At 73.6% G+C, this 55,445-nt stretch carries 56 protein-coding genes and 2 pseudogenes (1 of these 58 running past the window's edge); 26 read left to right on the top strand and 32 right to left on the bottom strand.

Features of this window, described 5'->3' with window-relative positions; genetic code table 11:
* The 3 genes from dgoD to UW392_RS47370 form a co-directional block, all read right to left on the bottom strand.
* Positions 1-939, bottom strand: the 5' portion of a protein-coding gene (gene dgoD / locus UW392_RS47380; protein WP_320781561.1) for a galactonate dehydratase. The gene continues 207 nt to the left of window position 1, outside the view; the window shows 939 of its 1,146 coding nt (coding positions 1-939); the start codon lies at positions 937-939; the stop codon falls past the left edge of the window.
* Between the two features lie 111 nt (positions 940-1,050).
* On the bottom strand, positions 1,051-1,824 hold the full coding sequence (locus UW392_RS47375; RefSeq protein WP_320781560.1) for an SDR family NAD(P)-dependent oxidoreductase: 774 nt from the start codon (positions 1,822-1,824) through the stop codon (positions 1,051-1,053).
* A 124-nt stretch (positions 1,825-1,948) separates the two neighbouring features.
* Positions 1,949-2,254 carry a hypothetical protein gene (locus UW392_RS47370; protein ID WP_320781559.1) on the bottom strand — a complete coding sequence of 102 codons (306 nt, stop codon included), beginning with the start codon at positions 2,252-2,254 and terminating at the stop codon, positions 1,949-1,951.
* 350 nt (positions 2,255-2,604) lie between these two features.
* Between UW392_RS47370 and UW392_RS47365 the strand changes: the two genes are divergently transcribed.
* Entirely contained in the window at positions 2,605-4,245 is a 1,641-nt protein-coding gene (locus tag UW392_RS47365; protein WP_320781558.1) for an MFS transporter, read from the top strand.
* Between the two features lie 67 nt (positions 4,246-4,312).
* Here UW392_RS47365 and UW392_RS47360 read toward each other — a convergent pair.
* A pseudogene (locus UW392_RS47360) lies at positions 4,313-4,711 on the bottom strand (LuxR C-terminal-related transcriptional regulator); the annotation flags it as partial.
* A gap of 518 nt (positions 4,712-5,229) precedes the next feature.
* On the opposite strand from UW392_RS47360, the gene UW392_RS47355 reads away from it, so the two are divergent.
* The gene (locus UW392_RS47355) at positions 5,230-5,601 is read left to right on the top strand and encodes a hypothetical protein (protein ID WP_320781557.1); all 372 of its coding nucleotides are present in this window, start codon (positions 5,230-5,232) and stop codon (positions 5,599-5,601) included.
* 84 nt (positions 5,602-5,685) lie between these two features.
* Here UW392_RS47355 and gap read toward each other — a convergent pair whose 3' ends face one another.
* The 3 genes from gap to UW392_RS47340 all read right to left on the bottom strand — a co-directional run bounded on the left by gap (position 5,686) and on the right by UW392_RS47340 (position 8,570).
* Complete coding sequence (gap, locus tag UW392_RS47350; protein WP_320781556.1) at positions 5,686-6,684, bottom strand: type I glyceraldehyde-3-phosphate dehydrogenase; 999 nt, start codon at positions 6,682-6,684, stop codon at positions 5,686-5,688.
* A 161-nt stretch (positions 6,685-6,845) separates the two neighbouring features.
* Positions 6,846-7,802 carry a GlxA family transcriptional regulator gene (locus tag UW392_RS47345; RefSeq protein WP_320781555.1) on the bottom strand — a complete coding sequence of 319 codons (957 nt, stop codon included), beginning with the start codon at positions 7,800-7,802 and terminating at the stop codon, positions 6,846-6,848.
* 60 nt (positions 7,803-7,862) lie between these two features.
* Positions 7,863-8,570 carry an AAA family ATPase gene (locus UW392_RS47340; protein WP_320781554.1) on the bottom strand — a complete coding sequence of 236 codons (708 nt, stop codon included), beginning with the start codon at positions 8,568-8,570 and terminating at the stop codon, positions 7,863-7,865.
* Positions 8,571-8,815: 245 nt separating this feature from the next.
* Between UW392_RS47340 and UW392_RS47335 the strand changes: the two genes are divergently transcribed.
* Complete coding sequence (locus tag UW392_RS47335) at positions 8,816-10,549, top strand: ABC-F family ATP-binding cassette domain-containing protein (protein ID WP_320781553.1); 1,734 nt, start codon at positions 8,816-8,818, stop codon at positions 10,547-10,549.
* Here UW392_RS47335 and UW392_RS47330 read toward each other — a convergent pair.
* Positions 10,540-10,710 (bottom strand): hypothetical protein, encoded by a 171-nt coding sequence (locus tag UW392_RS47330; RefSeq protein ID WP_320781585.1) that lies wholly within the window; start codon positions 10,708-10,710, stop codon positions 10,540-10,542. The genes UW392_RS47335 and UW392_RS47330 overlap by 10 nt on opposite strands.
* Between UW392_RS47330 and UW392_RS67155 the strand changes: the two genes are divergently transcribed.
* Positions 10,685-10,894: a hypothetical protein gene (locus UW392_RS67155; protein ID WP_414497485.1), complete on the top strand. Its 210-nt coding sequence runs from the start codon at positions 10,685-10,687 to the stop codon at positions 10,892-10,894. The two genes, UW392_RS47330 and UW392_RS67155, sit on opposite strands and share 26 nt — an antisense overlap.
* Here the strand turns inward: UW392_RS67155 and UW392_RS47320 are convergent.
* A complete protein-coding gene (locus UW392_RS47320) occupies positions 10,821-11,267 on the bottom strand; it encodes a helix-turn-helix domain-containing protein (protein ID WP_320781552.1) in 447 nt (148 codons plus the stop codon). The two genes, UW392_RS67155 and UW392_RS47320, sit on opposite strands and share 74 nt — an antisense overlap.
* 231 nt (positions 11,268-11,498) lie before the next feature.
* Between UW392_RS47320 and UW392_RS47315 the strand changes: the two genes are divergently transcribed.
* From UW392_RS47315 to UW392_RS47295, 5 genes are all read left to right on the top strand, one after another.
* The gene (locus UW392_RS47315) at positions 11,499-11,819 is read left to right on the top strand and encodes a carboxymuconolactone decarboxylase family protein (protein WP_320781582.1); all 321 of its coding nucleotides are present in this window, start codon (positions 11,499-11,501) and stop codon (positions 11,817-11,819) included.
* 78 nt (positions 11,820-11,897) lie between these two features.
* The gene (locus UW392_RS47310) at positions 11,898-12,302 is read left to right on the top strand and encodes a cupin domain-containing protein (protein WP_320781551.1); all 405 of its coding nucleotides are present in this window, start codon (positions 11,898-11,900) and stop codon (positions 12,300-12,302) included.
* Between the two features lie 75 nt (positions 12,303-12,377).
* Positions 12,378-13,400, top strand: coding sequence for a zinc-dependent alcohol dehydrogenase family protein (locus UW392_RS47305; RefSeq protein ID WP_320781550.1), 1,023 nt, complete (start codon positions 12,378-12,380; stop codon positions 13,398-13,400).
* Positions 13,401-13,481: 81 nt separating this feature from the next.
* The gene (locus tag UW392_RS47300; protein WP_320781549.1) at positions 13,482-14,195 is read left to right on the top strand and encodes an SDR family NAD(P)-dependent oxidoreductase; all 714 of its coding nucleotides are present in this window, start codon (positions 13,482-13,484) and stop codon (positions 14,193-14,195) included.
* A gap of 77 nt (positions 14,196-14,272) precedes the next feature.
* A complete protein-coding gene (locus UW392_RS47295; RefSeq protein ID WP_320781548.1) occupies positions 14,273-14,488 on the top strand; it encodes a hypothetical protein in 216 nt (71 codons plus the stop codon).
* Between the two features lie 31 nt (positions 14,489-14,519).
* Here the strand turns inward: UW392_RS47295 and UW392_RS47290 are convergent, their stop codons facing one another.
* The 5 genes from UW392_RS47290 to UW392_RS47270 are packed head-to-tail and all read right to left on the bottom strand — an operon-like array spanning position 14,520 to position 18,745.
* Entirely contained in the window at positions 14,520-15,095 is a 576-nt protein-coding gene (locus tag UW392_RS47290) for a hypothetical protein (RefSeq protein ID WP_320781547.1), read from the bottom strand.
* A complete protein-coding gene (locus UW392_RS47285) occupies positions 15,092-16,489 on the bottom strand; it encodes a hypothetical protein (RefSeq protein ID WP_320781546.1) in 1,398 nt (465 codons plus the stop codon). The genes UW392_RS47290 and UW392_RS47285 overlap by 4 nt, the downstream gene beginning before the upstream one ends.
* Positions 16,486-17,295 carry an ABC transporter ATP-binding protein gene (locus tag UW392_RS47280; protein WP_320781545.1) on the bottom strand — a complete coding sequence of 270 codons (810 nt, stop codon included), beginning with the start codon at positions 17,293-17,295 and terminating at the stop codon, positions 16,486-16,488. Before UW392_RS47280 ends, UW392_RS47285 begins: the two co-directional genes overlap by 4 nt.
* Positions 17,296-17,333: 38 nt before the next feature.
* Complete coding sequence (locus UW392_RS47275) at positions 17,334-18,188, bottom strand: zf-HC2 domain-containing protein (protein WP_320781544.1); 855 nt, start codon at positions 18,186-18,188, stop codon at positions 17,334-17,336.
* Complete coding sequence (locus UW392_RS47270) at positions 18,185-18,745, bottom strand: RNA polymerase sigma factor (RefSeq protein ID WP_320781543.1); 561 nt, start codon at positions 18,743-18,745, stop codon at positions 18,185-18,187. Before UW392_RS47270 ends, UW392_RS47275 begins: the two co-directional genes overlap by 4 nt.
* A 267-nt stretch (positions 18,746-19,012) precedes the next feature.
* Between UW392_RS47270 and UW392_RS47265 the strand changes: the two genes are divergently transcribed.
* On the top strand, positions 19,013-19,210 hold the full coding sequence (locus tag UW392_RS47265; RefSeq protein ID WP_320781542.1) for a hypothetical protein: 198 nt from the start codon (positions 19,013-19,015) through the stop codon (positions 19,208-19,210).
* Positions 19,211-19,253: 43 nt separating this feature from the next.
* On the opposite strand, the gene UW392_RS47260 is transcribed toward UW392_RS47265, so the two are convergent.
* Positions 19,254-19,988, bottom strand: a complete 735-nt coding sequence (locus UW392_RS47260; protein ID WP_320781541.1) for an SDR family oxidoreductase — start codon at positions 19,986-19,988, stop codon at positions 19,254-19,256.
* A 209-nt stretch (positions 19,989-20,197) separates the two neighbouring features.
* On the opposite strand from UW392_RS47260, the gene UW392_RS47255 reads away from it, so the two are divergent.
* Entirely contained in the window at positions 20,198-21,031 is an 834-nt protein-coding gene (locus UW392_RS47255) for a helix-turn-helix transcriptional regulator (RefSeq protein ID WP_320781540.1), read from the top strand.
* A gap of 71 nt (positions 21,032-21,102) precedes the next feature.
* Here the strand turns inward: UW392_RS47255 and UW392_RS47250 are convergent, their stop codons facing one another.
* Both UW392_RS47250 and UW392_RS47245 read right to left on the bottom strand, forming a co-directional pair.
* Positions 21,103-22,800: an MFS transporter gene (locus UW392_RS47250; protein WP_320781539.1), complete on the bottom strand. Its 1,698-nt coding sequence runs from the start codon at positions 22,798-22,800 to the stop codon at positions 21,103-21,105.
* A gap of 96 nt (positions 22,801-22,896) precedes the next feature.
* Positions 22,897-23,514 (bottom strand): helix-turn-helix domain-containing protein, encoded by a 618-nt coding sequence (locus tag UW392_RS47245; protein ID WP_320781538.1) that lies wholly within the window; start codon positions 23,512-23,514, stop codon positions 22,897-22,899.
* A gap of 255 nt (positions 23,515-23,769) precedes the next feature.
* On the opposite strand from UW392_RS47245, the gene UW392_RS47240 reads away from it, so the two are divergent.
* A complete protein-coding gene (locus UW392_RS47240; RefSeq protein ID WP_320781537.1) occupies positions 23,770-25,179 on the top strand; it encodes a ParB/Srx family N-terminal domain-containing protein in 1,410 nt (469 codons plus the stop codon).
* 71 nt (positions 25,180-25,250) lie between these two features.
* Here UW392_RS47240 and UW392_RS47235 read toward each other — a convergent pair whose 3' ends face one another.
* Together UW392_RS47235 and UW392_RS47230 are read right to left on the bottom strand one after the other, a co-directional pair.
* Complete coding sequence (locus UW392_RS47235; protein ID WP_320781536.1) at positions 25,251-25,457, bottom strand: antitoxin; 207 nt, start codon at positions 25,455-25,457, stop codon at positions 25,251-25,253.
* A gap of 101 nt (positions 25,458-25,558) precedes the next feature.
* Positions 25,559-26,323 (bottom strand): MerR family transcriptional regulator, encoded by a 765-nt coding sequence (locus tag UW392_RS47230; protein WP_320781535.1) that lies wholly within the window; start codon positions 26,321-26,323, stop codon positions 25,559-25,561.
* A gap of 59 nt (positions 26,324-26,382) precedes the next feature.
* Here UW392_RS47230 and UW392_RS47225 point away from each other — a divergent pair, with 59 nt between their 5' ends.
* Positions 26,383-26,847, top strand: coding sequence for a DUF6194 family protein (locus UW392_RS47225; protein WP_320781534.1), 465 nt, complete (start codon positions 26,383-26,385; stop codon positions 26,845-26,847).
* 33 nt (positions 26,848-26,880) lie between these two features.
* Here UW392_RS47225 and UW392_RS47220 read toward each other — a convergent pair whose 3' ends face one another.
* From UW392_RS47220 to UW392_RS47205, 4 genes are all read right to left on the bottom strand, one after another.
* A complete protein-coding gene (locus UW392_RS47220) occupies positions 26,881-29,112 on the bottom strand; it encodes a 2-dehydropantoate 2-reductase (protein WP_320781533.1) in 2,232 nt (743 codons plus the stop codon).
* A complete protein-coding gene (locus tag UW392_RS47215; RefSeq protein WP_414497478.1) occupies positions 29,109-30,098 on the bottom strand; it encodes an SDR family NAD(P)-dependent oxidoreductase in 990 nt (329 codons plus the stop codon). The genes UW392_RS47220 and UW392_RS47215 overlap by 4 nt, the downstream gene beginning before the upstream one ends.
* Positions 30,098-31,402 (bottom strand): MFS transporter, encoded by a 1,305-nt coding sequence (locus UW392_RS47210; RefSeq protein WP_320781532.1) that lies wholly within the window; start codon positions 31,400-31,402, stop codon positions 30,098-30,100. Before UW392_RS47210 ends, UW392_RS47215 begins: the two co-directional genes overlap by 1 nt.
* 306 nt (positions 31,403-31,708) lie before the next feature.
* Positions 31,709-32,611 carry a polysaccharide deacetylase gene (locus UW392_RS47205; RefSeq protein WP_320781531.1) on the bottom strand — a complete coding sequence of 301 codons (903 nt, stop codon included), beginning with the start codon at positions 32,609-32,611 and terminating at the stop codon, positions 31,709-31,711.
* Positions 32,612-32,753: 142 nt separating this feature from the next.
* Here UW392_RS47205 and UW392_RS47200 point away from each other — a divergent pair, with 142 nt between their 5' ends.
* From UW392_RS47200 to UW392_RS47185, 4 genes are all read left to right on the top strand, one after another.
* On the top strand, positions 32,754-33,830 hold the full coding sequence (locus UW392_RS47200; protein WP_320781530.1) for an Lrp/AsnC family transcriptional regulator: 1,077 nt from the start codon (positions 32,754-32,756) through the stop codon (positions 33,828-33,830).
* 198 nt (positions 33,831-34,028) lie between these two features.
* Entirely contained in the window at positions 34,029-34,421 is a 393-nt protein-coding gene (locus UW392_RS47195) for a nuclear transport factor 2 family protein (protein ID WP_320781529.1), read from the top strand.
* A gap of 71 nt (positions 34,422-34,492) precedes the next feature.
* The gene (locus tag UW392_RS47190) at positions 34,493-35,407 is read left to right on the top strand and encodes an NAD-dependent protein deacetylase (RefSeq protein WP_320781528.1); all 915 of its coding nucleotides are present in this window, start codon (positions 34,493-34,495) and stop codon (positions 35,405-35,407) included.
* A gap of 377 nt (positions 35,408-35,784) precedes the next feature.
* Positions 35,785-36,267 (top strand): hypothetical protein, encoded by a 483-nt coding sequence (locus UW392_RS47185; RefSeq protein WP_320781527.1) that lies wholly within the window; start codon positions 35,785-35,787, stop codon positions 36,265-36,267.
* 108 nt (positions 36,268-36,375) lie between these two features.
* Here the strand turns inward: UW392_RS47185 and UW392_RS47180 are convergent, their stop codons facing one another.
* Both UW392_RS47180 and UW392_RS47175 read right to left on the bottom strand, forming a co-directional pair.
* Positions 36,376-36,579, bottom strand: a complete 204-nt coding sequence (locus UW392_RS47180; protein WP_320781584.1) for a hypothetical protein — start codon at positions 36,577-36,579, stop codon at positions 36,376-36,378.
* A 149-nt stretch (positions 36,580-36,728) separates the two neighbouring features.
* Positions 36,729-37,235 carry a trehalase-like domain-containing protein gene (locus tag UW392_RS47175; RefSeq protein ID WP_414497475.1) on the bottom strand — a complete coding sequence of 169 codons (507 nt, stop codon included), beginning with the start codon at positions 37,233-37,235 and terminating at the stop codon, positions 36,729-36,731.
* 349 nt (positions 37,236-37,584) lie between these two features.
* Here UW392_RS47175 and UW392_RS47170 point away from each other — a divergent pair, with 349 nt between their 5' ends.
* The gene (locus tag UW392_RS47170; RefSeq protein ID WP_320781526.1) at positions 37,585-39,408 is read left to right on the top strand and encodes a CASTOR/POLLUX-related putative ion channel; all 1,824 of its coding nucleotides are present in this window, start codon (positions 37,585-37,587) and stop codon (positions 39,406-39,408) included.
* A 33-nt stretch (positions 39,409-39,441) separates the two neighbouring features.
* Here UW392_RS47170 and UW392_RS47165 read toward each other — a convergent pair whose 3' ends face one another.
* Complete coding sequence (locus UW392_RS47165) at positions 39,442-40,554, bottom strand: acyltransferase family protein (RefSeq protein WP_320781525.1); 1,113 nt, start codon at positions 40,552-40,554, stop codon at positions 39,442-39,444.
* A gap of 274 nt (positions 40,555-40,828) precedes the next feature.
* Here UW392_RS47165 and UW392_RS47160 point away from each other — a divergent pair, with 274 nt between their 5' ends.
* Complete coding sequence (locus UW392_RS47160) at positions 40,829-42,454, top strand: phosphodiester glycosidase family protein (protein ID WP_320781524.1); 1,626 nt, start codon at positions 40,829-40,831, stop codon at positions 42,452-42,454.
* A gap of 65 nt (positions 42,455-42,519) precedes the next feature.
* On the opposite strand, the gene UW392_RS47155 is transcribed toward UW392_RS47160, so the two are convergent.
* Positions 42,520-43,125: a GPP34 family phosphoprotein gene (locus UW392_RS47155; protein WP_320781523.1), complete on the bottom strand. Its 606-nt coding sequence runs from the start codon at positions 43,123-43,125 to the stop codon at positions 42,520-42,522.
* A gap of 133 nt (positions 43,126-43,258) precedes the next feature.
* A complete protein-coding gene (locus UW392_RS47150; protein ID WP_320781522.1) occupies positions 43,259-44,194 on the bottom strand; it encodes an NADP-dependent oxidoreductase in 936 nt (311 codons plus the stop codon).
* 219 nt (positions 44,195-44,413) lie between these two features.
* Between UW392_RS47150 and UW392_RS47145 the strand changes: the two genes are divergently transcribed.
* A complete protein-coding gene (locus tag UW392_RS47145) occupies positions 44,414-45,304 on the top strand; it encodes an SDR family oxidoreductase (RefSeq protein ID WP_320781521.1) in 891 nt (296 codons plus the stop codon).
* Between the two features lie 15 nt (positions 45,305-45,319).
* The gene (locus tag UW392_RS47140) at positions 45,320-46,834 is read left to right on the top strand and encodes an SDR family oxidoreductase (protein WP_320781520.1); all 1,515 of its coding nucleotides are present in this window, start codon (positions 45,320-45,322) and stop codon (positions 46,832-46,834) included.
* A gap of 45 nt (positions 46,835-46,879) precedes the next feature.
* On the opposite strand, the gene UW392_RS47135 is transcribed toward UW392_RS47140, so the two are convergent.
* A complete protein-coding gene (locus tag UW392_RS47135) occupies positions 46,880-47,488 on the bottom strand; it encodes a TetR/AcrR family transcriptional regulator (protein ID WP_320781519.1) in 609 nt (202 codons plus the stop codon).
* Between the two features lie 46 nt (positions 47,489-47,534).
* Here UW392_RS47135 and UW392_RS47130 point away from each other — a divergent pair, with 46 nt between their 5' ends.
* Together UW392_RS47130 and UW392_RS47125 are read left to right on the top strand one after the other, a co-directional pair.
* The gene (locus UW392_RS47130; protein ID WP_320781518.1) at positions 47,535-47,999 is read left to right on the top strand and encodes an SRPBCC family protein; all 465 of its coding nucleotides are present in this window, start codon (positions 47,535-47,537) and stop codon (positions 47,997-47,999) included.
* Between the two features lie 203 nt (positions 48,000-48,202).
* Complete coding sequence (locus UW392_RS47125; protein ID WP_320781517.1) at positions 48,203-49,855, top strand: hypothetical protein; 1,653 nt, start codon at positions 48,203-48,205, stop codon at positions 49,853-49,855.
* Positions 49,856-50,015: 160 nt separating this feature from the next.
* On the opposite strand, the gene UW392_RS47120 is transcribed toward UW392_RS47125, so the two are convergent.
* Positions 50,016-51,563, bottom strand: a complete 1,548-nt coding sequence (locus UW392_RS47120; RefSeq protein WP_320781516.1) for a CYTH and CHAD domain-containing protein — start codon at positions 51,561-51,563, stop codon at positions 50,016-50,018.
* Between the two features lie 229 nt (positions 51,564-51,792).
* Between UW392_RS47120 and UW392_RS47115 the strand changes: the two genes are divergently transcribed.
* From UW392_RS47115 to UW392_RS67150, 3 genes and pseudogenes are all read left to right on the top strand, one after another.
* Positions 51,793-52,368: a snapalysin family zinc-dependent metalloprotease gene (locus tag UW392_RS47115; RefSeq protein WP_320781515.1), complete on the top strand. Its 576-nt coding sequence runs from the start codon at positions 51,793-51,795 to the stop codon at positions 52,366-52,368.
* Between the two features lie 188 nt (positions 52,369-52,556).
* On the top strand, positions 52,557-52,961 hold the full coding sequence (locus UW392_RS47110) for a hypothetical protein (RefSeq protein ID WP_320781514.1): 405 nt from the start codon (positions 52,557-52,559) through the stop codon (positions 52,959-52,961).
* A gap of 215 nt (positions 52,962-53,176) precedes the next feature.
* A pseudogene (locus UW392_RS67150) lies at positions 53,177-53,392 on the top strand (hypothetical protein); the annotation flags it as partial.
* A gap of 253 nt (positions 53,393-53,645) precedes the next feature.
* Here the strand turns inward: UW392_RS67150 and UW392_RS47105 are convergent.
* Together UW392_RS47105 and UW392_RS47100 are read right to left on the bottom strand one after the other, a co-directional pair.
* Positions 53,646-54,305, bottom strand: a complete 660-nt coding sequence (locus tag UW392_RS47105; protein ID WP_320781513.1) for a response regulator transcription factor — start codon at positions 54,303-54,305, stop codon at positions 53,646-53,648.
* A 55-nt stretch (positions 54,306-54,360) separates the two neighbouring features.
* Positions 54,361-55,445, bottom strand: a 1,085-nt coding sequence (locus tag UW392_RS47100; RefSeq protein WP_320781512.1) for a sensor histidine kinase, incomplete at its 5' end; no start/stop codon positions are given.

The raw sequence follows: 55,445 nt of genomic DNA, 5'->3' as shown, positions 1-55,445 counted from the left end.
GCCGATGCTCTGTTCCTGGATGAGGAAGTTGGGGGTGCTGAAGGCGATCTGCAGGCTGGCGGCGAGGGAGACGGGGCCGAGCGGGCAGTGCGGTGCCACGGGTACGTCGAAGACCTCGGCGAGCGCCGCGATGCGCCGGACCTCGGAGATGCCTCCGGCGTGGGACAGGTCGGGCTGGAGGACGGCCACACCGGCCTGCAGGGCCGGCAGGACGTCGGTACGCGAGTACAGCCGCTCACCGGTGGCGAGCGGCACCGGTGAGCCGGCCACCAGGTCCTTCAGCAGGTGGGTGTACTCCGGCAGCACGGCCTCCTCGGCGAACAGGGGGCTGAAGGGAACCAGGTGGGGCAGCACGCGGCGGGCGTTGGCCACCGTGAACCGCCCGTGGAGGTCGACGGCGAAGTCCCGGTCCGGGCCGAGTACTTCGCGGGCCGCCGCGGCCCGGCCGACGACGTCGTCGATGTCGCGCATCGTGGCCAGGCGGTTCATCCGGCCGCAGGCGTTCATCTTGACCGCCGTGAAACCGGCCTCCACCTGGGCCGCGATCGCGTCGGCCACCTCGGCGGGCTCGTCGCCGCCCACCCAGCTGTAGGCACGCACACGGTCACGGACCGGACCGCCCAGCAGCACGTGGACGGGTGCGCCGAACACCTTGCCCGCGATGTCCCACAGGGCCTGGTCGAGTCCCGCGACCGCGCTGGACAGCACGGGACCGCCCCGGTAGAAGGATCCCTTGGTCATCACCTGCCAGTGGTCCTCGATGCGCAGCGGGTCCTGTCCGACGAGGAGTTCGGCCAGTTCGCGCACGGCGGTGCGGACGGTGGCGGCCCGGCCTTCCACGACCGGCTCGCCCCAGCCGACGACGCCCTCGTCGGTCTCCACGCGGCACAGCAGCCATCGGGGCGGGACGGCGAAGGTCTCGATGCGGGTGATCTTCACGGGGGACGCTCCTGCGACGGGGGCGGTGGGGCGGCGGGAGGGGCACGTCTCGCGCACGGCGGCACGGCGGCACAGCAGCGCGACGGCGCGACGGCGCGACGGCGCGACGGCCTAGGAGGAGGTCTTCCGTACGCTCCATCCTCCGTCGACCACGAGGGAGATCCCGGTGACGAAGGACGCGTCCTCGCCCAGGAGGAAGGCGATGGCACCGGCGACCTCCTCCGGGCGCCCCAGCCGGCCCATCGCCGTCTGCTCGGCACTGGCCTGCCGGTCCGCCTCGCCGATGTCGTCCCAGGCGCGCGTGAGGACCGGTCCCGGAAGCACCGCGTTGACCCGCACGTCGGCCCCGTACTCCACCGCCAACTGCCGCATCAGTCCCGTCAGTGCCGCCTTGGCCGCCGCGTAGGCGGGACGGCCCGGCATGCCGACCAGCGCATGCACGGAGGAGACGAAGACGGCGCTGCCCCCGGTCGCCCGGAGATCCTCCAGACATGCTCGGAACCCCAGGAAAGTGCCCGTGAGGCTGACGGAGAGCTGACGGTCCCACTCCGCCCGGCCGATCGTGTGGGCGGCCCCCATGCGGACCGTGTACGCGTTGCTGACGAGCCCCGCGACAGGCCCGAAGTGGTCGTGGGCCGCCGTGACGGCATCGCCCCAGCCGTCCTCGGTGGAGACGTCACCGTGCTGGTAGACGGCGCTGCCGCCGGCGTCCCGGATGGCCCGGGCCGTCTCCTCACCCGCTCGGTCGGCGACGTCGACCAGCACCACACCGGCACCGTCGGCGGCCAGCCGGTGCGCGGTGGCGGCGCCTATGCCCGAGGCCCCTCCCGTGACGACGACACAGCGGCCGGAGGAACGGGCGTTGACAAGGCTGTACGGGTTCACATGCGGCTCCCGAGCGGCATCGACCGGCAAGAGGGCGGAGAGGAGGGCCTCACCGAAGGCAGCCCAATTAAATATTAATTAATCAGGGGCGCCAAGAGGGAGCGGGAGCCCGACAGACCTCTGCTCAGGACTTGCCGGGCTCGGGCCCGGTGGACTCGGTGGACTCGTGAGACTCGGAGAACTTGTCCGCCAGGCCTCGTTCCAGGTAGTCGTCCGGCAGGTCCTGGATGACCAGTTCGGCCTCGGCGCGCTCGGTGTGCAGCCGCCAGTAGGCATCGGCGATCGTCTCGGGCCGGGAGCCGTGGCCACCCCGGCCGATGTAGGCGGCGACCGCCATGTGCGCGGCGTGGACGCCGGTACCGGAGAGCGCGGCGTGCAGGTTGAGGATCCAGTTGCGCATCCCGGCGGTGGCGATCCGAACGTTCGCCACCTGCGGGACGATCAACGGCCCCGAGCCCGCGCCGCTGCTGACCAGGACCGTTCCGGGACCGCCGCCTCGACGAGGCGCGGCGCGCGCTCATCGCGCCGCACCGGCGCACGACCATCACCGAGAGAGCCGCCCGCTGGCAGTTCGCCGACAGCGGCCGCTTGTCCCGGTGGGGACGCACGGGACGTGCGGGACGCCGGCGCCTGAACGCGGACACACACGGGCGCAGATACGGACCCCTGCTCTTCCCCCGTGTGTGTCCGCGCGGTGGGCGTCACCGGCCCCGGCCGGTCTCCGTCCGTTCCCGGCGTCACGGGCTGGCCGTGCGGGCGTGGTGCCGGGATGCTTCCGGTATGAGCGACGGCGGTGAAGGGGTACGCCCGCCCGCGAACCCGTCCGAGCTGTCGAAGCCGTCTGCACCGGCACCGGCACCGGCATCCGCACCTCGGCCCGGGGCGCGCGAGGACGCGGGAGCCGGTGCGGTCGGCGGCATACGGACGGGTACGGCGGCGGGACGCCGGGTGGTGCTGGCGACCGTGCTCGGTTCGTCCATGGCCCTGCTCGACTCCACCGTGGTCAACGTGGCGCTGCCGCGTATCGGACGGGACCTCGACGCCGACCTGGCGGCGCTCCAGTGGACCGTCAACGGCTACATGCTCACCCTGGCCGGGCTGATCCTGCTCGGTGGAGCGCTGGGCGACCGGTACGGGCGCCGGAAGGTCTTCGTCGTCGGCGTGGTGTGGTTCTCGCTCGCCTCACTGCTGTGCGGGCTCGCTCCCACCACCGAGGTGCTGATCGGCGCCCGCGTGCTCCAGGGCGTCGGCGGCGCCTTGCTCACCCCGGGCTCACTGGCGCTGATCCAGGCGTCCTTCCACCCGGACGACCGGGCGAAGGCCGTCGGGATCTGGTCCGGTCTCGGCGGGGTGGGCGCCGCGATCGGGCCCTTCGTGGGCGGCTGGCTGGTGGACGGGGCCGGCTGGCGGTGGGTGTTCCTGCTCAACGTGCCGCTGGCCGCGCTCTGCGCGCCGGTGGCCCTGCGGCACGTACCGGAGTCGCGCGATCCGCACCCGCACGGACGCTTCGACGTGCTGGGCGCGACCCTCGGCGCGGCGGCGCTCGCGCTCGTCACCTACGCCCTGATCGACGGTCTGCTCCTCGTCGGAGCGGCCGGCATCGTGGTCGGCGTCGTCTTCGTCCTCGTCGAACGGCGGCGGCCGGACCCGCTGCTGCCACCGTCGATCTTCGCGTCCCGGCTGTTCACCACCGTCAACGTGGTCACCCTGTGCGTGTACGCGGCGTTCGGCGGCTTCTTCTTCCTCGCCGCGCTGCAACTCCAGGTCGTCGTCGGCTGGTCCGCGCTCGGCGCCGGCACCGCGCTCCTGCCGACCACCGTCCTGATGCTGCTGCTCTCCGGCCGCTCGGGCGCACTGGCCACGCGTATCGGGCCCCGCGTTCCGCTGACGGTCGGGCCCCTGCTGTGTGCCGTCGGCATGCTGCTGATGCTGCGGGTGACGGAGGGCTCCGCCTACGTCCCGGACGTGCTGCCCGCCCTCGTCGTCCTGGGCCTCGGCATGGTCGTCCTGGTCGCGCCGCTGACCTCCGCCGTGCTCGCCTCGGTGGAGACCGGCCGGGCCGGACTGGCCAGCGGCATCAACAACGCGGCCGCCCGCGCGGCGGGCCTCGTCGCCGTGGCGGCACTGCCACTGCTGACCGGCATGGGGCCCGACTCCTACCGCCTGCCCCAGGAGTTCGCCGGTGCCTTCCGCACGGCCATGCTGATCTGCGCGGGGCTGTTGACGGCGGGAGCCGTGATCGCCTGGACGACGGTACGGGCCCCGGCCGCCGACGTGGGGCCGGAGCCCGTCGGGGCCCGCCCCGAGTGCAAGGTGTACTGCGGGGTGACGTCACCGCCCCTGGAGGCGGCCTACGACGGGCGGGACGCTGCCTCACGGGGACGCGGCACCGCGGGACACGGCTCGCCGGGTACGTCCTGAGCTGCTGTCCCACCGCCTGGTGAACGCGCCGGCGCCACCGCGGATCGCACTGCTGTCCCGGTCACGGTCACGGCAGCAGTCGCTGTTCCTTGGCGACGGCGACGGCGACGGCACGGGTGTCGACGCCGAGTTTGCCGTAGACGCGGCCCAGGTGGGTCTTGACCGTGGCTTCGCTGACGAAGAGGGCCTTGGCGATGTCACGGTTGGACAGGCCGCGGGCGAGCTGGCCGAGGATGTCGCGTTCCCGTTCGGTCAGGGCGGGGCGCGGGCTGCGCACCTGGGCCATGACGCGGTGGGCCACGGGAGCGGACAGGGCGGTGCGGCCGGCGGCGGCGCTGTGGATGGCGGTGAACAGTTCCTCGGGGCGTTCGGCCTTGAGCAGGTAGCCGGTGGCGCCCGCCTCGACGGCGCGGGTGATGTCGGCGTCGGTGTCGTACGTGGTGAGGACCAGGACGTGGATGGCTCCGCCGGAGCCGACGGTGATCTACACCAGGGACGCCGAAGCCGCTGCGCGAGCGTTACGGGCCGCCGCCCACGTGCGGGAAAGGGGCCGCCGGTGAACGCCCCGCGCTGGGTCACCCCGCGTCGCCTCGGCGCCGCCGCCGCGGCCTACGGCGTGTTCGTCGCGGGCTGGTACCTGGGCCGGCCCGTCGCGCCCGAGTGCCACGTCGACCAGGCCGCCCTCGACCGGATCGCCGACGAGAGACACGAGGAGGCGTACGACTCGAAGTCCCCCTTCCGCTCGGTCTCGATGCGAAACCGGCCACGGTGCACGACTCACCTGGGGGAACCGACGCCATGTTGTCCCAGACGTTCGTCTCCTACGCCGTCGCCTGCACCAACGACACGAGTGACCGCCCCCGCATGCGAGCGTGGATCGAGGGTCACCGGCGGTAGGGGCGTGAAGAGGCGATGCGACCCGGTGTCCGCCGCGACGTGGGTGCCGGCCCCGTGTCGTGCGAGACTCCCCGGGTTCCTGCCTGGATGACCCTGCGCCGCCTCGGCGCCGCCACCGCTCCGTACGCCGTGTTCCTGGCCGGGTGGTGGCTGGGCCGGCCCGTGCGCTCCGACGGCTGTCTCGAGGACCGGCTCGCCGCCTGGGCGGACGGGCCGGCCGCACCGGTGGAGCCGGCCGACCCCGCCCGGTACCTCGACAACCTCGGTCTCGACCTCGGGCTCCTCGACCGGGCCGACGACATGGACGGTTACCGCGACGGCGAGTACGGCCCCAGCGACTACGGGTACGACCTGCGGGGCGGGCCCGGAACGGACGTCTCCTCCGGCGCTGTCCACGCTCCTTGCTCCTACAGGGGGCGCGCCCGCCTGCTCGCGTGGATCAACGGCGACTGGGGCTGACTCACCTGCTCCCGCCGCACGGGCACGGCCGGACCGGGACCACGGGCGGAACAAGGAGTCCTCCCGCCCCTTCATGTCGTCGACTCAGCGGTTGGCGAGGAGTTCCAGCGTGTCGATGACCCGGTTCGAGAAGCCCCACTCGTTGTCGTACCAGGCGACCACCTTGACGTGGCGGCCGTCGACGCGGGTGAGGGCCGAGTCGAAGATCGCCGAAGCCGGGTTGCCCGTGATGTCGGACGACACCAGGGGATCGTCCGAGTACTCCAGGATGCCGGCGAGCGGCCCCCCGGCCGCGGCACGGTACGCCGCCAGCACCTCGTCGCGCGTCACGGCACGGGTGACGGCCGTGTTGAGTTCGACGATCGAGCCCACGGGAACGGGTACGCGGATGGAGTCGCCCGACAGCTTGCCGTCGAGGTTCGGCAGCACGAGGCCGATCGCCTTGGCCGCGCCCGTCGTGGTCGGCACGATGTTGACGGCGGCGGCGCGGGCACGGCGGGCGTCGCGGTGCGGACCGTCCTGGAGGTTCTGCTCCTGTGTATAAGCGTGCACCGTCGTCATGAAGCCGTGCTCGATGCCGGCGAGGTCGTCGAGGACCGCGGCCAGCGGCGCGAGGGCGTTGGTCGTGCACGACGCGTTCGAGACGATCGTGTGCGCGGCCGGGTCGTACGCGTCGGTGTTGACCCCGGGGGCCAGTGTGACGTCGGCGCCGTCCGACGGCGCGCCGACGAGCACCTTCCGTGCGCCCGCGGCGAGGTGGGCGCGGGCGGCCGTGGCCGAGGTGAAGCGGCCGGTCGCCTCCAGCACGAGGTCGACGCCGAGTTCGGCCCACGGCAGCTGCGCCGGTTCCCGCTCGGCGAGCACGCGGATACGGCGGCCGTCGACGACGAGGACGTCCCCGTCCACGGTCACCGGGCGGCCCAGCCGGCCGGCCGTCGTGTCGTAGGCGAGCAGTCGCGCGAGGGTGGCGGGCTCCGCGAGGTCGTTGACCGCGACGATCTCGAGGTCGCTGTCGCGTTCGAGCAGGGCGCGCAGCACATTGCGTCCGATGCGGCCGAATCCGTTGATGGCGATACGCGTCATGATGGTGTCCCTTCGGTTCCCCACCAGGTTCGCTCGCGGCGCCCGGTCGTGGCAGCGGCGTGAGTGACACGGTTCGCAAGGATCGCGCCAAGTACCGCGCCACGTGCCGAGTGGTGAGTGCCGAGTGTCAAGTGCCTGGTGCTACGCACCCGTTCGGCGGGTCACTCGTCGCGGGCGAAGGTGCGCCGGTACTCGCTCGGCGTCGTACCGAGGATCCGCTGGAAGTGCAGCCGCAGGTTCGCGCCGGTGCCGAGTCCGACGTCGCCGGCGATCCGCTCCACGCCCTGCTGTGAACGTTCGAGCAGCTCACGGGCCATGTCGATGCGGGCGCGCATGACCCACTGCATCGGTGTGTACCCCGTGTCCTCGACGAAGCGGCGCGACAAGGTGCGCGGGGAGACCGCCGCGTGCCGGGCGAGCACCTCGAGGGTGAGGGGCTCGGCGAGCCGGTGCAGCGCCCACTCCCGGGTGGCGGCGAACCGCTCGCCGAGCGGCTCGGGGACGCTGCGCGGCACGTACTGCGCCTGGCCGCCGCTGCGGTAGGGCGCCGCGACCAGGCGCCGGGCGGCGTGGTTCGACGCGGCCACCCCGAGGTCGCCGCGCAGGATGTGCAGGCACAGGTCGATGCCCGAGGCGGCGCCGGCCGAGGTGAGCACGCTGCCCTCGTCGACGAACAGGACGTTCTCGTCGACCCGTATCCGCGGATGAGCCGTCGCGAGCGCGCGTGTGTAGTGCCAGTGCGTCGTGGCGCGCCTGCCGTCGAGCAGGCCCGTGGCGGCGAGCGCGAACGCGCCCGTCGAGATGGCGGCGAGCCGGGCACCCCGCTCATGGGCGGCGATCAGCGCGTCGACGACGGCCCGCGGCGGATCGTCGCGGTCCGGGAAGCGGTATCCCGGGACGAAGACGATGTCCGCCCACGCGAGCGCGTCGAGGCCGTGGGCGACGTGGTACGACAGGCCGTCGCCGCCGGTCACCGGACCGGGTGCCGGGCCGCACACCCGCACCTCGTACGGCATGCTCGCCCGGGTCGTGAACACCTGCGCGGGGATGCCGACATCGAGTGGTTTCGCGCCTTCGAGCACGAGGACGGCAACGCGGTGGAGGCGGGAGGCTGGCACGGGGACGAGGGTACGCGGGGTGTCCTGCCGGTACCCCGGCGAACGACGCGGGGCGTCGCCTCAGTCGAGGACGTGCCGCAGGTAGGACCGTGGATCGGTGAGGTAGCGGCGCCAGTGGTCGACCAGGGCGAGCTCGTCCCAGGCACTGCGGCGCATGCCGTGCTCGCCGACCTCGACGATGTCCGCACCGGGCAGGGCGGTCAGCACCGGGGAGTGGGTGGCGCAGATGACCTGGCCGCCGTTCTTCACCAACTGGTCGATGTGGCCGAGCAGTTCCAGACAGGAGGTGAACGACAGCGCGGCTTCGGGCTCGTCCATCACGTACAGCCCCGGCTGGAGGAACTTGCTGCGGAAGGCGGCGAGGAAGCCCTCCCCGTGACTGACCGAAGCCGGCGCGAACCCTTCCCGGTCCAGGGCGTCCAGCGCCGTCTCGGCGCGCAGGAAGAAGCCCTTGCGGGTGGACCAGTTGCCCAGCATGCGCCGTCCGCGCGGGGCCGCGTCGAAGCGGATGCGCTCGCCCAGCGCCGACTTGGGGCGGTGACTGGCGTAACGCCAGTCGTGCGAACCGCCCCACGGGTCCAGACCGAAGCCTTCGGCGAGGGCCTCGACCAGGGTGGACTTGCCCGAGCCGTTCTCGCCCACGAGGAAGGTCACGGGCGCGGTGAACCGCAACCCGTCCGCCAGCAAGTCGCGCACGCACGGCACGGACCAGGGCCACTCGTCCCGTTCGTACGAGGCCACGTGCGCGTACGCCTGTTCGATGATCACAGGTCGAGTCTTCCACAGGGTGCGCCCGGGGCACGGGACCCCACGTGCGGGAAGAACCGGCTCGCCCGCCCGGTGCCGCCCTTGTTACGGTGGTGGACATGGCACGAGGCATCTGGTCGCAGAAGGTTCGAACCGCCCGCTGACGGCGGCGCCTTCCCCTTCGCTGAATCCGCGCTCGCCGTTCCGGTTCCCGCCGGGCGGCCATGTCCCGCTGCCCGGCTCCCCTGCGAGCTGCGGAGCACACGTTGCACCCCACCCCGAACACCCGGCACCACCTCCCGTCCCTGCCCGTCGTCGAGGCGGGCGGCGGCGCACACGTCCGCGCCGAGGGCGTCACCGTCACCCGCGGGTCCCGGCGGGTCCTGCACGACGTCTCGGTCACCGTCTCCGCCCGGTCGCGCGTCGCCGTCGTCGGCGAGAACGGGCGTGGCAAGACGACGCTGCTGCACGTCCTCGCCGGCCTGGTCGCTCCGGACGAGGGCACCGCGCACCGCACCGGCACGATCGGCCTGGCCCGCCAGGAGCTGTCCGCGCGGGACGGCGAGACCGTCGGCACCCTGACGTCCGGGGCGCTGGCCGCATCGCGCGCGGCCCTCGACGCGCTGGACGAGGCGACCCACGCCCTGGCCGCGGGCCGTCCGGCCGCCGCCGACCGCTACGCCACCGCGCTCGACGCCGCCACCCGGCTCGACGCCTGGGACGCCGAGCGCCGCGTCGACGTCGACCTGGAGGCCCTCGGTGCCTGCACCGACCGCGACCGCCCGCTGGCGACGCTGTCGGTCGGGCAGCGCTACCGGGTCCGGCTGGCCTGCCTGCTCGGCGCGCACCACGACATCCTGCTGCTCGACGAGCCGACCAACCACCTCGACGCCGACGGACTGGACCACCTCACCCGCCGGCTGCGCGCGCACGGCGGCGGTCTCGCCGTCGTCAGCCACGACCGGGCGCTGCTGCGCGACGTCGCCGACCGCTTCCTCGACCTCGATCCGACCCGCGACGGCACACCGCGCCTGTACGCGGGCGGCTACCCGGCCTGGCAGGACGCCCGGCGTCGCGACCGGGCGCGCTGGGAGCAGGACCACGAGGAGCAGCAGGCAGAGCACCGGCGGCTGCAGGAGGCGGTGTCCCTGGCCCGCGGCCGGCTCTCCACCGGCTGGCGGCCGGAGAAGGGCACCGGCAGGCACCAGCGCCAGTCCCGCGCACCGGGCGTCGTCCAGTCCCTGAACCGGCGGCGGGACGCCCTGGAGGCGCACCGGATCGACGTGCCCGAGCCGCCGCAGGCGCTGCGGTGGCCGGACCCGGGCGTGCGACCCGGTGCGCCGCAGCTGCGGGCGTACGGCATCGCCGTCGACGGGCGGTTGGCCGGTCCGGTCGACCTCGTCCTCGACGGCGGGGACCGGCTGCTCGTCACCGGGCCGAACGGTGCCGGGAAGTCCACGCTGCTCGCCGTGCTGGCCGGTGCGCTGGAGCCCGGGGCCGGCCGGGTGGTGACGGCCCAGGGGGCGCGGGTCACCCGGGTCACCCAGGAGACCACCGCCCAGGACCCCGGGCTCACCGCCCACGAGGTGCATGCCCGCCACGTGGGACGGCTGGTGGCCGGCGGGCGGCTCCGCGACGCCGAGGCCGTGCCGCTCGGCGCGCTGGGGCTGCTGGACACCGCCGCGATGCGTACGCCGGTCGGACGGATGTCACAGGGGCAGCAGCGGCGCCTGGACCTGGCGCTGGCACTGGCCGTACGGCCCGGGCTGATCCTGTTCGACGAGCCGACCAACCACCTGTCGTCCGCCCTGGTCGACGAGCTGACCGGAGCGATCCGCAGCACGAGTGCCGCCGTCGTCGTCGCCACGCACGACCGTCAGCTGCTGCGGGACCTCGCGGACTGGCCGCGCCTGGAGGTACTCCCGCATCCGGCACCGCACACCGGCACCGGCACCGGCACCGGCACCGGCGAACGCCGTTCCGTACGCGATCAGCAGTGACCGGCAGGCCCGTTCCCGAGCGATGCGGCTTCGGTGGCGGCCCAGGCGGTGAGGAGCCGCAGCGCGTCGTGGTCCGGGGTGCCGGGGGCCGCGCTGTAGGCGGTGAGGGTGAGGCCGGGCCGGGCGGGCAGTTCCATGGCGTCGAAGTCGAGGGTACTCATCGGTGAGCTGGTCACCCGCAGCGAGGAGTTCCGCACCGCGTGGGCCAAGCACAACGTGCGCCTGCACCACACCGGCCGCAAGTCCTTCCGCCACCCGGCCGTCGGCGTCGTCAGAACAGGGGCGCGTACAGGGCACGGCCGAGGGTGTTGGCGGCGAGGACGTCCAGCCTGCCGTTGCGGATGAAGGCCGGGGAGTCGGTCATGGAGTGCAGCACGCGCAGGACGCTGTCCGGCAGCGGGCCGCGCGGGCGCCTGGTGCGGCGGGCGGGGCGTCTGGCGGCCGCGCGGGCCAGGTCGAACAGGTGGGCACGTTCGGCGTCGTCCAGCTGGAGGGCGTTCGCCACGGCGTCGAGGACCTCCTCCGAGGCGCCGGCGAGGTGGCCGCGCTCCAGGCGGACGTAGTAGTCGATGCTGACGCCCGCGAGCAGGGCGACCTCCTCCCGGCGCAGCCCCGGCACGCGCCGGTTGCCGCCGTAGGCGGGCAGTCCGGCGCGCTGGGGCGTGATCCTGGCACGGCGGGAGGCCAGGAACTCGCGGATGTCACTCTCGGTACTCACGCCTCCCAGGCTAAGCCGGACGGTCCACCTGTGGGGGGTCCTGTCAGTACCTGTATCACCAGACCCTTCTCCCACTCCTTGAGCTGCGGTTTCCTCGGTGACGGCAGCGGCTGACGCCTCCGGGTGCGACGGGGACACCAGGTGCGGCGGCTGCCGGAAGGCCGCGTCCGTCACACAGTGGTAGCGGGCGAATCATCACGTTCCGACCGAGGAGTCGTATCCATGCCCACCATGTCCAAGCAGTCCGCGCCCCCGGAGCCGGCCGGAATCGCACCCAAGCTCGTCGAGCTCACCGACGAGGTGCTCTTCGGTGACGTCTGGGAGCGGCCCGGGCTGTCACCCCGCGACCGCAGCCTGGTCACGGTGAGTGTGCTGGCCGCCCTCTACCGCGGCGAGCAGCTCGGCCACCACCTGGGCGTCGCCCTGGACAACGGGCTGAGCGTGGCGGAGCTGTCCGAGGCGATCACGCACCTGGCCTTCTACGCGGGCTGGCCCAACGCCATGACCGCCATCGATCAGCTGAAGAAGACCGCCGACGAGCGGGACGCCTGAGCGGCGGCCCCGCGTGCGCGCCGCGGGCACTCGCCCCTGCGCGCACCTCGGACCTGTACGAGCACGGAGTAGCGGAACATGGAACTGTTGAAGAAGCAGCCGACGACGAAGCTGCCGGCGGAGTGGTTCACCGGGGACGCCTGGGCCGATGTGATCCACCGCGGTGAGGAGCCCTCCCGGGCCCGTGCCAACGCGGTGCGCTTCTCCCCCGGCGCCCGCACCGCCTGGCACTCCCACGGCCTGGGCCAGACCCTCTACGTCGTCGAGGGCATCGCCCTGGTCCAGTCCCGCGGCGGCGAGATCCTCGAGGCCCATCCCGGCGACGTGATCTGGACCCCGCCGGGCGAGGAGCACTGGCACGGCGCCGCACCCGACCACTTCATGACGCACATCGCACTGTGGGAGACCGACGAGGTCGACTGGCTGGAGCACGTCACCGACGGCGAGTACGGCGGCCCGCGCCGCAGCACCCGCGCCTCCTGACCCACCGCTTCCTCCCTCTCCTTCCTTCCCCCCTCCCCCGCAGGACCGCGAGAAGACAAGAAGAAAGGCACCATCATGCGCGGAGCCGTCCTCTACGCCCCCGGCGACGTGCGCTTCGAGGAGCGCGCCGACCCGCAGATCCTCCACCCGACCGACGCGGTCATCCGCACCGTCGCCACCTGCGTGTGCGGTTCCGACCTGTGGGACTACCGCGGGATCAACCTGGTCGAGCGGCCCACCCCGTTCGGGCACGAGTACGTCGGCGTCGTCGAGGAGGTCGGCGACGAGGTGCGAAGTGTGCGGCCGGGCCAGTTCGTCGTCGGCTCGTTCTTCGCCTCCGACAACACGTGCGCCAACTGCCGCAACGGCTACCAGACCAACTGTCTGCACCGCGAGTTCGTCGGCGCGGAGGGCTGCCAGGCCGAGCGCATCCGTATCCCGCTGGCCGACGGCACGCTGGTCGCCACCCCCGGACAGCCCGCCGAGGAGCACATCGCCAGCCTGCTGGCCTGCTCCGACGTCATGGGCACCGGCTGGTACGCGGCCCTGGCCGCCGAGGTGCGGCCCGGTGACACCGTGGCCGTCGTCGGCGACGGCGCGGTCGGCCTGTGCGCGGTCATCGCCGCCAGGGAGCTCGGCGCCGAGCGGATCATCGCCATGTCCCGGCACGCCTCCCGGCAGCAGCTGGCGCGCGAGTTCGGCGCCACCGACGTCGTCGCCGAGCGCGGCGAGGAGGGCGTGGCCCGCATCCAGGAGATGACCGGCGGCATCGGTGCCGACCGGGTGCTGGAGTGCGTGGGCAACGAGCAGTCGATGCAGCAGGCCCTGAGCTCCACCCGGCCCGGCGGCAACGTCGGCTTCGTCGGCGTACCGCACGGCGTCGCCTTCGACGGCCAGCAGCTGTTCTACTCCCACGTCGGCGTGCGCGGCGGTCCCGCCCCCGTGCGCCAGTACCTGCCCGACCTGATCGACCGGGTCGTGTCCGGGCGCATCGACCCGGGTAAGGTCTTCGACCTCGAACTACCCCTGTCCCGGGTCGCCGAGGGTTACCGGGCCATGGACGAGCGCAGTGCCATCAAGGCCCTGCTCAAGCCCTGACCGTGACCGTGATGGGCCGGTCTGCTCATGTCGGCCCATCACCCCACCACTCCACCACTCCACGCACTGAAGGCGATCGGCATGGCATTGATCCTGGTGACCGGGGCGTCCAGCGGGCTCGGGCGCAACACGGCGGACGCGCTGGCCGAGGACGGGCACGACGTGGTCGGCCACGTCCGCAATGCCGCCCGTCTCGCCGGCCCGGGCGACGGTGCCGCGTGGAGAGGCGTGGTCATCGGGGACCTCGCCGAGCCCGACGAGATCCGTGACGTCGCCCGGCAGGCCGGCGCGTTCGGCCGCTTCGACGCCGTCATCCACAACGCCGGTGTCCTGCACTCCGCCGGCCTGGTCACCGTCAACACGCTCGCGCCCTACATGCTGACGGCCCTGATGGAGAAGCCGGCCCGGCTCATCCACCTCAGCAGCTCGATGCACCGGGGCGGTTCCACCGATCTGCGACGGCTGACCGACGGCACCGCGTCCTACAGCGACAGCAAACTGTGGGTCACCGCCCTCGCCCTCGCCCTCGCGTCCCGGTGGGAGGGGACCTCCAGCCACGCGGTCGACCCCGGCTGGGTCCCCACCCGCATGGGCGGTGCCGGCGCACCGGACGACCTGATCGCGGGACACCTGACGCAGGTACGGCTCGCCACCCACACCGATGTGACACCCCGTACCGGCGGCTACTGGCACCACCAGCAGACACAGGCGCCCCACCCCGCGGCGCAGGACGAGGACTTCCAGGCGCGCCTCGTCCACATCCTGGAGAGCCGCACGGGCCTCCCGCTCGGCTGACCGTCGACCGACCGCCGTCGGCCGACCGCCGGATCGCCACTCGACGACACGGAGACAGGGGACGACGCCCCCAGATCATGCAGGGCCTCGTCGACCTCGCGCGCGGCGGAGATCCCGAGGTGGCGGAGTCCTTCTCCATGACGGTCGGCTGGGTCCTGGCGGCACTCACCGTCCTGGCGACGGGCCTCGGCGCCCGCGGTGTCCTGCGCGCGCGTCGCTGGGCGCAGGACACCGCGCGGCGGCCGGTGGCCTCGCCTCCACCGCGGTCGTCACCGCGCGCACCGCCGCCTTGATCAAGTGCAGGTCGTCGGCGGCCCGTGCCGGCTACCGTCTCGGGCCCACGAGGGCGTAGGCCGTGGTACCGGCGGCCGTGAGGGCCAGGGCCGTCCAGGTGCCCGCCGCCGTGCCGGGGGGCAGCAGCATCCAGGACGCCACCTGCGTCGGCGTACTCGTCGGAGGCGGGGCGAAGAAGGAGTACGAGAGCCAGGCGAACGGCGGCGTCCACGCGTACTGCCCCCCGCACACCACCGCTCCGAGGGCGGCGAGCCCCATCAGGCCCGCACTGTCGCGGACGACGAACGCGGTGGTCGCCAGGTCCCGCCCCACCGTCTGCACCGCCAGCAGCACCCCGGCGACGACCGCGGCGGCGAGCAGCACGTGGGCCGCCCTACGGGGGATCCAGCGGATCGCGACCGTCCGGTCGAGGTCGGGGTCCTGCCCGCCGAGCCCGGTCGAGGCCGCCATCGCTCCCGCGGCGAGGGCGAGCGCGGGCAGTCGTGGGTCACCCGGTTCCGCGCCGCCGTCCCCGGCGAACGCCCACAGCGCCACCGTGCCGATCACCACCGCGGCGAGCGACGCGGGTACCTGCCGCGAGCGTGCGTACAGTGTCAGCCATCTCACCGGGACGCACCGCCGGACAGCGCGTCGAGAGTGTCTCCCTCGCAGGAGAGCGCGGCGGCGCGCATCGCGTCGATCCGTGCGAGCTGCTCGGCCCGGGGCAGCGCGTCGAGGGCCTTCCACACCGCGTGGGCCTCGTCGGCGTCCCGCTGGTCCAGCTTCACCGGCGCGGTGCCGGGCACCGACTCCAGGTCGCCGTGGACCCAGCCCACGGCGACGGTCCGCGCGACGTCCTCGATCCCGTAGCTGCTCCAGCCGACGGGTGCGCACCCCGGCACCAGGCCCTCGGCGATCAGGGCCCAGGTCAGCTCCTCGCCCTTCGCGGTGGCCAGGGTGCCCTCGTCGAAGTCGATGAGCACGGTCTCGCGGGACCAGCGCGGCATGGAGCCCTCCGGCAGTACGGCGGTGTCCTCCCGGAGCGAGACCGGCGCCCGGTCGCCCAGGGCGCCGTGCAGCAGGCGCAGCGCCTCCTTCCCGGGACCCGCCAGGTCGGCCAGTCGGTCCCGGTGCGTAGCCGTCACACACACCGGGCCGTCGCACACCAGTTCCGCGGCGGCCTCGTCGACGACGTACATCCGGCGCGGGTCGGAGGGCAGGACGAGGAGGGCGGTCGCCGCGCCCGCCAGGACGGGTGCCAGGGCGAGCAGCCGGCCGCGCGGGGTCGCGGCGGCCAGCAGCGCGAAACCGGTCGCGGCCAGGCCGAGCAGCCAGATCGTCTGTCCGGCGTGCACGGGGGCGGAGAGCGTGACGAAGGCGTCGCGCACCTCCTCCACCGTCGGCGACAGCAGCGAGAGGCGGTTGGGCTCCGTGCCCGGCACCTCCGCCTCCGTGATCGTCTCCGTCCGGCCGAGCGACATGTGCATGAGCGCCGTGAACACGAAGGCGCCCATGGCCAGCAGCGGCGGGGTGAGCACGGACGGCAGGGCCCGTCCGGCCCCCATGCCCAGCACGGCGCCCGCGACCAGGGAGAGCGCCCCCACCAGCGAGATCGGCAGCCACCCGAGGTGCGTGTACGCGGTGTTGGCGAACACCTGCACCCCGCCGACGAGGACGAGCAGCGCGAAGGCCGAGGCCAGCGTGAGGGCCGTCGCGCCCGCCAGTGCGGCGGCGCGGTGCCGGGCGGGGCGCGGTGTGGTCGTGAGCAGTTCGGTCATCCTCGAACGGTGGTCCCGCAAGCCCTGCAGCGCGCCGAGCCCCACGGCCAGCGGCCACAGGTAGAACAGCAGGCCGCGGGTCCACAGGGCCATGGACGTCCATTGGGCCGTCCAGGCCGTGGTGCCCCTCCCCCACGCGGCGTCCACCAGGTACAGGAACGCCAGCGCGCTCGCCAGGACCACCGCGCCGGCCCAGGGGGCGACGGAGCGCTTCAGTTCGGTGCGCAGGATGCGGGTGTTCACCAGGCACCCCTCTCCCGCTCGGGGTTCCGCAGCAGCGCCGAGTAGCCGCGCTCCAGCGGGCTGTCGCCCACGTGCTCGGGTCCGCCCGCCGCGGCCAGCTCGTCCGGGGTGCCCTGGAAGACCAGCCGGCCCTCGGCAAGGAGCACCACATCGGTGCAGGCCGCGGCCACGTCCTCCACCAGGTGGGTCGAGACGACCACACAGGTGTCCTGGCCCAGTTCCTGCAGCAGGTCGCGGAAGCGCAGCCGCTGTGCCGGGTCCAGGCCGACCGTGGGCTCGTCGAGCAGCAGGAGCGCCGGGTCGTTGACGATGGCCTGGGCGATGCCGACCCGCCGCACCATGCCGCCGGACAGGGTCTTCATCCGCGCGTCGGCACGGTCGGCGAGGCCCACCCGCTCCACGGCGCGCTGCACGGCCGCGGGGACGTCCGCCTTCGGTACCTCCTTCAGCCACGCCATGTACTCGACGAACTCGCGCACCGTGAAGCGCTTGTAGTAGCCGAACTCCTGCGGCAGGTAGCCGATCCGGCGGCGCAGCGCACGCTGCTCGCCCAGGTCGCCCACGGACTCGCCGAGCAGTTCCAGGGTGCCCGCGGCGGGGCGCAGCACGGTGGCCAGTGCCCGGATGAGGGTGCTCTTGCCCGCCCCGTTGGGGCCGAGGAGGCCGTGCACGCCGGTGCCCAGCACCAGGTCGAGCCCGTCGACGGCCATCTTGTTCCTGCCGACCCTGACCTTCAGCCCGCCGGCCCGTATCTCCCAGGCGTAGGGCGTCGGTGCGATGTCGGCCGCGCTCACCGCGCGCGTCATGTGGTGTTCCTTTCCGATGGTCGACGTGGTCGACGTGGTCAGCGACGGGATCCCGGCTCGGCGTACGCGCCCCTGCGGGCGAGCACGACACCGGTGCCGAGTGCGAGGATCAGGGCCCACACGGGCAGGCCGTCCGCCCGCAGGGCGAAGACGGTACGGCCGGCGGCCAGGCTCGGTGCCACGACCACGGCGGCCCATCCGGCCACCAGCCAGGCGGCGGCGCGGGACACGCCGACGACACCGCCGAGCGCCAGGGTCGCCGAGGTGAGGGCCAGACAGGGCAGCAGCCACTGCGCGGCCGTCACACCCGTGACCCATCCGCACAGCAGCAGCACGGGCACGACCACGGCGAGCACGGACGCGGTACGCCGCAGCACCAGGTACAGCCCCGCCCTCGGCGTGGCGGCCGTCAGTTCGTACGCCGGGTCCAGTGCGCGTGACCACGAGGCCGCGACGCCGAGCACGGGCAGGACCGGGGCGAGCAGCAGCACCAGCGACACGCCGCCAAAGCCGGATCCGTCGTCGGAGCCGATGCCGATGCCGGAGCCGGTACCGACCAGGTCGAGCAGGAGCGCGAGCAGCGTCACCGCCACGACCATGGCCAGCCACGGCACCATCACCGGCGTCATCCACCCCGACAGCCGCGACGACCAGCGCCGTCGGCGCGGCATCGGGGCGGTGGAGGCGAGCTGTGGCGCGAGGCCGGACCACACCGTGCCGACGAGTTCCGTGACGGCGGGCGCGTGCGCCGTGACGGCGGCCGACAACCGGTCACGGCAGGTGCGGCACGCCTCCAGATGGGCCTCCAGGGCCCACACCTCGTCGGCGGCGAGGTCCGCGTCGCCGCGCGCGTAACCGTCGATGCTCCGCATCGACGCGTGTTCCCCACTCATGCCAGCGCCTTCCGCATCGCGATCCGCGCCCGGCGGGCACGGGTCTTGACCGTGCCCTCGGGCAGCCCCAGCAGGACCGAGGTCTCCCGGACGGACAGCCCGTCGAGGACCATGGCCTGCAACACCTGTCTGAGCTCCGGCGCGAGGCGCCGCAACGCGTCCCCGACCTCACCGCCGACGGTCGCCGCGAGCGCCTCCTCCTCGGCGGCGGGCGCCACGGGCTGCCCGGCGGCCGCGGGCGGCGGCTCCGCGTGGTGGGCGCGGCGCCGGAACGCGTCGACGAGCCGGCGCGCCGCGATCGTCCACAGCCAGCCGACGGCGCTGCCCCCGGCGGCGGTCCCGACGAACGCGCCCGCCGCGCGCCACACCGCGAGGTACGTCTCCTGCATGACCTCGGCGACGATCTGCTCGTCCGCGCAGCGGCGGCGCAGCCGCACCGCCATCCACGGCGACGTACGCCGGTACAGTTCCTCGAACGCCGCGCGGTCGCCCCTGGCCACCAGCCGGACGAGGTGTTCCTCGTCCGGCTCGCCCGGTGCCTTCCTCACTGATCTCACACCCGCAAGACGCCGGGCAGGGGCGGCGGGTTTTCCGATCGCTGTGACCTGCCTCACACGGCGCCCGACGTCTGCGGGGTACTCCGCCGCCCCGTCCCGCGGCAACCCTCCGGGCTATTGGCGCGTCATGGGTGTGCGTCACCGATCCGGTACGCATGACATCTGCGCCAAGCCACAGGGGTCCCATGATTCCCCTCGCCGCGCGGTCGGCCGTCTCCGCGTTCGTGCCGGCCGCGCTCGCCGGCACGGCGTCGACCGGTCCCGCCCGTGCTCAGCACGGTGACGGTGTACTCGCCATGGTGGACCGGACAGGTGATGCCGTGCTCGTCCGGTACCGGCTCGCCGGGCGCCCGCAGCCGCAGGGACGCGACCGGCCGGGCGTTCTTCGGCTACCGGATGCCGGACGACGGCGACCCGGCGAACAACGCGGGAACGATCGTGCTGAACCCGGCGGGCAGGCAGTGACCGTCGGCCGGGGTCGGCCCGGGTGCGGAACGGTCCGCCGGGCTCACTGGGCACTCGCGGCGGGGCGGACGACGATCTCGTTGACGTCGACCTCCGCGGGCTGGGACAGGGCGTAGGCGATGGCCTCCGCGATGGCGGAGGCGGGCAGCGCCACGGAGCGGTAGGTCCGCATGGCCTCCCGCGCGGCGGGGTCGGCGATGCTGTCGGCGAGTTCGGACTCGGTCACGCCCGGGGAGACGAGGGTGACCCGGACGTCTCCGCCGGACTCCTGGCGCAGCCCTTCGGAGATCGCGCGGACGGCGAACTTGGTGGCGCAGTAGACGGCGGCGGTGGGAGACACCTCGTACGCGCCGACGGAGGCGACGTTGACGAAGTGCCCGCCGCCCTGGGCGCGCATCACGGGCAGGGCGGCGGCGATCCCGTGCAGCACTCCCCGCACGTTCACGTCGATCATCCGGTCCCACTCGTCGGTCCGCAGCGCTTGGAGCGGCGAGAGCGGCATCACTCCGGCGTTGTTGACCATCGCGTCCACGCGACCGTAGTGCTCGCGGGCGGCGGACACGAAGGCCCGGACGTCGGCGGCGTCCGTGACGTCCAGCCGCCGGAACGCGGCGGTGCCGCCCGCGCCGGTGATCTCCTCGGTCAGCTTCTCGAGCCGAGCGGTGCGCCGCGCTCCGAGGAGCAGCTGGTGGCCGTCGGTGGCGAGCCTGCGGGCGGTCGCCTCCCCGATCCCGCTGCTCGCCCCGGTGATCGCCACGACCCTGGTCGTCTTCGTCATGTCTGCTTCCCCTCCGGTGGGGTCGAGTACGGGGTGCTCGTGGTGGAGCACCCCGTCACGGATGCCGCCCGTCGCGGTGAACCCCGGCGGTGCGGATGTGTCCTGCCCTGCCGAGTCTGGGCAGCTCCGACTCCGCCGACCAGGACGGGTGCTGCCTGGGTGTACGGCACCCAGGCAGCACCGGGCATCAGCGGCCTAGCCTGGGTGCCATGGCTGACAATCACCTGGGAGAGTTCCTGCGTGCGCGCAGGGCGGCCGTGCGGCCGCAGGACGTCGGCATGGTGAGTCACGGCGTGCGCCGGGTCACCGGACTGCGCCGCGAGGAGGTCGCCGTACTGGCCGGAGTGAACGCGGACTACTACACCCGCCTGGAACAGGGACGCGAACGCCGGCCCTCGGCCCAGGTGCTCGACGCGCTCGGCCGTGCCCTGCGACTGGAGCCGGACGAGCACGTACACCTGCACCGGCTGGCCGGGACGACCCCCGGCGACCGCTTCCCGCACACCACCGACCGGGTCGGTCCCGCCCTGCGGCAGTTGCTGGACGGCTACCCCGCAGCCCCGGCCTTCGTCATCGGCCCGACCCTGGACGTCCTGGCGGGCAACGCCCTGGCCGGGGCCCTGCACTCCCCCTTCGCGCGGGCGGACAACCTGGCCCGCATGGCCTTCCTCGACCCGGCGGGACGGCGGTTCTACACGCGGTGGCACCACACGGCACAGGTCCTCGTGGGCCATCTGCGCCAGGCGGCCGGCCGCGACCCGGACGACCCCCGGCTGCGGGACGTCGTCCGCACCCTCTCCGAGCACAGCGCGGACTTCGCGCGCCTGTGGGAGACCCACACGGTGCGGAGCAAGACCCAGGACAGCAAGCACCTGCTGCACCCGGACGTCGGCCCGCTGACCCTCACGTACCAGACCTTCGACGTGCGCGACGCACCGGGCCAGCAACTCGTCGTCTACCAGGCCGAACCCGGCAGCCCCAGCGCCCAGGCCCTCACCCTGCTCGGCTCCCTCCACGCCACCTCCGCGAAGGCCGCCGGGTAGCGGAAGGCCCGGCGACGCGTCACCCTCGCGCGTGCGCACCGCCGGGCCGGGGCCGGCCGGCCCAGGAGGGGTCAGGCGCTCGGCACCTTCCGCGCCTCGTCGGCGCTCGCGGCCGTGCCGGCGGCGGCGTCCGACGGGGCCTCGTGCGAGGTGACGTAGCGGCCCAGCTTCTTCTTGCCCGGCATCAGGGCGCCGCTGACCAGGGCCGCGACCAGGCTGATGGCGGCCGAGACGACCAGGGCCGTGGACAGGCCGTCCATCCAGGCGGAGCGGGCCACGTACAGGAAGGAGTTCGCCGTCTCGCCGCCCGCGGACTGCTGCAGGGCCGGGAACACGCCCTGGAGGGCGCCGGCCAGGCTGCTGTCGGCCAGTTCGCCGAGCTGCGCCGGGAGTGCGCGGACCGTGTCGGCGATCCCGTCGGAGTAGCCGGAGGAGAGCAGGGCGCCGAGAACGGCGATGCCGATGGCGCCGCCCAGTTCGCGGGAGGTGTCGTTCATGGCCGAGCCCATGCCGGAACGGTTGCGCGGCACGCTCCCCATGACCAGCTCGGTGGCCGGGGGCATGGCCAGCGACATGCCGAGCGCGATCACGATCATCGGCAGCATCACGGCCCAGTAGCCCACCCCGGCGTCCCAGAAGGAGGCCAGGAAGAAGCCGACGGCCATGAGGGCGAGACCCGCGGTGATGGTCCAGCGAGCGCCCCAGGCCTTGACGATCACCGGGACCAGCGGGGCCAGCAGCATCATCGGGATCATCATCGGCAGCGACAGCACGGCCGCCTTCAGGGTGCCGTAGCCCAGGACGAGCTGGAAGAGCTGGCTGATCGCGTACATCGAGCCGATCAGGGCGAAGAACGCGATCAGGCAGGCGACCGTGGAGATGCTGAAGACCGGGTTCTTGAAGAGCGTGAGGTCGAGCATCGGGTGCTTGACCCTGGTCTGCCACCACAGGAACAGGCCGAGGCCGACGACGCCCGCGATCAGGCCGGTGAGGACGAGCGGGTCGGAGATGCCGTGGGACGGGCCTTCGGTGATCGCGTAGACGACGCCGAGGATGCCGATGGTGGTCAGGAGGCCGCCCAGCCAGTCGACCGGGGTCTCGTGCTCGTCCCGGGACTCCGGCGCCAGGAGCTGGTTGGCCACGAAGGCCGCGAGGCCCAGGACGGCGCTGAAGACGAAGACCGAGTGCCAGGAGTAGTGCTCCAGCAGGACGCCGGAGAGGACCGAGCCCAGCCCGGCGCCGGCGCCGGCGACGCCCGTCCAGATCGCGATGGCGCGGGCACGCTCGCGGCGCGGGAAGACGTTGTTGATGACCGACAGCGTGGTCGGCATGACCAGCGCCGCCGCGATGCCCATCAGACCGCGGGCGAAGATGACCTCGCCGCCGGAGTCGGCGACGAAGCCCGCGTAGACGGACGCCAGGGTGAAGCCGGCGAGACCGACCTGCATGAGGATCTTGCGGCCGTAGCGGTCACCGACCGAGCCGCAGGTGAACAGCAGCGCGGCGAACGTCAGCGCGTACAGGTGCATCGCCCACGTCTGCTGCAGCGTGGTGAGCCCGAGGTCGGCGCTCATGCCGGGCAGGGCGAGGGTGAGGCTGCCGTTGGCGAGCATGACGGTCAGCAGACTGACGCACATCGCGCCGAGGATGCGCCAGCGGCGGTGGAAGACGTCCGGCGCGATGCCGTCCATCATCTCGGTGTTCTCGGCCACAGCGGTGCCGTTCCGGCCGGGCGGCTGCCCGTTTCCGGATATGTCGGTGGCGCTCAAGGGTGGTGCTCCTAGCGGGGAGAAACGAAAGCACCGGGTCCGGCGCGCTCTTCGTCGTAACGCGTCGACCCCGGCGGGGCGGGGGTGGCGCCGGCCTTATGCCAGCAAGGTGGTGCGCAGGGTGGTGAGTGCTTCGCTCATCGAGGTGGCCAGATCGGACGGCCTGCCGCTGTCCGGCCCGTCCGGTGCGTGCAGCCAGCGCTGCAGGGCGACCCGGACCACGGCCGTCACCACGGCGGCGACCAGTTCGGCGTCCAGGCTGTGCCCGACCCGTTCCGCCCGCGCCTCGATCACCGTGATCAGGCACCGGTCGAACTCCTCGAACCGTTTGAGCAGCACGGGCAGCAGCTCGGGGTTGTCCTCGACCAGCCGGTGGGACCGGATGATCTCGGCCCGCGCCGTCGTGACCTGCCGCGCGTGCTGGAGCATGAGCCACTTCAGCGCGTCGAGCCAGGACGACTCGGTGTCCGCCGTGAACACCGCCACGTCCTCCGGGTCGAGGTCGGGAGGGCCGTGGACGAGGGCGTCCTCCTTGGCGTGGAAGTAGTTGAAGAACGTACGCCGTGACACTCCCGCGGCGGCCGCGATCTCGTCGGCGGTGACCGCCGCGGCTCCGCGCTCGGTGGCCAGCCCGACGGCTGCCTCGGTGATCGCCGTGCGCGTCTGCCTGCGGCGCACGGACCGCAGATCCTCGCGTACGGCGTCCGTGGTCACGACTGCTCCCTTCCCCTGGCTCTTCCCCAACTTATTGCACTCAGTGCAATGCCTGCACGCAGGGCAACCAGGACACCGGTCCCGGCATTCCCGGACCGCACGGATGTGGCACAGGTCACGGCGCGCGACGGGGACGGCGCACGTACGTTCACCCGGCGGGCGTCGGCAGGTCGCCTTCACGTCACCGGTCGGGGCGGCGGGACTGGCTGGATGAGTGCCTGCCCGCCCGTCCACCCGTCCTCCGTAGGAGCGCCCATGACCGGCCCGACGCCCGTCAGCCCCGTCCGCACCCGTACGACATCCGTACCCGGCTCCTCCCCGACATCGCGCGGGCACCGCTTCGCGCGAGGAGCCGGAGTCATGGGCTGCGCGCTCCTGCTGGCCGGCCTGACCGCCACCCCGGCGCTCGCCGGAACACCGACGGCACGGAGCACCGCGTCGGCAGGAGCCGGTGACCTGATCGAGGTGACCCTCGACCAGCTGCGGCCCACGCAGCCCTCCCTCGGCCACGACCAGATCTTCTACAAGCTCGGGCGGTACTCGAGCACGAAGGACGAGGACCGGGGGAAGTTCAACAAGCGCTTCGACGACTGGTGCGAGACCAACGGGCAGGGGGAGGCCGCCTCGGTCGACGCGGACGCCACGCTCGCCGACCCCTCCTCCTTCACCTGCTCGATCCCGGTCGGGCAGGAGACCGAGGACAGCCTCGCGCAGATGAAGACCGTAATCGTCGGCCCCGGCGGCGCGCTGTACCTGACGGACGGCCACCACTCGCTGACCTCGTTCTGGGAGGCGGCGGACGGCGGCCCGAAGACCCCCGTCCGCCTGCGGGTGACCGCCGACCTCAGCAAGCTGTCGACCGCGGCCTTCTGGAAGGAGATGCGGGACAAGAACCGGGTGTGGCTGGAGGACGAGAACGGCCGGGCCATCACGGTGGACCGGCTCCCGTCCCGGCTCGGCCTGTCCCGCTTCCACGACGACCGCTACCGCAGTCTGGTGTACTTCACGCGGGGCATCGGCTACGACCAGGCCGACGGGTCGGCGGAGTTCCTGGAGTTCGGGTGGGGCACCTGGCTGCGCGAGCGGATCGACCTGGACCGGTACGACTCCACGTCGCACTCCTCCTACCTCGACGCCGTGCGCGACGCCTCCGAGGCCATGACGGACGTACCCGGTGACACGGTCGTATCCAACGGGCGCACCGCCGACGAGATGGGCCGGCTCGCCGAGTGGAACGACGGCAAGAAGGCGACCAAGGGCGAGTTCGGCGACCTGTCCGTGCCGCTGGACGACGCCAAGCCGGGCAAGCTCGCCTTCGCCCTGGACTACCGGTCCGGCGTGGCACCGAGTCCGGCCTGCACCCGGACCGTCACCGGCAAGCGCGCCGGTGCGCTGCTGGTCACATCCGGTACGACCTGCCTGGACAACGCACGGCTGACCGGTGCCGTCCTCGTCACCTCCGGGTCGAGCCTGGTGGTACGGGGCTCGGAGATCGCCGGCGCGGTGCAGACGGTCGGCGCCGGCACGGTCGAGATCTGCGGCAGTTCGGTGACCGGCGCGCTCTCCGTGACGGGCACCCGTGACCGGGTCACCCTCTCCGGCCCGGGCTGCACGGCCAACACCTTCGACGGTCCGGTACTGGTGACCGGGTCGCGCAGGGCCTGACGTCCGGGCACCACCCGCACCGCGGCCCCCGGTGCCATGCACCAGGGGGCCGGAACCGCGCGTTGCGGAGCTCAGTGCTGCGTCGGGGAGCCGCCCGTGGAGTCGCCCCCGTAGGAACGGCGCGCCGCGTCGGCGGCCTTGTCCGTCTGAGCGTCGTACTTGTCGCCCGTACGCTCGTCGACCATCCGCTCGGCGCCGTCGACGCCCTTGTCGGCCTGGTCCGGGTGACCCTTCGCCATCTCCTTGGCCTTGTTCGCCATGTCTCCCAGCTTGCCCATGGGATACCTCCCGCAATAGCGCGTATGTCGTACTGCACGGCAAGTACCCCACACGTCGCGGGTGACTCACATGAGTTCGGCACACGAGATCGGCGGCCGGCTCACTGGTCCTTCCTCGGTTCCTCATGGGCCGACCAGTCGACGACGGCCGCCAGGTCCGCTCCCGCTCGAAGCAGGGCAATGGTCCGTGCGGCGATCCGGTCGAGGCGTTGCCGCAGGATGTGTCGGGTCTCTTCGCGGCCGTCGAGCCGGTGCAGGGAGTGCATGACCTCGCGCACCGCGGGGATGCCGTAGCCGGTGCCGCGGAGGGCCGTGACGATCCTGGCCGCTCCGATCGCCGACAGGTCGTAGCGGCGTGCTCGCAGTGACGTCACTCGCTCGGGGATGATCAGCCCTTCCTGCTCCCAGAACCGCAGGGTCGAGGGGCGGACGCCGAGCGCCCCGGCGAGCTCCGTGATCGTCATCGCGTCGCCGTCCTGCTCCTCCTCGGACGCGACGGTGTGCGCCTCGGCCCCGATCGCGTCCAGCGCTCGCTGGGCGCGCAGGGCCTCGTCCCGCTCCCCCGCGAGCCGGACGTGCACCTCGTTGACCGCCGCGGCCGCCTCCGCGACCGTCCCCGTCCGCAGCCGCGTGAGCAGGTGCCGGGCCGCGACCGGCCCCATGGCGTCCGCGAGTCCCCGATAGGCGCGGAGTGCCTGCACGTGGACGGGTGAGTAGGACCGGTAACCGTTGCCCGAGCGCGCGGCCGGGGGAATGACGCCCAGCCGCTCCAGGTCGCGGACCTGTTGCGGCGAGTATCCCGACGCCCTGGCGACATCGGCCGTTCTGAGCGGCGCCTGCCGCGAACCGCCCACCGGCCTCCCCATCCGCCAACCCCACACAAGCACTTGAAGGTCAGGCTTGAACCATGAGCCCACATACGAGTATGAGCGTGGAACAGATCATCGCGACCGTGCGCGGCTTCGACGGCGGGTTCGTGCTCGTCCCGGAGCGGGGCGGCGACTTCCCGGAGATCGCGTGGGGGGACGCGTTCTTCTACTACGCGCCCGACGGTCAACTGCCTCACCGGGTCCAGCCCTACGGGACGGTCGTCACCAAGGACTACCCCGACGACACCGCTTCCGACCTCGACGCTCCCGGCCGCTGGCGCGTCAACATCCACGTCGGCCGTGCGACGTTCCGGGAGCTCACCGGGGAGGAGCCACGCGGTCTCAGCCGGCCCCGCGACCACGCGGCCGCCGACACCGTGGTGCCGCACCCGGTGTACGGGGCGCTCGGCTGGGTGTCCGTCGTCGTCCCCGGTGAGCGGACGGCGGACACCGTCGTACGGCTGCTGCGCGGCGCCCACGAAGCCGCTCGGGCACGGTCCGCGCGGCGCGACGCCCGCTGAGCCGGAGCCGCGCCGCTCCCCCCGTCCGGGTCGTCAGGCGAAGGCGGCGAGGACGCCCGCCGCCAGTGCGGACCGCTCGACCATTCCGCTCAGCGTCACGTGCTCGTTGCGGGCGTGGGCGCCGCCGCCGACCGCGCCGAGTCCGTCGAGTACGGGGGTGCCCGCGGCGAGGACGAAGTTGCCGTCGCTGGCGCCGCCCACCGCGGTCTCCCGCAGGTCGAGGCCGAGCGGCGCGGCGCAGGCACGGGCGACGTCGAAGAGCCGCCCGACGCCTTCCGTACGTTCGAAGACCGGTCGGTTCCAGCCGCCGTCCAGTTCCAGGGTCGTCCGGGTGTCGGCCGGGGCGAGGGCGGACAGCGCGGCCTCGACGCGGTCGCGTTCGGCGGCGGTCGCGACCCTGACGTCCAGGTGCGCCACCGCCTCGCCGGCCGTGACGTTGCTGCGGGTGCCACCGCGCAGCACGCCGACGTTGACGGTCGTCCCGGCCTCCGGGGCGGCCACCTCCTCCAGCGCGAGCACCTGCCGGGCCATCTCGTTGACCGCGCTCGCCCCACGGGTCGGGTCGAGGCCCGCATGGGCCTCCTCACCCCGTACGGTCAGGGAGAACAGCCCGACGCCCTTGCGGGTCGTCTTGACCGCGCCGTCCGCGCTCGCCTCGAAGACCAGCGCCGCCCTGGACGTCCGGGCCTCGGCGACGATGACGTCGCTGGAGGCCTGACTGCCGGTCTCCTCGTCCCCGTTGAGCAGGAGGGTGCAGGCCGGGACGGGCAGGCCCAGTGCGGTGAGTGCGCGCAAGGCCCACACCGCCTGGACGAGGCCCGCCTTCATGTCGAAGACGCCGGGGCCGCTGATGCGATCGTCCTCGCGCCGGTACGGCCACTCGCCCAGCGTTCCCGTGGACCAGACGGTGTCGTAGTGGCCGACGAGCAGCACCGGGGCGGCGGACGGCGGGGCGCTGCCGGGGTAGCGGCGGATCAGGATGTCGCCGGCGCCCTCGCGTTCGAGCAGTTCCTCCCGTGCGGGAGCGCCGAGCGAGGCGTCCAGCCAGCCGCGCACCCAGTCGAGGCAGACGGTGAGGCAGGCCTCGTCGTCGCTGGAGCTCTCCAGTGACGTGTAGGCGGCCAGGTCGTCGGCCATCGCGTCGCGGTGGCCGTCCAGCCAGTCGTGGACCGCACGGGCCTGGGCGTCGGTGAGGGCGGGACCGGTCGGCAGTCCTCCGGGGCCCTCGTCCGCTGCCCGCGCCGTCCCCGTCACGGCCAGCGCGTCCAGGGCGTCCAGCCGGTCCTCGGACATCCCCGACGGGTCGTGTTCCAGCTCCCGAAGGCCGTCGAGCACGGCGCTCAGCACCGGGGTGTCCAGCCCTGCGCGCAGCGACCGCTCGACGACGGGTGCGTAGTGCGTCGTCACCTCCACCGGGCGCCGGCGCACGGCCAGGTCCCGCCAGATGCCGCTGCGGTCCTTGGGCTGGGTACGGAGCCAGGCGGTCAGCCGGTCGCAGGCGGCGTCGCGGGAGACCGGGTCGCCGGGCCGGAAGGCGGGCGCGTCGAAGGCGTCGAAGGGCTCCAGCCGTACGCCCTGTGTGTCGGCTGCGGCGTACACCTCGGCGGCCAGCGCGAACATGGCGGCACGGTGCCGGTCGATGAGGTCCGCCATGGGGGCGTCGGCCAGTGCGGTCGCGGAGAGCATGGCGCCGAAGGCGGCCTTGGCCCACAGGTAGCCCTCGACGTTGTCGGAGACCTGCGCGGGCCCCCACGCCCGGAGGTCGGCGACGAGGTCCCGCACCCGTGCGGACACCGGTGCGCCGTCCGGCTCGCCGATGACGAACGCCCCCGGGCCCCCGTCGCGCACCACGCCCGGTTCGACGACATCCGCGAAGATGTTGACGAACGCGGCGACGGTCCGTTCCGCACCGACGTGCCGCGCGATCAGTTCCTCGTTGAAGCCGTTCTGCACCGAGACCACGTAGCCGTCGGGGGCCAGCCGGGGCGCGATCCAGCGCATGGCCGCCTCGGTCGCCTGCGCCTTGACGCTGAGCAGCACGCGGTGCAGCGGCGGGCCCGCGTACTCCTCGGGTGTCGCCGCGTCGACGCGGACGCTGTCGCGCTCCGTACCGCGCAGGATGGTCAGCCCGCCGGTGCGGACGGCGGCCACGTGGGCGGCGTCGGCGTCGATGACGGTCACCGGGTGTCCGGCCGCCGCGAGACCGTGGGCCAGGGTGCCGCCGATCGCTCCGGCACCGACCACGGTGTAGGCGTCGCCCTTCATGAGAGGTGTCCCTTCGTACGGTCCGGGAGCGTGCCCGGAGAGGGGTGGAGGAGGCCGGCGGAGGGGCCGGCGGGGGGCGTGGCGGTTGCGTCGGCGTCCGCACACGTGTCCGCAGCTTCCGCAACGTCCGCACGCGCGTCCGGAGCGTCCGCACCCGTGTCCGCACCGCCCCCCGTCCGCGCGTCAGCATCTGCGCTGGTCAGATCCGTTGCATGACTGTCCGACGGCCACAGTCTCGGCAGGTGTGCCGCCCCTGTGCCGCTGCCGCCGTCCACGCGGAGGATCTCCCCCGTCACCCAGGACGCCTCAGGACCGGCGATCCACAGCACCGCGCGGGCGATGTCGGCCGGGGTGCCGGGGCGTCCGAGGGGGTTGACGGAGACGGCCGCGGCGTAGGTGTCGGTGACCGGGTTGCAGTCGCTGTCCACCGCGACGAAACCGGGGCTGACCGCGTTGACGCGGATGCCGAGCGGTCCTAGCTCGAGCGCCGCCGCGCGGGTGGCCATCTCCAGCGCCGCCTTGGACGCGGCGTAGGGGCCGCCGCCGGGCCGGGCGCGCAGGGCGGCGCCCGAGGAGATGTTGACCACCGAGGCGGGCCGTCCGGCCGCGGTCGCGAGCCGGGCCAGTTCCGCCGTGGCGAGGACCGGTGCGCGGGTGTTGAGCGCGAGGACGCGGTCCCAGGCGGCGGCCGTGACGTCGGCCATGTCCAGCGACGGGTAGATGCCCGCCGCGTTGACCAGGACGTCCACCGGACCGTGCGCGCGCCAGCTGTCGCCCACGGCGGCCACCGGGCCGTCGGCGTCGCCCAGGTCGTGGACGAGGTGGCGCGCGCCGAGGGCGTCCGCGACCGCCGCGAGCCGGCCGGCGTCGACGTCCACCAGCGTGAGCCGTGCCCCCGCCCGTGCGAAGTGCTCGGCGACGGCCCGCCCGATGCCGCTCGCGGCGCCGGTGACCAGTACGTGTTCCGCGTGTGCCGTCGCGGACATCAGGCGAACTCCTTGTCCTTGGTCTCGGGCATGGTCAGGTAGACGACCAGGGAGACCAGCGCGGCCCCGCAGACGTAGATCCAGAGCTTGTCGGCGTGCCCGGCGTCGCTCATCCAGGTCGTGACGTAGGGGGCGGTGCCGCCGAAGAGGGCGACGGCCAGCGCGTACGGCAGCGCGATGCCGGTGGCCCGGACCTCGGGCGGGAACTGCTCGGCCATGATGACGGCGCAGTTGGCGGAGTAGCCGAGGATCAGCAGCATGCCGGTGAGCTGGACGAGGAACAGGACGACGAAACTGTCGTTCAGCAGGTGCAGCATCGGCCAGGCCAGCAGGACGAAGCCGATGGCGAAGCCGGCCATGGTGGGTTTGCGTCCCAGCCGGTCGGAGAGCAGGCCCGCGAAGGGCAGCAGCACGACGAAGACGATGAGACACAGGGTCTGGGAGAGCAGCGCCTTCTCCAGCGGGATGCCCGTGGTGAGGTTGGCGTACGTCGGCAGGTAGTTGACCCAGATGTAGTACGTCAGCGTGCCCGCGATCGTGATGCCGGCGACGCGCAGCGCGGCGGCGGGGTGCTCGCGGAACATGGCGACGAGCGGGTTCTTCCGCGCCTTGCCGCCGGCCTGCGTCTCGGTGAACGACGCGGTGTCCTCGACGCTGACCCGCAGCCAGAGCCCGACCAGGCCGAGCAGCCCGCCGACGACGAAGGCGACGCGCCAGCCCCAGGTGTGCAGGGCGTCCTCGCCGAGCAGCGAGGTGAAGACCGTGCCGAGCAGGGAGGCGATCAGTACGCCGCCCGCGACGGACACCTGCTGCCAGGAGCCGGCGAAGGCCCGCCGCCCGGGCGCGGCCGACTCGACCAGGAACGCCGAGGACGAACCGAACTCGCCGCCCGCGGAGAAGCCCTGGATGAGCCGGGCGACCAGCAGGATCGCCGGCGCGGCGATGCCGATCGTCTCGTAGCCGGGGGTGAAGGCGATGAGGAAGCCGGCGCCCGCCATCAGGCCGATGGTGAGGGTCAGTCCCTTCTTGCGGCCCTTGCGGTCGGCGTACGCGCCGAGGACGGCGGCGCCCACCGGCCGCATCACGAAGCCGACGGCGAAGACGGCGAGGGTGGAGAGCAGGGCGGCGGCGCCGTCGCTCTTCGGGAAGAACACGTCGGCGATGATCGCCGCGAAGATGGAGTAGAGCGCCCAGTCGACCCACTCGACGGTGTTGCCCACGGTGCCGGCGATGATCGCCTTGCGCTGACGGGGAGTCAGCTTGTGGGAGGGTGCGGTGCGGGGTGCGGTGGCAGCGGTCTTCACGAGGGGGTTCCTCGCTTCCTGAGGGCAGGGACGGATCGGGCTACGGCGTGCGGGCCTGTCTGCGGGGGGGGGAGGGTGGGGCGTGCGGTGGGCGGCGCGCCGGTACGGCGGCGCACGGACCGGTGGGCGAGGGATGACGGCCCAGGGGCATGGCCCACGTGGATGCGGCGGGAGGTTGTGGCCGCGGGGAGACCGCCCGGGTGCGGGCGTACGAGAGACGAGGGGGGGAAGGAACGGCGGTGACCGGGCGCCCGGGACAGATGTGGTCGCTGTCGGGCCGGCACCGGCCGCCGTCGCGGTCCGCGGTCAGCCGGAGGCGCGCTTTGCGCGGCAGTACTCGGCGATGTCGCGATGGGTGGCGATCCACACCCCGTCGTGCCCGGCGATGTGACCGAGCAGTTCGTCCAGGACGGCGAGACGGGAGCGGTGCCCGATGATGTGCGGGTGCAGCGTCAGCTGGAACAGCCCGCCCGCGGCGTGGGCGGCGGCGAACTCGTCCTGCCAGATGCGCAGCACGTCCCGCGGGGCGATGTACGGGCGCAGGGACCCGAAGCGCTCCATCATGAAGTACGGGGCGTCGTCGCGGATCCACTCCACGGGGATCTCCACGACGCCGGTCGCCTCGCCGTCCTCGACCAGCTCGTACGGCTCGTCGTCGGCCATCAGCGAGGAGTCGTAGAGCAGCCCCATCTCCCGGGTGATGGAGAGGGTGTGCGGGGAGAAGTCCCAGCTGGGGGTGCGGATGCCGACGGGACGTACGCCGCTGATCCGCTCCAGGGTGTCGGCGGAGCGCAGCTGGAGCTCCCGCTCGGTGTCCGCGGTGAGCTGGGTGTTGCGCTCGTGGATCCAGCCGTGAATGGCCAGCTCGTGGCCGGCCTTCGTGTACGACTTCGCCTCCTGCGGGCGCAGCAGCGCGCAGACCGCGGGCATGAAGAAGCTGGCCGGGACGCGGTGGCGCTCCAGCAGGTCGAGGATCCGGGGCACGGCCACCCGGGCTCCGTACTCGCCCTGGGCCATCTTCGCCGGACTCGTCTGCCCGTCACGCAGGGCGGGTGTCTCGTGGTCCGAGTCGAAGGACACGGCCACGGCGCACCGGGCCCCGCCCGGCCAGGTGTCCGGCGCCAGGGAGCGGCCGGCCCGTACGCGGCCGACATGTCCGCGCCAGGTCTGTTCGTCCCACTCCCACGGTTGCTGTTCTCCGTGCGTCATCGGGTCCGTCCTTTCCGGAAGGGAACCGCGTTCCGGGCGAGGGCACCATCGCTCGCACGCCGTACCGGCCACCGCCGCTCTTGTGTGGCTGGGCGGTGGTGGTCAATAGTGGCCGTCTCCCGTTCGACAAGCCGGGGAATCGATGGAAAACGCCACAGACGTCAGGGACGTGAAGGATTCCGCCGTCGAGCTCGACGAAACGGATCTGGCGATCGCCCACGCCCTCCAGATCCGGCCACGCGCCCCCTGGTCGGCGGTGGGTGAGGTGCTGGGCCTGAGCGCGGTGACCGTCGCCCGCCGCTGGGGGCGGGTCTCGCAGCGGGGGACGGCCTGGGTGACGGCCACGGGCAGCCCCGCCCTGTGGCGCTCCCTGTGCAACGCGTTCGTCGACGTCGACTGCGAACCCTCGGAGCGGGGCCGCGTCGCCCTCGCCCTGGCCCGCGACCCGCGGACGAAATCCGTGATGGAGGTGGCCAGCGGGCGGGACATCCACGTCAACGTCATCACCCGTGACCTGCCGGCGCTGTCCCGGTTCGTGCTGGAGCACGTGAGCGGCCTGCCCGGCGTCGTCCGGGTCAACACCCAGGTCAACACGCGCATCCTGACGGCCGGCAACGACTGGCGGCTGGACGCGCTCTCCCGTGCCCAGCAGGCGCGCCTGCAGTCCCTGGCCGACGAGGCCGCGCCGCGCACGGCCGTCCCCGGCCCGCTGGGGCAGCCGGACCGGGAACTGCTGCTCGCCCTCGCGGTGGACGGCCGGCTCCCCGTCACGGACCTGGCCGAGCGGCTCGGGACCAGTCAGACCTCGGTGCGCCGCCGCCTGAACCGCCTGGAGCGGTCCGGCGCGGTGGCCTTCCGCAGTGAGGTGGCCCAGCACGTCACGGGGTGGCCGGTGACCTCGCTGCTCTGGGGGCGCGTCCCGGTCCCCCGGCGCCGGCAGGTCTGCGAGCGGCTGGGGCGGATGCCGGACGTGCGGCTGCTGACCGCGACGAGCGGCGAGACGAACGTGTTCCTCTCGGCGTGGCTGCACTCGGTGGACAGCGTCCTGGACCTGGAGGACCGGATCGGCGCGGAGTGCCCGGAGCTGGAGATCGCCGACCACGGCATCGTGCTGCGCACGGTGAAGCGGCAGGGGTGGATCCTGGACAGGCTGGGCCGCCGTACGGAGTGCGTCCCCATCGACCCGTGGTGCGACCTGCCGGAGGTCTCCGCCCGCTGACACCCGCCGGCTCCGCTGCCGTCCGTCGACGCCCGCCGGGGTCGGCGACAGGTCTCGCGTTCTCGGCTACGTTGCCAGGTGTCCGACCCGACGCCGTCCGGAGGTCCGGCAGCACCGTCGCGAAACCCTCCGGCACCCGTCGGCCCGGTGAAAGCCCTGTTGCAGGCCCTGGTGAAGGTCCCGGTGAAGGAGCGTGCCATGGCGGAGTCCCCGTACATCAGCCTCGTCCGCGCCGTGTACGAGTCGAAGGCCGACCCGGCCGTCCTCGGGGAAGTCGTCCACCCGGAGATCGTCTGGGACATCACCCCCGGTTTCCCGGGCGGCGGTGTGTACAACGGCCTGGAGAGCGTGGTGAGGGATTTCTTCGGGCCCCTCCTGGAACGGCTGGAGTCCTTCCGTCCCGTGGGTGAGGAGTACTACGCCGACGGCGAGGACCACGTCTTCGCCCTCGGCAGCTACCACGGCGTGGGCAAGGACGGGACGGCCGTCGCCGCACGGTTCATCCACGTCTGGACCGTCCGCGACGGCAGGCTGGCCCACCTCCGCCAGGTCGCGGACAGCCTCGTCCTCGACCGGGTCCTGACCGGCTGAGGCGCGGCTCGCGAGGGAGCCGCCCCGGCGGCGGAAACCCGTGGTGGCGACCCGTTCCGTACCCTGGCGGCATGCGCACGCGCCCCACTCTCCACTGGACCCCTCCCGAGGGGCTGCCGCCGGGCACCACGGATCCGCAGCCGGTCGCCGACGCGCTGGGCGCCGGCGGTGTCCTGGTGCTCAGCGGGGCGGGCATCTCCACGGAGTCCGGCATCCCCGACTACCGGGGCGAGGGCGGAAGCCTCAGCCGGCACACCCCGATGACCTACCAGGACTTCACCGCCGACGCCCGGGCCCGGCGCCGCTACTGGGCGCGCAGCCACCTCGGCTGGCGCACCTTCGGGCGCGCCCGCCCCAACGCCGGGCACCGCGCCGTAGCCGCGTTCGAGCGGCACGGCCTGCTCTCCGGCGTGCTCACCCAGAACGTCGACGGCCTGCACCAGGCCGCCGGCAGCCAGGACGTCGTCGAGCTGCACGGAAGCCTCGACCGGGTCGTCTGCCTCTCCTGCGGCGCCTTCAGCCCCCGCGGTGAACTCGCCCGGCGGCTGGAGGAGGCCAACCCGGGCTTCGCGCCGGTGCCCTCGGCGATCAACCCGGACGGCGACGCCGACCTCACCGACGACCAGGTCGGGGACTTCCGCGTGCTGCCCTGCACGAACTGCGGAGGCATCCTCAAACCGGACGTGGTGTTCTTCGGCGAGGCCGTCCCGCCGCAGCGGGTCGAGCACTGCCGCGCGCTGGTCCGTGCGGCGGCCTCGCTGCTCGTGCTGGGCTCCTCCCTGACGGTGATGTCCGGGCTGCGGTTCGTCCGCCAGGCGGCCCAGGCCGACAAGCCCGTGCTGATCGTCAACCTCGACCCGACGCGGGGCGACCGGTACGCCCTCACCCGGGTCGCGCTCCCCCTGGGAACGGCCCTCACCACCGTGGCCGACCGACTGGGCGTCCCCGTGACCGACGACGAGGCGGCGCCCCGGCACGAGCCCTGACGGACGGGCGCGTCGCCGTCTCACGGTGGGCTCAAGCCAGCCCCGTGCCCGGCCGACCGCCGCTTCACAGACATGATCGCTGTTGTCCGGCGCTGCGCGCAGGGGGTGCCGCCAGCCCTTTTCCGGCCCGACAGCCGCTCGCCCGGGCCCCGTCGAGGCGGTTTCGGCCGACCGGGCGGGCGTCCGGTCCGGTCCGGGACAGCGGCCTCGGCCGGTAGGACGATGGACCGCAGCAGGCTCGGCCTACCCCGACGCGACGCGGGGAGGAGCGGACCGCCGCGTGACTGCACGAGACCCACGGAATCCTGGAGGGCGACATGGCGAGTCACCGGGCACACCGGGTACACCGGGCAGCGGGAACGGCACTGGCGGCGGTCGTGGCAGTGGGAGCGACGGCACTGACCGGCTGCTCCGACGAGGGTGGCGGCGCCACTCCCGCCGGCCCGAGCAGCCGGGCCGCGTCGGCGGCCAGTTCCCTGGGCGAAGCGGCCTCCTCCGCCGCCGCCTCGCTCACCTCGCAGGCAGCCGATGCACTGGCGTCGGCGAAGGCCGAGGCGGGACACAAGATCGACAACATCCGCGACGGCGTCGACGTCAAGGCAGACGTACGGCTCGGCGAACCGGTCACCGGTGGCGACGGACGGACCACGGTTCCGGTCACCGTGCGCAACACCACGGACGCGCAGGAATCCTTCGCCGTACAGGTCGACTTCACCGACCAGGGCGGCAAACTGCTGGACACGGTCGTCGTCACCGTCGCCGACGTCCCCGCCGACTCCTCGGCCGAGGCCGTCGCCCGCAGCACACACGACCTGACGGGTGAGGTGCGGGCGGCGGTGTACCGGGCGCTGCGCTACTGAGCCACCGGCTCCGGTGGCTCCGGGGTTCAGGTGCGGGTCCGAGGGCGGGGGGGGAACCGGCCAGGTCACTTCGACCAGGCCGGTTCCCCCCGCTCAGTCGTCCCCCGCTCACTTCCTTCCCGCTCGGTTCTCCGTCGCTCGGTCCCGGGGCAGCAGGGCCGCGGCGGCGAGGCCGATCAGGCCGGTGGCGGCCAGGACGGTCAGCGCGGCGGCGTAGGCGTGCGTGGTGAGGCCGGAGACGAGGACGGTGCCGGCGAGGGCGGTGCCACAGGCGGAGCCGAGGTTGGAGACGCTGCGGGACAGACCGGACATCTCGCCCTGCCGGTCCTCGGGGAAACTGGACTGGCGCGGGCGGGGCGGCGCCCCCTCCGGCCGTGCTGGTCAGCTCGACGGCGACGGCCTGTCCGGCCGAGAGCGTGAAGTGCGCGGTGACGTCGGTCCCGTCGGCGCGCAGGGGGACGTCACCGGTGGTCCGGACGTGCAGGTCGATACCCGGTCCGTGGAACACCGTGGAACACCGCGGAGCGGCCGTCGGGCCGGGTGAGGGTGTGCGGGGCCCGTCCGTAGTCGAAGCGTGGGCGGCAGGCGAAGGCGAAGGCGAAGGGCATGCTGCCGCGCACCACCCTGACGACCCTGATGAGACGGTGCCGGTCCGTCGCGGTGGACGAGGTGAGGGGCGGCATGAAGTCGGCCACCTCACCGACACCGCCGGGGGTCATGAAGCGGGTGACCAGTACGGCCGTGTCGGACAGGTACAGCTGCCGCACCGTCGCCGCGTCCCCGTCCGGGACCTCCGCGCGCAGGGCACAGTGCCCGCCGCGCTCGGTGTCCAGGAGCGAGGCGAACACGCTCGGTGCGTCGAAGCGGGGCGTGCACCACCAGTCGACGGTGCCCTGCGACGACACCAGGGCCGCGGTCTGCAGATCGCCGGTCATGCCGTGTTCCGCGATGGGCGGGTACCGGTCCACAGTCCCTCCTCCGACGTGCCGCTGCGCCCGTACGCCGCCGGGGAGTTGCTCGCCGACGGGCACCCGCCCAGCTTCCGGCCGCACCGTCGCCGCGCCCTCACCCACCGCGGGTGAGGTACCGCGGGGCGCCCTCGGCGGAGCCGGGGCCGGTGCCCCAGGGACAAACACGTGATGCACAGCGGCAGCGCGCCGGGCCTGCCAAAATGATCAAGTGTGTTGCTCGTCGGCGGACTTGGAGGCGTACGCGTTCCGCGGGCCGTGACGGGCTGGTCGGCAAGTGGAACGGCAGGAGGCTTCATCAGTGCGCGGTAGGTTGCGGAACCGGTTTCGCTACTGGTTCGACGGCACGATGGACAGGGGAACGCCGGCACTGATCAGCTGGCTGGCCCTCGCCTCGGTCGCCCTCATCACGGTGACGACGACGCTGGGTGTGGTGCTCACCGCGAGCGACGCCGAGCAGAACGGCGGCTGGCTCGGCGTCGCGTGGATGAGTCTGCTGCGCACCCTCGACCCCGGCACCATGGGCGGGGACACCGGCGGACCGGTCTTTCTCCTCCTCATGCTGACGGTGACGATCGGCGGCATCTTCATCGTCAGTGCGCTCATCGGCGTCCTGACCACCGGCCTCAACTACCGCATCCAGGAGCTGCGCAAGGGCCGGTCGCGTCTGATGGAGCGCGGGCACACCATCGTGCTGGGCTGGTCGGACCAGGTCTTCACGGTGGTCGAGGAGCTGGTCGAGGCCAACCAGAGCGAACGCCGCTCCTGCGTGGTCGTCCTCGCCGACCGGGACAAGGTCGACATGGAGGACGCGATCCGCTCGCGCCTCTCCGCCACCGGCCGCACCCACGTCATCTGCCGGTCGGGCAACCCGCTCGTCCGGGCCGACCTGGAGCTGGTCAGCCCGGACACCGCCAAGGCGATCATGGTGCTGCCCCCGGTCGGTGACGACAGCGACATCGACGTCATCAAGGTGCTGCTCCTGCTGAACAGCCGGAAGTGGAGTGGCCCCCGGCCCACGATCGTGGCCGCCGTACAGGACTCGGAGAACGTCGCCGCCGCCCGGCTGGCCGCGGGAGGGTCGGCCCTGGTGATCGACGCCGAGGACATCGCCGTCCGGCTGGTCGCCCAGTCGCACCGGCAGACGGGGCTGTCGAGTGTCTTCAACGAGCTGCTGAGCTTCGAGGGCAACGAGTTCTACTTCCACGACGAACCGGCCCTGGTCGGGTCGACCTACGGCGAGGCGCTCCACGCCTATGAGCTGGGCATGCCGGCCGGGCTCCGCACGGGCGGTGGGGAGGTACTGGTCAACCCGCCCATGGACACGGTCGTGGCGGCCGGCGACCAGCTGATCCTGATAGCGGAGGACGACCTGCTGATCCGGCTGGCCGAGACCCGGCCCGCCGTCGTCGAGTCGGCCATCACGTCCTCCCCCAGCCGGCCGCCGAAGCCCGATGACACGCTGTTGATCGGCAGCAACACCCGGGCGGCGAAGCTCGTCGCGCTGCTGGACAGCTTCGTCGAACCGGGTTCGACCCTGGACATCGCCGCGCCCCGGCCGCCGGGGGAGGAGCTGCTCGGGGACCTGGGCAACCTCACGGTGGGGTACAAGCACTGCGAGCCCACCCGCAGATCCTCCCTGGAGGCACTGGACCTCGCCGGCTACCAGAACATCGTGGTGCTGGCCGACGACAGCATCCCGCCGGGACCGGCCGACGACCGGACGCTGGTGACCCTGCTGCACCTGCGCGACATCGAGGACCGGCTCGGCGATCCGTACTCGATCGTCACCGAGATGAACGACGACAGCAACCGCGAGGTCGCGCAGGTCACCAAGGCCGACGACTTCATCGTCAGTACCAAGGTGATCAGCCTGATCCTGACCCAGCTGACCGAGAACCGTCATCTCGACGCGGTCTTCGCCGACCTCTTCGACCCCGCCGACTCGGAGATCTACCTCAAGTCGGCGTCCAACTACCTCGTACCGGGGATCGAGGCCAACTTCGCCACGGTCGTCGAGGCGGCCCGCAGGCGCGGGGAGACGGCCATCGGCTACCGCCTGGCCCGCCACGGGGACGAACCCCCCAGGTACGGGGTCTCCCTCAACCCGTCGAAGACGGACACGCTCGTGCTCACCGCGGACGACGCGGTCATCGTGCTGGCCGAGCAGTGAGGGGGCCGGCGTGACCGTTCGAGGCCGTCGCGGTCACGGGAGCCGTACGGGCGTCCTCCCGGACGTCCGCTCCGGCTGCGGCGGCCGGGGCGCGGCGGGAGCGAACAGCCAGCCGGCCGGCGGCCGTGTCAGCGGACGGACCAGGCGGCGCACCGGCCGGGAGCCGAGCACCAGGGCGAGCAGGACGGCGCACACCACGAGACCGGCTGTCTCGGCCGGCGTGTCCGCCCGCTCGATCCAGCCGCGCTCCCGGAACGGGAGGATGACCAGGGGGTGCAGCAGGTAGATCGTGAAACCGGCGGCGCCCACCGCCGATATCACCGGCAACCGCCGCCGCGGTACCAGCCTCAGCAGGCAGACCACGAGCGCCGCCGCCGAGGCGAGCACCAGCAGCCGGATCACCCACGCCCACTCCAGGCCCCACGGGTCGGCGGCGGTGTAGGCGTGACGCATGGACAGCCAGTCGTCGTCGACGTCCCTGTGCCACCACGCGCCCACCGCGAAGGAGGCGAGCACTCCGGTGATCGCCACGGGCAGGCTCCAGCGGCCGGCGAACCAGGTGTCCAGGGCGCCCTGGCCGATCCGCCAGCCGAGGTAGAACAGCGGCAGGTAGACGAGCGTGCGGCTCGCCGAGTACAGCATCCCGAACTCGTCGATGTAGCCCACGGCGAGGGCCACGAGCGTCGTCACCAGCAGGGGGTGGCGCAGCTGGACCACCAGTGGCAGCAGCAGCCGCCAGAAGAACAGGGACATCAGGAACCACAGGGTCCAGGGCAACTGCACGACGTGCAGCTCGAACTCCGCGCCCAGCCAGTACGTCTCCAGTGAGTACAACAGACTGAAGACGAGCGCGGGCAGCACGATGCTCTGCAGGAGGGTCCGCAGGTGACGGGTACCGAGCGGGCCCGCGTGGCTGAACACACCGGCCAGCACGACGAACGCCGGCACCCGGAACGCCCAGGTGGCGATGTGGTACGAGTGCAGCACCTCGACCCGCTCCATGAGGGAGCCGACGGTGTGCAGGACCACGATCAGCGTGGCGGAGACGAACCGGGCGTTGTCCCACCACGGGTTGCGCGCCGGGCCCGTCGTCCCGGCGGGTTCGCCGGCAGCGGCGTTGACGGAGGTCGGCGGCGACTCGGCCATGACTCGGCGGGCTCCAGACAGCGGTTCGGCAGCAGCGACAGCTGCCGTACTGATGATCGACTCGGTGGGGGTCGGCGTATCCTACCGGCTGATCATCACCAGGGAGCGCGACGCTCCGCTCGTGGTTCCCGCCCAGTTGTTCGCCAGTTGTTCCGTGCCCTGTCGCTGCGGGGCACGCACGGCGCCGCACGCACGAGCTGAGATCACCTGCGGCGAGTGGCTCAAGGACCCGGCACGCCCCGGTCGCTCGCCGCCGCGGAAACGAGAGGAAACCATGATGCGCAGATACATCCGGTCCGCCCCGCGGGCACGCGTACTGATGAGCGGCGGAGCCGCGTTGGCCGTCCTCACCACGGGCGGGATCGTGGCGACGACACAGGTCGCGGCGTCCACCTCCACGACTGCCGCCCGGGCCGCGGACGCCGTCGAGTGGACGACGCGGACGGTCGCGCCGGGCGTGCAGGTGCGCAGCGCCACCCTGGCCGACACCACCGCCGAGCCGGCCTGGACGATCACCGTCCAGGCGCCCGCCACCGGGCACCTCACCGGCGCCGCGACCTGGGCGCCGGTGGGAACGCCGTCCTGGGCCGACGCCACGGCGAAGCAGCTGCGGGCCGCCGGCTTCCGGCCACGGGTGGAGAAGGTGCGCTGGCCCCGGTACACCGACACGCCGCGGGGCACCATGGGCGCGCGGGTGAGGATCGGCTCGTACGCCACCCAGGCGGACGCGCGCACCGCCGCCCAGGAGGTCACGGCAGCCGGCTTCCGTACCGCGGTGGACTGGACGGGCTACGACGCCGAGCAGCCCGCCGGACGGCAGAACGTGCACGTCGCGACCGTCGATCCGCGCGTCTTCAAGGGCACCGTCGAGGGCACCCACGACGGCGACGCCGCGGACCGGGCGACCACGTCGTCGGTCGCCGTGGGGACCGGCTCCCTGGTCGGCGTCAACGCCGGGTTCTTCGTCACCTCCGACGCCGACGGCGTCCAGGGCACGACGGCGGGGCTCAGCGTGGACCGTGGCCGGCTGGAGTCGATGGCCGCCGGATCGCGGGCGGCACTGATCATCGGGGACGGCGGCCGGCACGTGCGGGTGGCCGACCTGACGTCCTCCGTCACCGTGCGCGCGGGCGTGGCCCGCCACCAGGCGCAGGGCGTCAACCGCGTGCCCGGTCTCATCCGGAACTGCGGGCGGCCGGGAGGGACGCCGAGCGTACGGCCCTGGCAGGACACCACCTGCCGCGCGACCGACGAGATGGTGAAGTTCACCGACAGGTTCGGGGCGCCGCTGCCCACCGGAGAGGGCTCGCAGGTCGTGCTGGACGGCGCCGGGCGGGTGGTGTCGGCGGGTGCGCGCGGGGGCACGGTCCCGGCCGGTGGGACGGTGCTCCAGGGCATCGGGTCGGCCGCCCGCTGGCTGACCGCCCACGCCCCGACCGGGCGGCGGATCGACGTGTCGGAGGTCGTCCGCGACACGGAGGGACGGCGCGTACGGCTCGACCGTGACGACAGCGTCGTCAGCGCCGCCCCCACCCTCGTCCGTGACGGCCGCATCAGCATCGACGCGGCGGCCGAGGGCGTCGTCGCCCCGTCCGACCTGTCCTACAACTACGCGTGGGCCAACGCCCGCCAGCCCCGCACCATGGCCGGCGTGGACGCCAGGGGCCGGCTGCTGCTGGCCACGGTGGACGGCCGCCGGTCCGGCGGCAGCGAGGGCATGACCCTCCAGGAGGGCGCCGCCTTCATGCGCTCGCTCGGCGCCGTGGACGCGCTCAACCTCGACGGCGGCGGATCGACCGCCATGGCCGTCGACGGCGAGCTGGTCAACAGGCCCTCGGACGCCGCGGGCGAACGGGCGGTCGGCGACACGATCCAGGTGCTGCCCCGCCGGGCCGGCTGAGGTACCGCGTCGATGGCTTCCCGCCTCGCACAGCGCGGTCGCGGGAAGCCGTACGCCCTGCGCCGTCAGGGGCCTCGCCAGATGTTGTCGAAGGCCGCGTTCTCGATGCTCCGCCGTTGTCGTACGGCCTCCAGTTCCGTCACCGCGTCGCCGACGGCGGCGAGGACGGTCTCGACCGCCTCGTCGGCGAGGCCCGGGAGGTCGCCGGCCGGTCCGTCCTCGATACCGGCCGCGGCGGCGAGCACCGCGAGCACGGGCTCGCCCGAGGCCAGGCGGTCGGCGGCGCGCCGGCGCGCGGGCGAGTCGGTCGGCGCCGTCGTCGCGATGCGGCCGGGCATCCAGCGGTGACGGGGCTTGGTGACCTGTCCTTCGCTCTCCAGCGCGGCCAGGTAGACCGCGGACAGGCCGCGGCCCCGGCGCCACAGCCAGTCCTCGACCCTCTCGTGGGGCGCCTGGCGGACGACCGCGGCCGCGGCCTCGTCCAGCAGGGGGTCGGCCGGAGTCCCCGGGGCACCGGGCACGATCCGGTCGCCGTCCAGTGTGAGGACGCCGGCGCCGAGGAGGTCGATCAGTTCGGCTCCCGCGAGGGCGAGCGCCAGTGAGCCCGCCTCCACGTGGCGGCCGGGTCCGACGTCGAGGGCGGCGATCGCCAGATCCCGCGGTGTGCTCATCGGTGCTCCTTACGTGGGTGTCCCGGCGGCCGGCCGCCGGGCCCGGGAAGTGACAGCATGTGAGGTGTGCCGCGGCACGGTCAAGCCTCGCACCGGGCCGCTCACGTGCGTCCTCGGTCACCGGGTCGCCGGGTCACCAGACCAGCACGAAGCGGCCGCGCACGCCGCCGTCCTCGAGGCGCCGGTGCGCCTGCGACGCCTCCGCGGCCGGCAGCACCTCCGCCACGCGGGGCGTGAGGACGCCGTCCTCCACCTTCCGGCGCAGCGCGTCGAGCTTGTCGAAGGACCGGTACTCGTCCCGCACCACGGCACGTTCGAAGCGGATGCCGCGCTCACCGGTGCCCTCCCAGAACCGCACGTCGATCGAGACCCCGCCGTCACGGACGGCCGGCAGCGCCTCCTCCCGCTGCACGGACGCGTCCGCGAGCGCGTCCGCACCCTCCGGTACCAGGGCGCGGACCGCGTCGGCGAACCCGGGTCCCCGTTCGACGACGTGATCCGCCCCGAGGGACTCGACGAGGGCGCGGTCCTTGTCCGCGGCGTCGGCGATCACCGTGAGCCCGGCCGCCCTGCCGAGCTGCACGAGGTAGTTGCCGAGCAGGCCCGCGGCACCGGGCACCGCGAGGACCTGCCCCGGTGCCAGGGCGGCCTTCTCCAGCATCTGTGTCGCCGTGAGCCCGTTCATCGGGACGGTCGAGGCCTCCTCCAGCGACGTGTTCGCGGGGACGCGGGTGAACGAGCCCACGGGCGCGACGAGCTTCTCCGCGTAGGCACCGCCGTGGTCGCCGCCCAGCGGGATCGCGATCGCCATGACCTCGTCACCCACCGACCAGCCCTCGACCCCTTCGCCGACCTCGTCGATCAGGCCGGCCGCGTCCATCCCGGGCACGTACGGCAGCGCGATGCCACGGGTGCCCTGCTGACCGGCCCGGCCGGCCGTGTCGGTGGGACTGACGGCGAACGCCCGCACGTCGATGCGGACCTCTCCGGGACCCGCGTGCGGCTCCCGGACCTGGTGGACGGCGAGGGCCTCCGGCCCTCCGAACTCGGTGACGCCTACAACCCTCATGGTCGGCCAATCCCTACAGTCGTCGTTCCGTACAGGGGCGCGGCGAGCCGGACGTCGGCGTTCCCGGCTCCCGCTGCGCCCGCAGGGCGGGTGCCCACCTTCGCGGCGGGAAAAGACGGAATGCGGAATTACATGTTCCCCTCCGGCGGCCGACGTGCCCGGTGCGCCCGCCACGCCTACCGTGGGCGGCAGGAGTGGAGCCGGAGAGGAGCCCGTCGCATGCCCGTCCCCGACAGCCCGTTGCGCGGCCGTACCGCCGTGGTGACCGGTGCGGCGCGCGGTCTGGGCGCGGCCCTGGCCCGTGAACTGGCCGTCCGGGGCGCGAAGGTGGCGCTGCTCGGCCGGGAGGAGAGCACGCTGGCACGGGTCGGTGACGCCCTGCCGGGGGTGGCGGAGTGCTGGGAGGCCGATGTCACCGACGACCGGCGCATGGCCCGGGTCGGCGCCGAGATCCGGGCGCGGCTCGGTCCGCCCTCCGTGGTGGTCGCCAACGCCGGCGTGGCCGAGGGCGGGCCGTTCGCCGAGTCCGACCCCGCGGTCTGGCGCCAGGTGGTCGAGGTCAACCTCATCGGCAGCGCGGTCACCGCCCGGACGTTCCTCCCGGACCTCTTCGCCACCCGTGGCCACTACCTCCAGATCGCGTCGCTCGCGTCCATCGGGGCCGCGCCGATGATGAGCGCGTACTGCGCGTCGAAGGCGGGCGTCGAGTCGTTCGCCCACGCGCTGCGGGCGGAGGTCGCCCATCGGCACGTGGGCGTGGGGATCGCCTACATCAACTGGACGGACACCGACATGATCCGTGACATGGACCGGTACGCGGTGCTGCGTGAATTGCGGGGGCACATGCCGGCGCCGGCCCGCAGGGTGTATCCCGTCGCCGATGTCGCCGGCCGGCTGGTCGCCGCGGTCGAACGGCGCCGCCCCTCCGTGTACGTGCCGCGCTGGCTGCGGGCGGCCCAGCCGGTGCGGGCCGCGCTGCCGGCGGTCGTCACGATGCTGTCGCGGCGCGAACTGCCCCGCCTGGCCGCCGTGGAGCGCTTCGAGGCAACCGGCCTGCTCGGCCCCGGCGGCCGGGCGCACGGGGCCGGGTCCCGTCCGGCGGACGACTGAGCGGAGGGAGGGGCCGTGGACACGGACGGACAGCGGACCACGGCGGGGCTGCACTGCCTGGTCACCGGGGCGTCCGGGTACATCGGCGGCCGTCTGGTGCCGGAGCTGCTGGCGGCCGGCCACCGGGTCCGGTGCCTGGCCCGCTCCCCCGGCAAACTGCGCGACCACCCCTGGGCGGGCGACGCCGAGACGGTCCGCGGGGACGTCACGGACGCCGCGTCGGTCGCGTCCGCCCTGCGCGGCGTCGACGTCGCGTACTACCTCGTGCACGCCCTGGGCTCCGGCCCGGGCTTCGAGCGGACCGACCGGCGCTCGGCACGGATCTTCGCCGAGCAGGCGCACGCCGCCGGTGTACGGCGCATCGTCTATCTCGGCGGGCTGACCCCGTACGGCGTGCCCGAGCGCTCCCTCTCCCCGCACCTGCGCTCCCGGGCCGAGGTCGGGCGCATCTTCCTCGACGGTCCCGTGCCCGCGACCGTGCTGCGGGCGGCGGTCGTCATCGGCTCGGGGTCGGCCTCCTTCGAGATGCTGCGCCACCTCACCGAACGGCTGCCGGTCATGGTCACCCCGAGCTGGGTGCGTACCCGTACACAGCCCATCGGGGTGCGCGACGTGCTGCGCTACCTCGTGGGCTCGGCCGTCATGCCGGCCGATGTCGACCGGGCGTTCGACATCGGCGGTCCGGAGGTCCTGACGTACGCGCAGATGATGCGGCGTTACGCCGTCGTCGCCGGACTGCGGCGGCTCGTCGTGCCGGTGCCCGTCCTCACCCCCCGGCTGTCCAGCCTCTGGGTCGGTCTCGTCACCCCGGTGCCCGCCGCGCTCGCCCGGCCGCTGACCGAGTCGCTGCGGCACGAGGTGGTCTGCCACGAGCACGACATCGCCCGGTACGTGCCCGACCTGCCGGGCCGGCCCCTGCCCTTCGACGAGGCGCTGGCCCTGGCGCTGCGGAGGGTGCGCGAGGCGCAGGTCGTCACCCGCTGGTCGTCCGCCGCCGCACCGGGGGCGCCGAGCGACCCGCTGCCCACCGACCCGGACTGGGCCGGCGGCAGCCTCTACGAGGACGAGCGGCAGTTGCCGGTGGACGCGTCCGGCCGGGCGTTGTGGCAGGTGATCGAGGGCATCGGCGGCGACAACGGCTGGTACTCCTTCCCGCCGGCCTGGGCGGTCCGCGGCTGGCTGGACCGGATCGTCGGCGGTGCCGGTCTGCACCGCGGGCGGCGGGACGCCGAGCGCCTGCGGACCGGCGACTCGCTGGACTTCTGGCGGGTCGAGGAGATCGAGCCCGGACGGCTGCTGCGGTTGCGGGCCGAGATGCGGCTGCCGGGACTGGCGTGGCTGGAGATGTACGTGGAGACGGACGGCGAGGGCCGCACCCGGTACCGGCAGCGTGCCCTGTTCCACCCGCACGGGCTGCTGGGCCACGCCTACTGGTGGTCCGTCTCCCCGTTCCACGCCGTCGTCTTCGGCGGCATGGCCCGCAACATCGCGCACGCCGCCGCCACGGGCGGGAGCCCGCGCGGGAAGTGACGCCCCGGCCGGTCCCGGGACATCCCCGGACGGTCGCCCTCCTCATCACTCGGGGGCGTGGAACAGCCGGAGGAACGCCTCCATCGCCGCGTCGACACCGGCGCGGTCGCCGGTGGCGAGCAGGTCGAGCAGCAGACCGCGGACGGTGGCGAGTCCCAGCCTGGCACGGTCGCGGGCCGTGGCGGGGTCCGCCCCCGCCGCCGTCTCGGCGGCCACGAGCGGCTCCAGCCAGTCCGTCACTAGCCCTTCGAGGAACGGGACGGCCTCGGGCCTCCCCCGCAGCGCCTGCCCGCACAGTTCGAAGAACAGCCGCTCCTGACCGGCCGCCCCGGGGTCCGTCAACCGCTGCCACAGCCGCCGCGCGACCTCGGCGGGCGGGAGGCCGGGCTCCAGGCGCAACAGGGACAGCTGTGCGCGCCGGCGTCGCTCCGACGTCCGGACGATCTCGACGAGCAGCTGTTCCTTGGAGCCGAAATAGTGGATCAGCATGCGGTGACTGACGCCGATCGCGGCGCCCAGGCGGCGCAGGCTCAGGTCCGCGATGCCGTGCGCCACGACGTGATCGGTGGCCGCGTCCACCAGCCGGGCGCGGCGGTCGCCGTCCGGAGCGTGCGCGGCCGCGTCCCCGGCCCGCGGTTCGTCCCTGTGCGCCACGTCGCGAGTGTACCCATCGGTACACGGCCTCTGTACCGTGTGGTACATGAGGCCAGTCACCGCGTCGATCGATGTCCTGCACACGCCGGAGCAGGTCTACGGCTTCCTCGAGGCCATGGCTCACCACGAGCGCTTCACCGACCACTACCTGACCGACTGGCGCCTCAGCGGTCCCGACCGCGGCGTCGGAGCGGGTGCCACGGTCACCGCGGCCCTGGGCGGCACGAGGACCGACGTCACCGTCGAGGTCGTCGAGGCCGACCCGCCACGGCGTCTCGTCGAACGCAACGTCAGCGCGGCCGGCCGGCGCCTGGCCCACGGCACCTACACCGTCGTACCGCTGCACACCGGCGGGAGCCGGGTCGCGTTCACGTACGCCTGGGTGCGTGCGCCGCTCCCCGACCGGCTGTTCGCGCCCCTCGTCCGGGCCACGATGCGGCGCGCCAACCGCACGGTCATGCGACGCCTGGCCGCCGAGCTGACCCGCCACGGGGCCGCCGCCGGGTCATGACGGCGGCGCGCGGTACGCAGGGCCCGCGCGCCAGGGACGCAGTTCGAGGGTGATGTGCGGGGACGGCGCACGGAGGAAGTCGGGCGCGTCGAAGGCCTCACCCCCTCGATCGGCCGGCCGTACACCCGCCCCCCGCGTCACCCGCCAGGGGTGAGGGGCCGCCGCGCCGCGTGGGCGACGGTGGGCACGGAGGTGTGACGCCCATGGGCCACGAGGAGGAGGATCCCACGGCCCGCGCCCGCGAGCACGGGGATCCCACGGGCCGGGCAGGCCGGGGCGGAGAGGGTGAGGGGGGCGGTCCCCGGGGCCGTGCGGACGCGGGCGTCCGACCTCGCGACGGCGAGGCGGACGCCGACGGTCCGGGTGTCGGCGGTCTGAGTGCCGGTGATCCGAGTGTCGGCGGTACGGGTGCCGGTGATTCGAGTGTCGGCGGTCCGGGTGCCAACGGTCCGGGTGTCGGGGATCCCGCCGTCGAGAGCGAACTGGAGCGTCTGCGGTCGGAGGTCGCGGCGCTGCGGGCGCGGGCCGGCACCGAGCGGCGGCGCCGTGCCAGGACCACCGCGGTCAGACGGGCGGTGGCCGCGCTCCTGGTCCCCTTGGTGGCCCTGTGCGCGGTCGGCGCGGTCATCGGGGTGTGGGCCGCGCGGACCGTCTTCGACACCGACCGCTGGGTCGCCACGGTAGGGCCGCTGCCCGCGGACCCGGCCGTGAACGCGGCGCTGTCCTCCTACCTCACCGAGGAGCTCTTCGGCCGCCTCGACGTCGAGCAGCGGCTGTCAAAGGCCCTGCCCGACAGGGCGTCCTTCATCGCGGCGCCGGTCACCGACGCCGTCCACGACCACCTGCGCGACGCGATCGGCAGGCTGCTCGGGACGGAGGAGTTCCAGGACCTGTGGCGCTCGGTGAACCGTTCCGCCCACGCACGGATCGTCGCCGTGCTGGAGGACCGCGCCGAGAACGTGGACGTACGGGGCGACACGGTCACGCTCAACCTGCTGCCCCTGGTCAACAACCTGCTCCACGCGCTGGAGGACCGGCTCCCCACCGTGTTCGGCAAGGAGATCGACCTGCCGCCCGTGACGTCCGGCGAGATTCCGCCCGGGTTGCGCCACAGGGTCGAGGAGGCGCTCGGGGTGCCGCTGCCCCCGGACTTCGCGCAGGTCAAACTCCACGACCGTGACCGGCTGGGAGCGCTCCAGGAGGCCGTGCGGTTCTGTGAGCGCGCGCTGGCGGGCCTGCTCGTGGCCGTGCCGCTGCTGCTCGGCCTCGCACTGTGGGTGTCGCCGCACCCCAGGCGCACCCTCCTCCAGCTCGGCCTGTGGCTGGTGGTGGCGACCACCGCCCTGACCGCCGTCCTGCGGGCGGTACGGGACCAGCTCCTCGACGAGGTGCGGTCCGGCGTCCATCGCGAGGGCGTACGGTCCGCGCTGGGGGATGTCCTCGCGCCCCTGCACGACCGCGGGGTCCAGCTCCTGTGGGCCGGCGTCGCCCTCGCCGTACTGGCCTACCTCGTCGGGCCCGGGCGGTTCCCCGTGGCGCTGCGCCGCTGGACGCTGCAGGGGGCCCGGGCCGTCGGCCGGCTGCCGTCCCGTGTCGGTCAGCGGGCTGGTTCGGCCGCGTCGTTGCGGCCGTGGATCGGGCGGAACGCCGATGTGCTGCGGGTCGCGGGCGTCGTGGTCGCGGTCCTGACGGCGCTGTGGCTGTCCTCGTGGACGGGGCTGCTCGTGGCCGCCGCCGTCCTCGCCGCGTACGAGGGCGCGGTCGCCCTCCTGGCCCGGGACGGCGACTCCTCGCCGGCCGGCGAGGAGTCGCCGTCGCCGTCGGAGGAGCCCTCTTCCTCCTCGGAGCAGCGGTGATCGTCCCGGTCACGGCGCCCGTCGCCGGCACGGCGGGCGGGCTGCTGCCGACGGTGTTCTCCGGGCCGGTCCGGGAGCAGCCGGGCGGCCCGGTGACGCGGTGTCGCCCCGCGTCACCGGGCCGGGCCGGTGCTGCCGCCCCGCCGGGCCCCGTGGGCCCTCAGCGGCGGAGGTCCTTCAGCCCGCTCGCCGCGCGGGCGCGGGCCCACGCCTCGGGGAGCTGCCGCTCCCGGGCCTCTGCCGCGGCCCTCTCCTGGCCGTGCAGCAGACCCCAGGTGAAACCGGACTCGCCCGCCGCGTGCGCGGAGATCGCCAACCGGCGCAGGACGTCGCGGGTGACGACGCTGTCGTGCTGGTCGCCGCTCACCTGCTGCACGGCCTTGACGCGTTTGCCGAGCCGCCGCGCGGGCTTCCCGAGGACGGGACGGGCCGCCTCCGTCGCGTAGCGGAGCGTCTTGGCGGCCTTGCGGGCCTGGTGGATCGCGGCGTCGCGTTCGGCCCCGGCGGGCATGTCCAGCGCACGGTCCATGCGCTCGACGAGCCGGCCGTGCTCCTTGGAGAGCGCCTTGACCATGACCTTCTCGGGCTTGCGAGCCGCTTTGGCGCGCAGCGGCGGCGCCTCGGTCAGGGCGCTCAGCCTGTCGAGCAGCTTCAGGTAGCGGGGTGAGTCGAGTGCGTCGAGGGTGCGCCGGCGGCCTTCGGCCTGCTCCGCCGCGTCCCAGACCTGCAGCCGTGCGTCGACGGGGCCGAGGACCAGCTCGCCGGGCAGTTCCCGTACGCCGGCGGTGAGCCGCTCCCGGAGCACCTCGTGGTCGCGTTCCGTGCCGAGCTCACCGGCGAGCCACTTCAGCTCCCGCCGGACGGGGTCGGTGACCTCGCGGTCGAGGACGGAACGGTAGGACCGCAGGCAACCGCGCAGGCGCCGGGAGGTGGTCCGCATCCGGTGCACCGCGTCGGGCAGGTCGCGCCGGACAGCCGGGTCGAGGTCCGTGAGGGTGCCGACCAGACGGTTCACGTGGGCGAGCACGTGGTCACCGGCGGACCCGGGGGTGCCCGCGGCGGGTGTGTCCGCAGGGTCCTGGAGGAGGGAGGTCGTCTCCGTCAGGGCGCGGGCCACCTTGGACGGGCTCTGCGCGCGGTCGACGCCGTTCTTGCGCAGCACCTTCTCCACGCGGTCCAGCAGCGCGGGGCCGGCGTCCGCGAGTTCGACCTCCATCTCCGTCCACCTGGTGCGCCCGCCGTCGGCGAGCAGCGAGTCGGCGCGCACCGTGTCCAGGCTCAGCTCGGCCAGGACGCCGCCGTCGGCGTCGAGGAGATGGCGCAGGGAGCGGGTGGAGCGGATCCGTATCACCGGCCGCAGCGGTGCCCCGCGGGTGCGGGAGAGGGCGAGCTCGCGCAGCTCCTCGGGGACCTTGTCCTTGGCCTTGGCCGACAGCGGGCACCGGATCTCCTCCCGGCTGCTGCCCGGCAGGGGCAGTTTCAGGTGCCAGCCGGCATCCGTGCCGCCGGTCCTGCGCCGCAGGGAGGCGCCGGCCCGGGTCAGTCGCAGGTCGTCGGTGTCGTAGTAGACGGCGTCCAGTTCCTGCACCCCGCGCTCCTCGAGCGCGGCGACCGACTTCACCTCGGTCAGGTCGGACAGCCAGGGCATGTCGTCGGTGGCGGCGGGCGCCGCGTACTTGCGTTCGGTCTCTCGTGTCGACTGGGCCATACAGTGCCCGTTGACGCGAAACGGCGGATCAAACCCGTACGCGCCCTTTACCCTCCCCGCGCACCGCCGTACGCCCGTCGCGCGCGAGGTCGCAACGGGGTGCGGCGGGGTGCGGGCCGCGGTCGCCGCCGTCTCGGCGCCGATTGACGGATTGGCGCCCGTCCGGCGTGGGCAGGACCCGGGCGGTACGTGGCATGAACACGCCACCTTCCCCCACAGGAGGTAGACCATGCACGCACGAGCACTCGCCCATGGCCTCACGGCCGCGCTCACGGCGGCCCTCACCCTGGCCGGCGGCCAGGCGTACGCCGCCCCGGCGGGCGCCGGCACCGGCGCCGAGCCCCTGGCGGCCCGGGTCGTCACGTACGACGCCGGCGCCTCGGCGGAGTTCAGGGCCGCCGTCGACCGGGGCGCGGCGATCTGGAACGAGAGCGTGGCCAACGTCGAGCTGCGCCCGGTCGCCACCGGGCAGCGCGCCAACATCCGGATCCTGGCCGACAACGGCTGGCCCCGGGCCCTGACCACCTCGCTCGGCAACGGGACCGTCTACATCGGGCGGCAGGCCGTCAACCAGGGATACGACACGGTCCGCATCTCGTCGCACGAACTGGGTCACATCCTGGGCCTGCCGGACCGTAAACCCGGCCCCTGCACGAGCCTGATGTCGGGTTCCACCGCAGGGGTGTCGTGCAAGAACCCCTACCCGAACGCGGCCGAGAAGGCCGAGGTCGAGGGCAACTTCGGCACCGCGTCCGCCCGCCCGGCACCGGCGCCCGCTCCGCGCACCGTGGCGACCGTGGACTGACCCGCCGGCGCGTGCGGGGCCGCACCGTCCCGGCACGCGCCCCGGGCGGATCCCGCGCTTCCCGGTGGCCGGCCGAGTCGCGCCGCCCGCCGGGGGTGTGGGGGGCGGCCGCAGCGGGAACTCTTCCCTTCTGCCGGTCGGCCGGCCGGAGCGCCGGAACATCCGCGTCCTCGTCCGCGGGAGGCCCGATGTGGAAGCGCAGGAAGCGCGCACGGCGCGCCAGCACCTCTCCTCTCGAACTGTGCGACCTGTGCGGCGCGGCCTTCCCCGCCGAAGCGGCCGTGAGCGAGTACGTGCCCGACTCGTCCTCCGCCCACGCCACCCGGGACCGGTACGACGGCCTCCGCCTGCTCACCGCGTGCCGTGAGGAGCACCTGGAGGAGCTGAGGGAGACGTACCGGCGTCGCCCGTTCGTCCAGGAGGAGCTCTGGGCCGCCAAGATCACACGGGCGCTGACGGCCGGCCCGCCGGCCCTCCCCCTCACCCAGCTCGCCCGCCGGACCGGCCTGCACGCGCCGGACATCCGTCGCGCCATCGAGTGGCACAACCGGCACCGGCGGGAAGACGGAGGCACCGGGCCCGCAGGCCCGTGACGGCCGCGCCTCTCGCTCGCCGTTTGCGACACCCTTCGCTCGCACACATTTCCGCAACCATGGCGAAGTGCGGCACAAACGAGTTCCAGGTGCATTCGACGGCCCGGAAGGCGCCGCACACATCCACCCGGAAAGACGCACGCTGGATTCCGTGCACTCAGTTCCTTGTCGGAGAGCATGTTCCGGTACGGCGTTTTCCGAGGGGAGTCCGTTCCATGGTGCGTGGCAGGGCGAAGGCCGGGCATCTCGCGGCAGAGGCGTCCGAACGGCTGCTGTCGGCCGGCCGGCTGCTGTCGCGGGCGCCCACGACACCGGAGGGGCGGGCGGTCAGCCGCGCCGATCAGACGGTCAACGACGCGCCGTACCGGGAGCGTCGGGCGCACGACAAGGTGGTGCGCTCCACCCACGGGGTGAACTGCACGGGGTCGTGTCAACACCGAGCACCGCAAGCCCTGCCACACCCTCACCGGCCGCCGGCACTTCTACCTCGACCACGAGTGGATCGCCGAGTCCACGTGCAGGAACGCCTGGTGAACGTGCCGAAGTCGGAGGCGACCGGCTCGCCGCGACGGAGGGGATCACCGTCCTGTCCGCCGCGGTCCGGCCCATGGCCTGGACCGCGGCGGCAGCCTGGACGGCGGTCACCGCATGCCGTCTGCACACCCGGCGAGGACGGCCGTGAGGCTACCCGCGCGTCCGCGCGGTCTCCAGGTACTGCAGGACCGCGGCGACCCGCCGGTCCACCTGGTCGGCCGGGGACAGGTCCAGCTTGGCGAAGATGCTGCGGATGTGCTTGTGCACCGCGCCGTCGGTGACCACCAGCCGCCGGGCGATGGCGGTGTTGCCGAGGCCCTCGGCCATCAGGGCGAGCACCTCCCGTTCGCGCGGGCTGAGCCGCTCCAGGCGGGTGTCCTGCCCGGAGCGGGTGAACAGCTGGGCGACCACCTCCGGGTCGATGGCGGTGCCGCCGGCCGCCACCCTGTGCAGGGCGTCCAGGAACTCCTCGACCCGGCCGACCCGCTCCTTGAGCAGGTAGCCGATGCCGCCCACCCCGCCGGTGAGCAGCTCGGTGGCGAAGCTCTGCTCGACGTACGCAGACAGCACCAGCACGGCCAGTCCGGGGTGCCGGCGCCGGGCCTCCACGGCCGCGCGAATGCCTTCGTCCGTGTGCGTGGGCGGCATCCGCACGTCGAGGACGGCGACGTCGGGTTCGTACTCGTCGATGGCGCGCAGGGCCTCCTCGGCCGTACCGGCCTTCGCCGTCACGTCGAGGCCCTCGGCGCCCAGCAGCAGGGCGAGCCCCTCGCGCAGCAGCGGGTCGTCCTCGGCCATCACTATTCGCATCTCGACAACTCGCTCGTCGCTCGTCCGGGTGGCGGTCACGCGGCCCGGCGAGCGGTCAGGTACCGGACGGCAGGTCCACCTCCAGTACCGTCGGACCGCCCGCCGGGCTGATCACGCGGAGCGTACCGTCATGGGCCGCCACCCGGCGACGGATGCCCGTGAGTCCGGAGCCGCCCGCCTCGTCCGCCCCGCCCCGCCCGTCGTCCTCGACACGCAGGTGCAGCCGTCCGTCGCGGGCCCGCACGGTCACCGCCGCCCGGCCGGCCCCGCTGTGCCTGGCGATGTTCGTCAGCGCCTCGGCGACCACGAAGTAGGCGGTCGCCTCCACGGAGGCGGCACAGCGCAGGGGCGCTTCGACGTCCGTGCGGCAGGGCACCGCGCACTCGGCGGCCAGCCCGGACAGCGCGCCCGCGAGCCCCCGGTCGGCCAGTACCGGCGGCAGGATGGAGCGGGAGACGGAGCGCAGCTCGGCCAGGGCCTGTTCGGCGGCGCCCTGCGCGCGTTCGAGGAGCTCGTCGGCGCGTACGGGATCACGGGCGGCCATCCGGCGGGCGGCGCCGAGCAGCACGGTCACCGTGACGATCCGGTTCTGGGTGCCGTCGTGCAGCGAGCGCTCGATGCGGCGCAGCTCGGCGGCGTGGGCGTCGAGCGCGGCGGCGCGGGTGGCGGTCAGCTCGGCGACGCGCAGGGAGAGGTCGGTGTCCGGTCCCGCGGCCAGCAGCCGGCGTCCCGGGCGGGCCTGGAGCCGGGCCATGCCGGGGGTCAGGCCCAGGATCATGGCGATCCAGCCGACGCCCAGCAGGCTCACCGACAGCGCCTCGGGCCAGGAACGCGCGATCCCGTACCCGATGGACGTACTGGTCGTGTCGGCCGGCAGGAGCGGCCACACCAGCGGGAACACGGTGTCCCGGAAGGCGGCGAGCGGCAGGCACACGCCGAGCAGTCCGAGGACGAGGCCCAGGGTGCCGTGGCGCAGGGCCCAGCGCAGTTCCCGCCGGGTGGTGGGGTCGGTGAGGGCGAGCCGCGGCGACACCGGCGGCGGGCCGGGGGCGAGCACCTCGGGTCCCCGGCGGCCGAGCCGTTCACGTTCCCGGCCGGCCAGCGCGTGCAGGGCGCGCACCGCGACGGGCGCGAGCAGCA

This window comes from Streptomyces sp. CRN 30 (assembly GCF_034105845.1).
Note: the sequence above shows the minus strand (reverse complement) of the source record. Positions and strands in the feature narration are given on the sequence as shown.

Bases quoted from the DNA above. Each gene is read 5' to 3' on its own strand.
- UW392_RS47180 (WP_320781584.1), bottom strand. From the start codon at position 36,579: ATGTCCGGTCTGTCCCGCAGCGTCTCCAACCTCGGCTCCGCCTGTGGC.
- UW392_RS47110 (WP_320781514.1), top strand. From the start codon at position 52,557: ATGTGGAAGCGCAGGAAGCGCGCACGGCGCGCCAGCACCTCTCCTCTC.
- UW392_RS47125 (WP_320781517.1), top strand. From the start codon at position 48,203: ATGGGCCACGAGGAGGAGGATCCCACGGCCCGCGCCCGCGAGCACGGG.
- UW392_RS47275 (WP_320781544.1), bottom strand. From the start codon at position 18,188: ATGAGTGGGGAACACGCGTCGATGCGGAGCATCGACGGTTACGCGCGC.
- UW392_RS47355 (WP_320781557.1), top strand. From the start codon at position 5,230: ATGACCCTGCGCCGCCTCGGCGCCGCCACCGCTCCGTACGCCGTGTTC.
- UW392_RS47165 (WP_320781525.1), bottom strand. From the start codon at position 40,554: ATGGCCGAGTCGCCGCCGACCTCCGTCAACGCCGCTGCCGGCGAACCC.
- UW392_RS47280 (WP_320781545.1), bottom strand. From the start codon at position 17,295: ATGACGCGCGCGGTGAGCGCGGCCGACATCGCACCGACGCCCTACGCC.
- UW392_RS47215 (WP_414497478.1), bottom strand. From the start codon at position 30,098: ATGTCCGCGACGGCACACGCGGAACACGTACTGGTCACCGGCGCCGCG.
- UW392_RS47160 (WP_320781524.1), top strand. From the start codon at position 40,829: ATGATGCGCAGATACATCCGGTCCGCCCCGCGGGCACGCGTACTGATG.
- gap (WP_320781556.1), bottom strand. From the start codon at position 6,684: ATGACGCGTATCGCCATCAACGGATTCGGCCGCATCGGACGCAATGTG.
- UW392_RS47225 (WP_320781534.1), top strand. From the start codon at position 26,383: ATGAGCGTGGAACAGATCATCGCGACCGTGCGCGGCTTCGACGGCGGG.
- UW392_RS47170 (WP_320781526.1), top strand. From the start codon at position 37,585: ATGGACAGGGGAACGCCGGCACTGATCAGCTGGCTGGCCCTCGCCTCG.
- UW392_RS47155 (WP_320781523.1), bottom strand. From the start codon at position 43,125: ATGAGCACACCGCGGGATCTGGCGATCGCCGCCCTCGACGTCGGACCC.
- UW392_RS47260 (WP_320781541.1), bottom strand. From the start codon at position 19,988: ATGACGAAGACGACCAGGGTCGTGGCGATCACCGGGGCGAGCAGCGGG.
- UW392_RS47240 (WP_320781537.1), top strand. From the start codon at position 23,770: ATGACCGGCCCGACGCCCGTCAGCCCCGTCCGCACCCGTACGACATCC.
- UW392_RS47255 (WP_320781540.1), top strand. From the start codon at position 20,198: ATGGCTGACAATCACCTGGGAGAGTTCCTGCGTGCGCGCAGGGCGGCC.
- UW392_RS47310 (WP_320781551.1), top strand. From the start codon at position 11,898: ATGGAACTGTTGAAGAAGCAGCCGACGACGAAGCTGCCGGCGGAGTGG.
- UW392_RS47365 (WP_320781558.1), top strand. From the start codon at position 2,605: ATGAGCGACGGCGGTGAAGGGGTACGCCCGCCCGCGAACCCGTCCGAG.
- UW392_RS47145 (WP_320781521.1), top strand. From the start codon at position 44,414: ATGCCCGTCCCCGACAGCCCGTTGCGCGGCCGTACCGCCGTGGTGACC.
- UW392_RS47150 (WP_320781522.1), bottom strand. From the start codon at position 44,194: ATGAGGGTTGTAGGCGTCACCGAGTTCGGAGGGCCGGAGGCCCTCGCC.
- UW392_RS47200 (WP_320781530.1), top strand. From the start codon at position 32,754: ATGGAAAACGCCACAGACGTCAGGGACGTGAAGGATTCCGCCGTCGAG.
- UW392_RS47235 (WP_320781536.1), bottom strand. From the start codon at position 25,457: ATGGGCAAGCTGGGAGACATGGCGAACAAGGCCAAGGAGATGGCGAAG.
- UW392_RS47315 (WP_320781582.1), top strand. From the start codon at position 11,499: ATGTCCAAGCAGTCCGCGCCCCCGGAGCCGGCCGGAATCGCACCCAAG.
- UW392_RS47190 (WP_320781528.1), top strand. From the start codon at position 34,493: ATGCGCACGCGCCCCACTCTCCACTGGACCCCTCCCGAGGGGCTGCCG.
- UW392_RS47130 (WP_320781518.1), top strand. From the start codon at position 47,535: ATGAGGCCAGTCACCGCGTCGATCGATGTCCTGCACACGCCGGAGCAG.
- UW392_RS47305 (WP_320781550.1), top strand. From the start codon at position 12,378: ATGCGCGGAGCCGTCCTCTACGCCCCCGGCGACGTGCGCTTCGAGGAG.
- UW392_RS47220 (WP_320781533.1), bottom strand. From the start codon at position 29,112: ATGAAGGGCGACGCCTACACCGTGGTCGGTGCCGGAGCGATCGGCGGC.
- UW392_RS67155 (WP_414497485.1), top strand. From the start codon at position 10,685: ATGGCGTCGAAGTCGAGGGTACTCATCGGTGAGCTGGTCACCCGCAGC.
- UW392_RS47295 (WP_320781548.1), top strand. From the start codon at position 14,273: ATGCAGGGCCTCGTCGACCTCGCGCGCGGCGGAGATCCCGAGGTGGCG.
- UW392_RS47115 (WP_320781515.1), top strand. From the start codon at position 51,793: ATGCACGCACGAGCACTCGCCCATGGCCTCACGGCCGCGCTCACGGCG.
- UW392_RS47230 (WP_320781535.1), bottom strand. From the start codon at position 26,323: ATGGGGAGGCCGGTGGGCGGTTCGCGGCAGGCGCCGCTCAGAACGGCC.
- UW392_RS47195 (WP_320781529.1), top strand. From the start codon at position 34,029: ATGGCGGAGTCCCCGTACATCAGCCTCGTCCGCGCCGTGTACGAGTCG.
- UW392_RS47205 (WP_320781531.1), bottom strand. From the start codon at position 32,611: ATGACGCACGGAGAACAGCAACCGTGGGAGTGGGACGAACAGACCTGG.
- UW392_RS47330 (WP_320781585.1), bottom strand. From the start codon at position 10,710: ATGAGTACCCTCGACTTCGACGCCATGGAACTGCCCGCCCGGCCCGGC.
- UW392_RS47120 (WP_320781516.1), bottom strand. From the start codon at position 51,563: ATGGCCCAGTCGACACGAGAGACCGAACGCAAGTACGCGGCGCCCGCC.
- UW392_RS47300 (WP_320781549.1), top strand. From the start codon at position 13,482: ATGGCATTGATCCTGGTGACCGGGGCGTCCAGCGGGCTCGGGCGCAAC.
- UW392_RS47105 (WP_320781513.1), bottom strand. From the start codon at position 54,305: ATGCGAATAGTGATGGCCGAGGACGACCCGCTGCTGCGCGAGGGGCTC.